Source organism: Spirosoma humi (assembly GCF_054776575.1).
In genome coordinates this window covers 171,643-229,313 of sequence record NZ_BAAHBR010000001.1, presented here as the reverse complement: position 1 = coordinate 229,313, position 57,671 = coordinate 171,643, and the positions used below count along the sequence as shown (strand labels likewise).

The window sequence follows — 57,671 nt, the reverse complement described above, 5'->3', positions numbered from 1 at the left end:
AGCTTCACCGGCATTACTTCATCCGTTATTGATGCCCGATGGTGCGTCGTATGTATTGCGTGAACTTCAGCCCAGCGAAGACAAGATCAGCCTGACCGAGTTAAGTGGTAAGGTAAAGAAACTGGAAAATCTGCTTGGCAGTATGGGGCACTTATGCGCCTGGGGGCAGTTGCGCAGTAGTGGTCGGCAGGGATCAGCCATTGCCGACGAACTAATCGCTTTTGGGCTGGATTATGCCAGCTGGCGTGACCAGCTTATTGACTATGCCCGACAATATGCCCATCAGGTTAAAGCCGATTATGCCGTTTATTGCATCGCCTACGACGATGGCTACTTCAACGTATAGTTCATAAACCAACCGATGTTCCTTTACGCCCTAACATCTTTTAACATCAACTGTAGGGTGGTATTCCCGTTGTAATGGTTTTGCTCAACCTGATAACAGATAGAGAACGGATGACCGGGCCGGAGTTGATCCGCAACGTGAGCAAACCCAAAACCAATGGCCGTCAAGGTCTGCCCACCCCTGCCCTGACGAACGTTTATTTTGAGGTGTTTCTCTTTCATAATGATTGGCTCACTAACCAGATAAACGTCCTCCGTCATGAATGTGGGTTGCATATTATGTGGCCCAAAGGGACCCATTTGCCGCACGATCCGGTACAGCTTATCGTTGATTTCGCTGAAATCCAGTGGTAAATCAACGTCGATCAGTGGGGTCAGGTGTTCCTCCTTGATGGTGCGAGAAACAACTTCTTCAAATTTTTTACGGAATGCATCGATGTTACTGACCGACATGGTCATACCAGCCGCGAAGGTGTGCCCGCCAAATTGCTCCAGCAAATCGGAACATTCTTCAATGGCTTCGTACACATCGAAACCCGGCACCGATCGGGCCGACCCGGCCGCCTTGTCATTCGATTGGGTGAGAATAATGGTTGGCCGGTGAAAGTGTTCGATGCAGCGTGAGGCTACGATACCAATAACTCCTTTGTGCCAGGTAGCGTCGAAAAGGACCGTGCTTTTTGCCTGCGTTAATAGCTTATTGTCGCGAATCATGGCCAGTGCCTGTTCCGTAATACTGCTGTCAAATTCGCGTCGGCTGTTGTTGTGTTTGTTGATCGCCATCGCAAACTCGTCCGCTTCCTCTTCCGATTCAGCCAGTAAAAGCTGCACGGCTGCTTTAGCGTGCTGAATTCGACCAGCGGCATTGATCCGCGGCCCAAGCCCAAATACCAGGTTGGTAATGTCCAGCTCCCGTGAGAAACCGGCTATTTTAATCAACGCCTTCAGCCCCGTGCGCGGATCTGAATTCAGTTGCTTCAACCCGTAGTACGCTAGAACCCGGTTTTCACCGGTAACCGGTACAATATCCGAGGCAATGCTGACCGCTACCAGATCAAGGCATGGATATAGCTGACGTAGATCAATTTCTTTATGCAGGCAAAATGCATGGAGCAGCTTAAAACCCACGCCACAACCGCTCAATTCTTTATATGGATACGCACAATCGTCCCGTTTGGGGTCCAGCACAGCGGCTGCATCGGGCAGTTCATCGCCCGGACGGTGGTGATCACAAATGATGAAGTCAACGCCAAGGGCCTTTGCTTCGGCTACCCGCTCGACCGACTTGATACCACAGTCTAAGGCAATAATTAACGTAAACCCATTATCGGCTGCCCATTGAATACCCTGCTGCGAAATACCATAACCTTCCTTATACCGGTCCGGAATATAATAATCGATGGCCGTGTGATAGTTTTTCAAAAAGCCGTACACGAGGGCTACGGATGTCGTCCCATCCACATCATAATCGCCATAGATGAGGATTTTCTCCTGCCGTTCGGGGAGCATGGCCATTTGCAGGCGCGTTATGGCCCGATCCATGTCCTTCATTTCGAACGGGTTATGCAAATGATCTATTTCAGGGCGAAAGAACATCCGCGCTTCTTCGTAGGTTTGCACACCTCGTTGTATCAACAGGGCCGCCAGGAATGGACTAACCCCGAGCGAATTGGTCAATGTTTCTATCGCGCCCTGCTGCTCCACCGAATCCGGGAAGGGTTTGGTGATCCAGCGTTTTACAGGAGGTGACGATTGGGCTATCATAATTGCAAGATAAATCCGTTTTTAGAAAAACTCTCTATTTATGTTCTATTTGCTTTCTCTTTTTGCCCTGCTATCATCCAGACCAGCGCCAACGGCTCCTGCCGCAAAAACCAGCTTAACCATTGAGGTACACAACATTCGTACGCTCAACGGTGCTGTATACGTTGCTCTCTTCCGGCCTGGAAAAGATTTCCCCGAAGGGAAACCCGTCGAAGGCAAAAAGGTGGATGCTACCAGCGAACGGGTACGCACGAGCTTCTCCGTTGAACCGGGCGCGTATGCCATAGCCGTTTACCATGACGAAAATGGAAACGGAAAAATGGATAAAAAGATGTTCGGCATTCCCAAAGAACCGTACGGGTTCAGTAACGATTTCCGGCCTAAACTATCAGCGCCAAAATTCAGTGACTGCGAATTCAGTGTGGGCAATGACGGCAAAACGGTTCGAATCCAGCTTAACTAGGAATTATTAAAAAAAGCAGTCATAGTCAGACAACTGGTTCGATTTACACCTGAGATTATCGCTGGAGTTGTGGACTTTAAGGCGAATCTTAGGTGTAAATTTTAGAATTGCCGGGAATCCTATGAGAAAGCCTGGTCCATTCAGATTTTTTTTGTAATTTTATCCGGCAAATAACATCACTTGTCTATTTGCCATGAGCTTAGATACCAGTAAATTTCTCTACGAGGCTCTCACCTACGACGACGTATTGCTTTTACCTGCCTATTCGGAGGTACTCCCGCGCGATACGCAAACCGTTACCCAACTCACCCGTACCATCCAGCTAAATGTCCCCCTGATCTCGGCGGCTATGGACACCGTTACCGAATCGGCGCTGGCGATTGCGATGGCGCAGGAGGGCGGTATCGGTATTATCCACAAAAACATGAGCATCGAGGCTCAGGCCGACCAGGTTCGGAAAGTAAAGCGCTCCGAGAGCGGGATGATCATTGACCCCATCACCCTACTCGAAACCGCTTCGCTTGCCGACGCGCTGAAGATCATGCGTGAGTTCAAAATTGGTGGTATTCCGGTTGTGGATGAGAACAATAAGTTGGTTGGTATCCTCACCAACCGCGATCTACGATTCCAGAGTGATCTGTCGCAACCCGTTACCGGTATCATGACGCGTGAAAATCTCATTACGGCACGCGAAGGGCTGACGCTCGAAGAAGCCGAGAGTATTTTGCAGCAGTACCGGATTGAAAAACTCCCGATCGTCAACAACGATTATCATTTGGTTGGGCTGATCACGTACAAAGACATTCTCAAGAAAAAGAGTCACCCCAATGCCTGTAAGGATGAATTGGGGCGGTTACGTGTCGGAGCGGCCGTTGGCGTTACGCCCGATTTAACCCGGCGCATCGAGGCCCTTGTCAAAGCGGGCGTTGACGTAATCAGTGTCGATACGGCACATGGTCACTCCAAGGGTGTTCTGGATGCGGTTCGGAGTATCAAACAGCAGTTTCCCAAATTACAGGTCATGGCGGGTAACGTGGCAACGGGTGAAGGCGCGAAGGCTTTGGCCGATGCCGGTGCCGACGCAGTGAAAGTTGGCGTAGGACCGGGCAGTATCTGCACTACCCGGATCATTGCCGGCATTGGCATGCCCCAGTTGACGGCTGTGTATGAAGCCGCCAAAGCACTACAGGGTACGGGCGTTCCTGTTATTGCCGACGGTGGCATTCGTTTCTCGGGTGATATCACAAAAGCGCTGGCCGGTGGTGCCAGCACGGTTATGATTGGCTCGGTTCTGGCCGGTACCGAAGAGGCTCCCGGCGAGATCGTTCTGTACGAAGGTCGTCGGTTCAAGACCTATCGCGGCATGGGCTCGGTGGAAGCGATGGAAGATGGCTCTAAAGACCGGTATTTCCAGGACGCCGAGGATGACATCAAGAAACTGGTTCCGGAGGGTATCGTTGGCCGGGTTCCGTTCAAAGGGAAAGTATCGGAAATCGTGTATCAGATGGTAGGCGGCCTGAAAGCCGGTATGGGCTACTGCGGTGCTATCGACATTCCAACGCTTCAACAAGCCAAATTCGTGAAGATTACAACGGCAGGTGCCCGCGAAAGCCACCCGCACGATATCTCGATTCAGAAAGAAGCTCCGAATTATTCAGTAGGATAGAAGACGAGGTATGACGTATGGTCCATGGTGTAGGTGATATGCATACATCATAGACCATACGCTACCCACCTTTCTCTATATACGCCAGCCGTTCTTCATCACTTTTCGATGAGTCGGTAATAATAAATGGACAGACACTACAGGCCGTGGGGCCTGTCTGTTTATACCAGCGGCACTGCGCCCGAATGGCACAATGCGGTAACGCAATGGGCGCTGCCAAGTGCTGATTAACCGACATGACCAGATCGATCACCCCACACCGCCCGGATTGCCATTGACTACAGCCCGATTTAACACACCGATTAGCAAAACGAAAATGCTGTTCGGGATGATCGATGGCGGTGACAGCCTCTGTTAGGTCGGCAGTCATTGGTGCCGGTTCGGGCAGGAACCGCACTGACTGATCGGGGCCGACCACGCCCAGCAGCAACGCCCCTTCCTGAGCCGTTGCACTGGGACATAAGGTGGTTTGAGGCTGTAACATCAGCCTATTTGTTGAATTCCTTTCTGAAGATTTCGCTCGATTTGATTGATTTGCTCGGGGTTAACCTTGAAATCTTTGCCAACAAGCTGAAGCCAGCGCCCTAACCATTCTTTAGACGGGATGACTACGTACGGACCAAACCGTCCGGTACCATGAGGCCGTCGCCCACCGGCGGGACCATCATTGCCATCCGGGTCGTCGGGGTTGGGATAATCAGTTAAAGCGGCTGCAACCACGCGTTGAATTTCCGAAGCGATGTGATTTTCGAGCTTAGGCGAAAGTTTCAGACCACCCAGCAGGACATGAAACTCACTGCCTTTGACCGGTTTTGATGTTTCCATTTTGAGAAGTTCGTTAAAGGTGAAAACTTCATCAAAGGTCGGCTGACAGAGCAGCTTTTTACAGAGAAGAAATACGGAATTTACGTTCGTATAATTGCTGATTTTCAGCCAGGTAGCTCTACGGATATACAAAAAGTAGAAACCCTTACCGTGGCGTAGGGTTTACCTGGTCCCGCCAGCATTGGTAGCTCAGACTTCCGTTTGAGGCTCGACATAAAATACAGCACTGTTTGTTCCATGCGTGGTTAGGTTCACCTCACGGATGCCGATGCGGTAGCTATCGATAGCAAATTCGAGCGCATCCTGTTTCATCTGATAGAACGTAGACGGCGTCAGTAATACGAGCAGATTTCCCCGTTGAACAACCTTTTCTACATGGTAATGTCCGCAAATTACCGTTACATGGCACGGTAGTTCGCGTACCAGTTCCAGAAACTCTTCGCTTTGCCGAAACGCGTATTTGCGATCCATAAAGGCGACATCGGCGGGCAAAGGCGGATGGTGCATAAAAATCACTACGTTCGTATCGCGCAAGGCCAGCATATACTCCCGAAGCCAGTCCCACTGATTATCGGAAAAGAAGCCTTTCGACGAATCTAAAAACAGAGCCGGACGCCCTTCAAGCGGCAACGCATAATATAATTCGCCCGTGTGTACATCGTGCCGCTTGTTGAATACGCTAGCCAGCAGTACGGGGTCATCGTGATTACCCGAAATAATGTAGTTCGGAAAGGGGAGTTTGTCGATTTGCATCCTCACCCACTCATACGTTTCCTGATTACCAGTTGTATCGCAGATATCTCCGCCCAGCACCAGGCAATTCGGCTTCAACTCAGCCAGATAGTCCAGCGCCATCAAAAAGTTTTGCCGGACATCCACGTTCTGGACAAGATCACCGTCAGCACCCAGGTGCAAATCAGTCAGGAAAGCAATTCGCATAATGGAAGCGGAATGATGTAAGGTGTATCAGGTAAGGGCGTGTATGATGCGACGAATATAAACTATATACTATTTCATACATCTTTCTTGGCTTCATTCCAGTACACGTCCATTTCGGCCAGCGTCATATCGCTTAGCGATTTACCCTGGGCACGGGCCTGCTGTTCAATGTATTGAAAACGTTTAATAAATTTTTTATTGGTTCGTTCAAGGGCCGTTTCCGGATTGATATCGATGAACCGGGCATAGTTGACAAGTGAGAAAAGCAGATCGCCAAACTCTCCTTCGGCCCGTCGCTGGTCAATAACGGCATCCGTATCGGCATTGAATTCGGCTTTGAACTCCTGCATCTCCTCCTCTACTTTCTGCCAGACCTGCTCTTTTTCGTCCCAGTCGAAACCGGCGCCCCGCGCCTTCTCCTGAATCCGCATTGCCTTCACCAGAGCAGGTAACGAGCCCGGCACTCCGCCCAGAACCGACTTGTTTCCTTCCTTGAGCTTAAGCTGCTCCCAGTTCGCTTTCACCTGCTCTTCCGTTTCGGCAACAACCTTACCCCCGTTGGAATCGCCATAAATGTGCGGGTGACGGTGAATGAGCTTGTCGCAGATACCGTTCAGGACATCAGCCATGTCGAACTGGCCCGTTTCGGATGCGATTTTGGCATAAAAGACGAGGTGTAGTTGAATATCACCCAATTCCTTCCGAATCTCGGGCAAATCGTTTTCCAGAATAGCGTCGGAGAGTTCGTACGTTTCCTCGATGGTAAGGTGGCGCAGGCTATCCAGCGTCTGTTTGCGATCCCAGGGACACTGTTCGCGCAACTCATCCATGATAGTTAGAAGCCGGTCAAACGCCATCAGTTGTTCCCGACGGCGGGGAGTCATTTCAGTAAACGTCATACGGTAAAGATAAGGGAAAAACGAGGAACGGACTATGAAAGCCGGGATTACAGCTGCAGAAGGGGCGATTCGATCAGTGCAGCTGTCGATGGTTAGTGCAGTTGACGGATTTACCAGAACACCTAAAGTCAATATATCACACGCAAATAACGTTGGAAAAGGACGGGAAGAACTCATTTTATACACTTTACCTGACCCAATTAAATTTGGACAAGAAAACCTCGTAAGGACAGTCTGGTTCCGGCAGCAGATCGAATCAATTCTAAATCGCTAAAAATATTTATGCCTGTCTGCTTGACAGCAATTTGATTAATGTGTTTACTTTGCAAAACAAAGTACTTTATACTATGCATCTCTCCACAACCTCTCCTTACCCTTCCGGTATGATCTCTCCTCGCGACGCCCGTCCTGGCAAAGGGACCCGGGCACTGGCGCTCCTGACACTTACTGGACTTTGTCTGGTAACGACACGGGGTTTGTTGACGGGCAACTGGTGGTTTTTCATCATGCTGACCTGGAACCTGTTCCTGGCCTGGTTTCCGTTGGGTGTCGTGCTGGTCTTACGCGACTTACGGCAGTCGGGCTTTCGAAATAAATGGTTGCTGGCAGGTGGTCTGGCGAGTTGGCTGGCCTTTTTGCCCAATGCTCCTTACATCATTACCGATCTGTTCCATATCAAGGATATCGACCAGCCCTTACTCTGGTTCGACACCATGGCGCTGTTCGTTTTTGCCTTAACGGGCTTGCTGGTCGGTTTGTATTCCATTCTCATCGTTCATCGGATGCTTCGGCCCTTGGCGGGTACCTTACTAACATGGGCGCTGATCCTAAGCAGCCAGATTCTGTCAGGCTTTGGTATTTATCTGGGCCGCGTTGGCCGGTGGAATAGTTGGGATGTACTTACCAGTCCGACGGCACTAACGATGGCGATTGCCCGCGCCTATCATGACCACCTGAGCATAAAACTGACCATCGCTTACGGCTTTGTTCTGTTCCTGATGTACGTAGCTTTTTATTGGTACATCGAACACGAAAACGAGTTCGAGCGCAGTGCTCAATAAGCGTAAAACACTGATGCTGGTAGCTACATATCAGACGTCTGGCAACTAGAAAGCCTGTTCTTTTCGCATTAGATTTGCCAAATGATTGATTTTCCTAAAGTGCTGCGTAGTTTTCGGTTTGCGGGGCAGGGCATTCTGGATTTGTTTCGGTTTGAGAACAACGCCAAAGTGCATTTACTGGTGGCTATTCTGGTTATTGGTGCTGGGTTTGTCCTGGGCCTTAGCCCCTTAGAATGGACCATCATCTTAACCCAGATTGGGCTTGTTTGGGCGGCCGAAGCGTTTAACACCGCCATCGAGAAACTATGTGATTTTGTATCGCCGGGTTTACACCCACAAATCAAAGCCATTAAAGATCTCTCGTCCGGCGCGGTCCTGATTCTAACCATCGTGGCTGTGTTGGTGGGCCTTATTATTTTCGGCGGCCATGTACTACCCTTTATTTACCCATAAAACACATTCTCTTTTCTGTCATTTACCCTTTCCAACGCTTACCCTTTGCTCATGCACGAATCGCGCGAACATCTACAAACCCTGACGGAAATTCGTAGCCTGATGGAGCGTTCTTCTAAGTTTCTGTCACTAAGCGGCTTGTCGGGCGTTTCGGCAGGCGTAATCGCGCTGATAGGGGCCATTATCGTCTCGGCACGCTTACAGACGGGTTTATTTACGGCACTTCGCCACGATTATTCCGATGCCTATTATACCCACATGAATCGTCAGGAAGTCAGGGAGTTTCTGGTCACGGTGGCTCTGGTCGTCCTGGTACTGGCGTTGTTATCAGGAAGCTACTTCACGGTTCGAAAGGCCAGACGCCAGGGTCAGACCGTTTGGAATACATCATCGCAGCGATTAGTGTGGGGCATGCTTGTCCCGTTGGCTACCGGTGGCGTATTTTGCCTGGCGCTGTTGCAGTATAACCTAATCTGGCTGGCCTTTCCGGTAACGCTCATCTTTTACGGGCTGGCACTGCTGAATGGCAGTAAATATACCCTTCGCGATGTGGAGTCGCTGGCCTACTGCGAAATCGGCCTGGGCCTACTATCGTTGTTTTGGCCCGGCTACAACCTGCTAACCTGGGCTCTTGGGTTTGGCGTTTTGCACATCGTGTATGGCCTAGCCATGTATTTCAAATACGAACGAACTACTGAATGAAGAACGACCTGCTGGCTCAATTCAATAAAGCCTTTGAAAGCAAAGCACGGCTAGGCATCATGTCGGTACTGGTAGTCAATGAGTTCATGAGTTTCAACGCGCTTAAAGAGCTACTTGGCCTGACCGACGGGAATCTGGCCACCCACCTGCGTGCTCTGGAAGAAGCCGGTTATGTGGCTGTGCAAAAGCAATTTATTGGGCGTAAGCCCAACACAACCTACTCCGCCACCGATGCGGGTCAGCAAGCTTTTTCGGACCACCTGACCGCGCTGGAAGAATTTATTAAAAATCTGTAGAGCCCGACTCAGCGCTCGCTGTAAGGTAGCCCTTTGGTTTATCCTACAGCGAGTTATTACAATTACAGGGTTATGAAGTCAGCGTGGCCGCCAATGGAAAACAGGCACTTGTAGTCTTTCAGCGCTGCAACGGAACCTGAAGAAATATTTCCCAAACACTTTAGTGAGCTTCTACAGGAACACCGGCTGCAAAAAAACAGATTGTAGTCTGCAGAAAATTGCCAGTCAATGCGGGTTCAACAGTCTGTCTTACTTCTCCATTGGTTTTAAAGAAGCTCACCAAGTCTCGCCCCTACGCTTTCGACAGTCTCATCGGGCGCAGGCGCACCCTGAGTGGAATCGGCAGAAACATAGTCATTGCTTCGATTGACTGACTAGATTACGGCGCTGAATCCGGCGGGTTAAGGAACGTATAAATACGCCCGTTTAACTCACTCATTTTATGGATATGGCGCAGAAGCAGGGCCTGATTCGCTTCGTCAGACGCGTCCGTATTTTCCTCCAGCCATCTACCTCATGCACAAGTTGCGTTAACGTATGGGTCAATTGATTCTGCAAATCCCGGCATCGATCGGCCATCTCGGGAGAAAGGGCCCGCTCTTTTTTCAGCAAACTGGTAAGAAAAATATAGTTTGAAAGCAGGTTTTGAACCTCCACTTGCCATTGGCCTGCATGTGCAATTCTGCTGTTGGAAAGTGCGTCAATAAATTCCTTTCTAAATTTCATGCTTACGATGGTTGAAACGTGCTCCGAAAGCCTCTGAAAGTAGCTTAAGCCGGGGTGCCTGCTTCAGCAAAACTAGTAAGCCTTTTTGATAAGGTCATGTCACTTTTCTTTAACTTGTGCCGATCATTCATCCAGATTTGTTTTCATTATGAACATTTTATAAATCTATAATATATATTTTCAGTGATACTTTTCACCATAATCGGTTTATGTTTGTGTAGCCTTTTTTTAATCTTTATTAAAACGGTTGCCTTGGTTTCTGCCGGACAGCGACATGACGACATCAACACTTGACAAAGAAGCAGCACGGCTAGACGCCCTGGCCAGCTACCATATTCTGGATACATTGCCCGAACAGGAATACGATGCAATAACGCAAATTGCTTCTCATATCTGCCAGACGCCTATTTCGTTGATTGGTTTACTGGACGATCATCGGCAGTGGTATAAGTCAGTACATGGATTAGCTTTGTCGCAAACTATACGCCAGGATACGTTCTGCAATTATGCCATCGACCAACCAGATCACCTGATGATTGTTACAGATGCCCGTCTCGACGAGCGGTTCAGTACCAATCCATTCGTCACAAACGAAAATGGTATTCTTTTTTACGCGGGTATGCCCCTGGTCGATGGAGAAGGGCAGGCACTGGGAACCTTGTGCGTACTTGACTATAAACCCCGACAACTGTCAGCCCAGCAAGAAGAAACCTTGAAAGCGCTGGCTCGTCAGGTAGTCTCGCTACTACAACTGCGCCGAAGTCAGTTGCAGCTCGCCCAAGCCAGTCAGACGCTAAAAAACCTCAACCAGGAACTAAATCGGACGAATCAGACGCTTCAAACCGTTGTTGATACCTGCCCTGTCGGGTTGGTACTCTGGAAATCCGTCTGGAAACAGGATCAGATTGTCGACTTTCAGTACGTTTTTACCAACTCGGAGAATGCTGCCTTTACAGGTTTGCCGATTGAGCAGATGACCGGCCACCTGTTGACATCAGTGTTCCCGGAAGTGGTAAAAAATGGTTTTTTCGAGCGGTTATTAACTGTCATCCAAACGCAGCAACCGCAGCAATACCAACAAGTATATACATCCGGGCAACGAACAATCTGGGGTGAGTTTACTCTGACACCCTGTGGCGATGGCGTTTTATTCTCTTCTCAGGATATAACGCAGCTAAAAAACACAGAACAGGAGTTGAAGATTCATACGGATAACCTGACGCAGTTGGTTTCCGAACGAACAACCGAAATTTACCAGCTGTCGGCCTTACAAAAAGCAATATTCGAACATGCGGGTGTCGCCATCATGTCAACCGACACAGAGGGAATCATTCAGACGGTCAATCCAGCAGCTGCAAAACTGGTGGGCTATCGTGCCGATGAACTCATCGGGAAACACAATCCGGTTATGTTTTATGACCCTGACGACCTGGAAAATAAGGCTAAAAAACTAACCGAACAACTAGGCAGACCCATTTCACCAACCTTCGACTTATTTAAATTACTTGTTGATAACCAACCCGATAATTTTACGGTAATTAGTCGAGATGGGCGTCGTACGCCAGTGGTGCTCACCCGAACGGCACTTCGGGATGAATCGGGCATGATAACGGGTTACGTAGGTATGGCCACCGATATTACTACTCAGAAACAAATTGAAATGTTACTGCAGCAGTCGCTGGCAAGAGAGCAGGAATTGAACAAGTTGAAATCAAAATTTGTGACTACGGCATCTCATGAGTTTCGCACGCCACTTGCCACTATCCAATCCAGTGTCGAATTGGTGAAGCTTTACATGGAGCAGCCCAGGGAAGCCGCCCAGCCGGTTATTCAACGCCATTTGGCAAATATTGAAAATCAGATTCTCAATGTTAGTGGTATGTTGTCCGATCTGTTGAATGTGGCCAAAATCGAAGCCGGTAAAATTGATTATACCCCTCAACTAACCGACGTTAGTCAACTCGTTGATGATGTGATCCAGACTCACTTTGACGAACGGCAGGATAAACGAATGGTCGTCGTTGCGGTTACCGGCCAACCGCAGTTGGTATATCTGGACAAAAAGTTAATGACTCATGTGCTGGCCAACTTACTTTCCAACGCGTTTAAGTTCTCAGGTGAGAACCCGGCCCTGCACGTTCAGTTCGAACCGAAGCAGCTTGTCTTAACCGTTGTCGATACAGGTATTGGCATTCCGGCCGGCGAACTGTCGCAACTGTTCAATACCTTTTTTCGAGCCAGCAACGCCGGTACTATCCAGGGCTCAGGACTGGGGTTGGTGATTGCACGCCAGTTTGTCGAACTTCATGGGGGAAGCCTTACGGTTAAAAGCGAAGAGCACCGGGGCACGCATTGTACGATCAAAATTCCCTATCAATCTTACGGCTGTTGATTTCTGAACTATTTATCCGAAGCGCTACCCACCGTCATGCAGAAATTGTTATTAATTGAAGATGAGACACTTATTCGGGAGAACCTAGCTGAGCTGTTAGCTCTGAATGGGTTTGCTGTGTTTGTAGCCGCCAACGGAAAAGAAGGTATTGTACAGGCTACGCAGCAGCAGCCAGACCTGATCCTGTGCGATGTGATGATGCCCGAAATGGATGGCTTTCAAACCCTCGAAGTCATTCGCGCCAACCCGTTGTTGAGCCACACGCCCTTTTTGTTCCTCACGGCTAAAGCAGATATGACGGATACCCGCAAAGGAATGGCGTTGGGCGCCGACGACTACCTGACAAAGCCTTTTACGATGGATATCCTGCTGACAGCCATTCGGGCCAGGCTCCAGCGGGAAGCGCAACGAAAGGCGAATACCCAGAAACTTCTGCAGGAGCAGCTCAGGGCCATGACAAACCTCTCTACCCACGAATACAATACGCCCCTCACGGGAATACTGGGCTTTACTACCTTATTAATCGATTATTACGGAGAGTTTAGCCGCACCGAGAACTTGTCGATGCTGGACATGATCAAAGTGAATTGCCTGCGCCTGAAACGATCGCTGGACAATAACCGATTGATTACCCGATTGCAGACCGTTGACCCCTCGGACATCACCTACAGCTTTTTCAGTAATGGCCACTCCGATATTACGGTTGACGCGCTCAACAAGCATCTACTTTCGGCAAGCTATCGTCAAAATCGGCATATTCCGTGTCAGATAGAACTAGAGCAGGCCCACCTGCGTATCTCGCATGAAAACCTGGCGATCATTCTTGAGGAACTGACAGACAATGCCGTTAAGTTTTCGGATGAGGATCAATCGATTCATATAACTGGTCAGTTAAAACCAGATTATTATGAATTGACGCTGCTGAATCACGGACAGCCTTTTCATCAGGATGATATCAAACAAACAGCTGCTTACCGGCAATTCGAGCGCCCCAAGTACGAACAGCAAGGCTTCGGATTGGGTCTAGCCATTACACACAAGCTGTTAGAGTTCAATAAGGGGTCTCTACATATTGAGAGCATCGCTTTAGGCACAACGCAGGTGGTTGTTCAATTGCCTATATAGTCGTTTGTTTCCGTTGGTTTAACCGGGCACCCTTTATACGATTCAGCCTATACAAAAGCTGGTGGAATGCACCCGGAGGCTTTCATATAAGTTTCGATTACTTCACCGTAAAATCCGAATCTTTCAAGCCTTTATTGATCTTCACATTATCGATGGTCATGGTCATGGGCCCACGGGGCGATTGCTGTTGGATCGTCATCGGAAATTTGATGCCGTTAACATCTTTATAATCGGAATACACCATTGTTGACGTCATCTCCTCTCCTCTTTGTGATTTATTCGTCACCACAGACTGCACTTTGAGGCCCGTCGTCGCATCGAAGTTATCCGTCCAGGTAGCCGATCCATCGGCGGTTGTATGGCTTAGTTTGTAGGTGTCTTTGCCGTCTACTTTTTCCGGGCCGACCAGGGTCGTTTTCACCCCGTTTTCGGTGTAGTGCAACTCAGGAAAGAGGGTATTGGTCGCGGTCATCTGCAGGGCAGCTGGCCCCTCAATGGTACGGCTGCCCTGCATGCCTCCCATAGCCACCTTCGAGCCATCGCCCGTCTGCCTCATCACTTCCATACCGTTGGCATTGATAACCATAGAAAACTTGTTCGGCAGCTTCTGCTTCCGCGTGATCATGATAGCGCCCATCTGCCCTTCGCTGGACATGCTGGTGGTCACATCGGTCACTTTCATCAGAGCGTCTTTGCCTCCAATGGCAGCAATGTATTTGTCGATTACCTGATCGGCCGTTGGCGTTGTTTGCGCCAGAGCCGATTGCCAGCACGCGGTTAGCACGCCAACAAAAAATACTAGCTTTTTCATATTTTTTCAGCGAATGTATCTAGTCAAAGATATAGGGTAAACCTTAAAACAGCAATAGGCCGGATGCTTGTCGTCATTGATCAGGCCAACAGCGCGAACTGGGCTAAAAAGGTCAGAGCCCCTGTTACATAGCCAATTAGGGCAAGCCAGCTTATCCTGCGCAGATACCAGCCAAACGCCAGCTTTTCCATGCCCATAACCGCTACACCGGCCGCCGAGCCAATCAGCAGCAGACTGCCGCCCGTACCGGCGCAATAAGCCAGAAATGTCCACAATTTATCATCGACAGCGTAGGTCTGCATATCATACATTCCCATAGCCGCAGCCACGATGGGTACGTTATCGACCACCGCCGATGCAACGCCAATGAGCAGGACAATACTGTCCAGATGACCGACGGTTTGGCTCAATGAACTGGCCAGCGACCGTAGTACACCCGTCGATTCCAATGCCCCAACGGCCAGCAAAATACCGAGAAAGAATAGAATACTGGGCGTGTCGATCCGGCTTAAGGCGTAGGATGCCGTAAATTTTTTTCGCTCGGCTTCGTCTTTGTCGCTGTGCAAAATCTCTGAGGCTACCCAGATGAAACCAAGCACCAGCATCATGCCCATGTAGGGAGGCAAATGAGTGACTGATTTAAAAATAGGTACGAACAGCATACCGCCCAGCCCGATGGCCAGCATAATCCGCCGGTCACGGCGAGACATGGGCGTTACGTAAGGTCGGCTAATTCCCGACCTGGCAGTTGCTGGTTTTTCGTCTGTGCTGGATTTGTAAACGCGGGTTAGGATGAATAATGGCACCAGTAAAGAAACCAGACTGGGTAATAAGGCCGTGCGGATAATATGGCCCGTGGTAATCTGGCCACCAATCCAGAGCATGGTGGTCGTAACGTCGCCAATAGGCGACCAGGCCCCCCCGGCATTAGCTGCCAGAATAATCATACCCGCCACGACACGCCGATCTTCGGCATTTCGGATTAATTTACGGGCTACCGACACCATGACAATAGCGGTCGTAAGGTTATCCAGCAAAGCCGACAGGAAGAAGGCGAGCAGGCTTACAATCCAGAGGAGGGTGCGAATATTGCGGCTGGCGATACGGTCAGTAATGAGCGTAAACCCATCGTGCACATCAATCAATTCGACAACCGTCATGGCTCCCATCAGGAAAAACAAAATTTCAGCGGTATCCGTCAGGTGATGCTCCAGTTGATGCCCGACGGCTTCGGCATCGGTTGCCATAAGGGCGTAGGTTGCCCAGCAAATGATACCGGTAATGAGGGCAGTAGCCGTCTTGTTGATCTTAATGGAATGTTCCAGGGTAATTAGCAGGTAACCGATTACAAAGAGAACCGTCAGTATACTTGTCATAATGAGCTATTTTTTGCTAATTCTTGTTAGCCGCTTATGAACCTACCCGCGTCTATGTTCGTCATTCACCTTGCTTCACTTGGTCCGGATGGGATGGCTCTGTTTCCGTTTATTTTGGTCAAGCAACCAAATCCAGGGCCTACCCTCCTCAACCACGAACGAATTCATCTGCGCCAGCAAGCCGAACTGGGTATCGTTTTGTTCTATTTCTGGTATGTTCTGGAATACCTCATTCGCCGGGTGCAATATGGTCAGCATTATCAGGCGTACCGGAACATCAGCTTTGAGCGGGAAGCGTTCGCCAACGAACAGAACTTGGCGTACTTACAATCGCGACGATGGTGGGCCTTCTGGAAATACGTGCGGGAATGATTCATCAAGCTTTCGCCTTTCGCTTTCCCACGATGCCCGTCATAAGGACCAGATAGAGGAAAACGACGACCAGAAGCGGTATGCCTTGCCGGAAGCCCTGTAATCGTAAGTCCTCGGGAATGTTTAGATAAAGTAAAATTGTGATCAGGCCCCGTGGAGCTATCCACAGCAAGGCTCCTGATGTTCCCCAGTAGGTCAGCCGAAGCGTTACCCAGCGCCAGCCAATAATGATGAGCACGAATAAGGCACTCACAATCAGCGCGTCGACATCAATCAACTCCTGAGGAATGGTTACATAGCCCAAGATCAGGTAAAAGAACGTGCGCACGACAAAAGAACCTTCAGCCGTCAGGTTTTTGAGTTGATCCAGTTCTTTCTCAAACAGATCATTCTTGAGAATCAGGCTGAGTCGGCCGCGAATGAATAATTCCGTGTTGTTGAGAAACAAACCGAAAATAAGAATAAGCAGGAGCGACGACAGGTGGTTGATCTCGGCCAGTGCGTAGACCAGGAAAAGAACCGATATGATGGGCAGGAATTTGATGCGATGGTTGATTCGGCCAATCAGATAAAGCAGCAAAAAGCAGCAGATCAGGGAAATAATGGCCATAAAAAACGTATCCCGCGCAAAGAGCCATACCGCGCTCAAGACCGAATCCCGGCTCAGCAACAGAAAATTATAGGCCATGATCCCCAGAATACTGGCAAAGGCCGATTCGTAAACAGCGTATTCGCGCTGCCCCCCCGACAGTTGATCTACCCGCTGAACCGTTGCGGTACTGCTGATGATCGAAAACGGCAGCGCGGCAATCAGGCAATGGTAGAACGAGTCGTTCAGAAGCAGGTAGAGCATACCCGCCATGAGCAGGGTGCCGCCAACAATAGCCAGCAACGAAGCGAGCAGCGTTCGCCGTAGTACGCTCAACCGATCGGTGTGAAGCTCCAGGTCGAGCCCCCCTTCCAGCACAATCAGAATCAGGCCCAGCGTACCCAGCGTTGGTAAAATGGCATTGACGTAAAGAACCTGAACATCGAAATACTGCGTCGCCTGCCGGGTCAGCATGCCCAACAAGAGCAGTAACAAAACAGAGGGTGTTTTGAACCGGCTACTGAACAGGTCGAAGCCATAGGAAATCAATACCGATAAACTCAGGACTATAATCAGAATTGATGAATCCATTCGGCGGAAGAATGACTGAGCGATTGAGTAAATGAATGAATACCAGCCTTATTTTTATTCAGCCACGCAGTCAATCACTCATTACTTTTTGGCGTAGTAATATAAATTTACGGATGAAGCACTTGCCCGTTCACTAATGGTAAAAAAGCCCTTTGCCTCTTTATCGAAACAGACCGCTTCTCCCTGAGGCTCCAGCCGGGTAACCAATGAGCGCCGGGTGCCATATTGCAGCGCATCCGGAATACTCTGACCGCCATCGCGCTTCCAGTAATACACCGTGGTGTATGTTCTGACCAGAATTTCTTTCCCATCGGGCGAGATAGCCGCCCCCGTTACGTAATTGGCCAGGCCGCCCCCGAACGAAGGTAACTCGCCATAATCGGTAGCGGTAATCAGGTCGCTGGTGCTTTGTGGATAAGCTAATCCGTAGAGGTGTACTTTTTCTTCCCGCTTGGAAATCACATAAATATCTTTCGTTTGGGGATCGACGAACATGGCTTCGGCATCGCGGGGTCCTTGCGGATACCGAAAATTGATTCGGTCAATCGACGTGATTGGCGATTGTAAAGAAGCAGGCTCGGGTAGCCGATAAATCTGGACAGCTTGATATTGAGCGTTGTTGTCTCCGATATCACCGATGTACAGATAGTTGACCCCATCCTGCGGACCTGGCCCGGAAGATAACTCCTCCCAATCGCGATTGACGAGGGTTGGTATTGTAATTTTACCCTTTATGGTTCCATTGTAATCCAGCAATGCCAGTTCGGCCGGGCTGCCACTATCCTGCTCGATCCAGAGCGAACCGGGCTGGCTGCGGCTATCGACCATACCCGATGCTTCGTCAATTTGACCGGGCGTTACGGGATTAACCGTCGGATCGGATGCAAAATTGGCATCGTAAACACTGGGTACGCTGAGTTTGCACGCAGCCGCGGCCATCCCTAAAAACACCAAAATGATAGTACGCATGAAGACTTCCGGTTGATTCAAGTGCCAAAGTAACGAATTGAAAGACGAAAATGATGAACGCGACGACCAGTTTCGCGTAACTGGCATTCCGGATGCGCCCTCACACGGGCAGCAGAATTCGAAATGTAGCGCCCAGACCCGGCCTTCCTTCAGCCAGAATATGTCCCTGGTGGTTGTCGACAACTTTCTGAACAATAGCCAGGCCAATGCCCGTCCCCTGGTACTCGCTCCGGCCATGAAGCCGCTGAAACACCTGGAAAATACGCTCGGCCTGGTTGGGATCAAACCCGATACCGTTGTCGTTAATTTCGATCAGGTGAAACCGCCGGTCAGCATCCGTAGCGATCAACGAGCCGCCCGCCAGATCACGTCCGTGCACCTGGCGGCTTACGATCGTGATCGTAGGCGGCTCGGCGTTTTTATCCGTTTTGGTAAACTTGAGTGCATTACTAATGAGGTTTTGGAAAAGCTGCCGTAGCTGGGCCGCATCGCCCCGAACGGTCGGCAACGGCTCAACGGTTATGATTGCCTTCTTCTCACTGATGGCCGTTTCTATGTCGACCAGTACGTCGGCAACGACCTGATTGAGGTTTACCGGACCAACCGTTTCCCGCTTGGTTGCAATGCGCGAATAGGCTAGTACATCTTTGATCAATATCTGCATGCGGGCCGCAGCCGACTGCATCCGACTAATCATATCAGCACCCGAATCGCCAATCACCGGGGCAAACTGCGACTGAATAATATCACCGAATGCCTGAATCTTACGCAGAGGTTCCTGCAAATCGTGGGAGGCTATGTAAGCAAATTGCTCCAGATTTTTATTTGACCGCTGCAGATCAGTAACCGAGTTTTCCAGTTGTTGCTGCAGTTGCTTCAGGGGCGTATAATCACCAAACGTAACCAGTACATCATCGCCCGATTTGGTGGTCATAATATCCAGCCAGGCATCAATTCCGCCACCATCGTAATGAAAATCAAATCGTTGTGGCTCGCCCGTCACGTATGTTTTATGATACCGCTCGAACAGTCCGTTGGTTTTATAATCCGGAAACCAGGTACTGCCCAAGGCACCAACAACCACCTCCGGCTCCTGTCCTACGTACGATGCCAGTTGCCGGTTGGCCAGTCGGAACCGGAAATCAATGACCTCACCCGCCTGGTTTCGGACAGGAGTGAACAAAAATATACCGGTCTGACACGTATCAATGACGGTTTGCAACTCGGTGGCCGATGCTTCCAGTCGTTGCTGGAGTTTCTTGAGTTCGGTGAAATCCGAGAAGGTCACCAATATATCAGCCCCAACCTTGACAACCGTATAACTTTCCCAGGAATCAAGGTTGTTCGTTTCAAAATGAAAGTTGAAGTGTTGCGTCCGGCCGGTTTCAAAGATGGCAACGTACCGCTGAAACAACCCATTGGTCAGATACTCGGGAAACCATCGACTGACTAACTCGCCCATCAGGGCATCCGGCTCCTGATCAACATAACTGGCAACCATCTGGTTAGCCGTTCGAAAGCGAAAGTCGGCAATTTTACCCGATGCGTTATAGACGGGATTGATCAGGAAAATAGCCACCTGAGCCGAATCAATGACGGTGCGTAGTTCGTCGGCTGATTGCTCGATGGTCAGGGCCGACCGTTTAGTAGCCGATACATCGGTAAAGGTAATGACTAAGCCATCGCCAAGCTTTTGACTAAATACGTCGAGCCAGACATCGAACCCATTCTGATTGTAATAGACTTCGGTGCGGCCGGGTTCACCCGTTTCGGTTGTTCGAACATATAAGTCGAACAAACCGGTTTGCACATTGCCCGGGAAAATCGTCAGCAGCGTACTACCGATCATTTCATCGGGTTTCCAGTTCGCAATCAGCGTGGAACTGCGATTGGCCGCCAGAAAGCTGAAATCGACAATGCGGTTCGTTTCATCCCGGATGGCCTCAAGCGCAATAACACCACTACTTGAGCCATCCAGTACACTATTCAGCAGCTCAGCCTGTCGTTCTGCCTGACTGGCGGTTTGTTCGAGTACGTGCTGAACTCTCTTCAGCTCGGTATAATTGGTAAACGTAATGAGTACATCGCCGTTGAATCGTACGGCCTTTACGTCGAACCACTCATCGAAGCCGTCGACAGCGTAGTTTATCTCAAAATGCCTGTCTTCGCCCGTGTGGAGAACATACGTGCAATGGTCAAAAATCGGTGTATCACGGTAGCTGACAAACCAGTTGGAGAGTAGAGTGCCCTGCAAACGGGCGGGTATCTGACCAACCAGAGCGGCCAGCGTACGGTTTACAATCTCGAACCGAAAATCAACAAGCCGCTTTTCGTCATCGTAAACGGGGCTGATTACAAAGATTCCTGTTTGGGCAATATCGATAACGGCCTGTAAATCGGTCGCCGATTTGAGTATAGCATTTTCGGCAGTACGGGTCTTCGTTATATTGGCAATGGACAAGGTAACCCCATCGCCAAGTTTAACGGCCGCCACGCGAAACCAATCGGACTGTCCATTTCGCCTGTAAGCCAACTCCTCCTGGTAGGGCTGCCCCGTTTCCGTTACCGATCGGTAGTGATCGAACAAGGCCATTTCCTGCGAACCGGGATACAGCGTACGAAACGTATGGCTAAGAAATGTATCGATGGGGTAACTAAGTAAATGCGTTACCATCGAATTGGCATGCGTAAAGCGGAAATCCGTCACAGTGCCCTGTTCATCCCGGATGGCTTCCAGTACCAGAATAGCCTCCTGCGATGCATTTAAAACGCCATCCAGCAGCGTACGCTGGCGCTCGGTTTCGAGGGCCGACTGCTTTTGTTCTGTAATGTCGTTTCCTATTACGACAACGCCATCGTTCAACTTCGTGATCGACGTGTTGTACCAGGCCTGAGGGCCCGGATAGAATTGTTCGACCTGGATGGGTTCGCCAGACTCGATGACCTGGCAAAACAAATTAAACTGACCCGCCTGCCGTGAGTCGGGATTTATCTCAAGCAGCGTTTTACCCGCCACATCAACTCCCAAACGAGCCAGCACACCCGACCGGCCCTGTTCGTTGACGAGCCGAACACTAAAATCCTGAATCTGCCCCTGTTCGTTGCGGATGGCTTCGTAAACAAATACCGTAATCAGCGATGTATTGAGCACGTTATCCAGCAGTGTGCGCTGGCGTTCGGCTTCCAGCGTAAGCTGTTTTTGTTTGGTGATCAGGCGGGTCAGGCTCAGTACACCATCGCCCGCTTTAGAACGGGTCACCGAAAGCCATTGCCCAAGAGCCGTATCGAAATAATCGAACTCCATGGCTCCCCCCCTGTCAACTACGTCACACAACTGATGAAACGTCTGCTCACTAAAGACTTGATAGGCAGGATTGCCGTGGCGAACCGACGTGCCTGCTTCGATCGTGTAGGTGCCTGCTATCGTATGCTGAGCCTTTGGGTTGGCATAGTCAATAACGAAATCAACGATCGGATTTTCACTGAATTCTTTGTCGTCACCGGCAGACTCATCCGATTGATCAGCGGGTTCGCGCACAGCCCGCATCCAAACGACAAGATCGGGCAGTTGATCGAAAAGTTGGGATAAAGAAAGTTGACTGGATAAAGCAGAAAGCATCAGATTGGCAACATAGGCGGCTACAGAGCCGGGTCAAATAGCGAAGCAAGTTACTTAAATTTATGGTATGGCATTTGTAAAGCGGTTTACTTTCAACCCTAATCTATTACACAATGAGATCATTTAATTAGGTTTTATCCTGTTTGGTTTCAAGCAAGACGCAATTCCCGGCAGTCAGATGATAGATGAACATTAGTTAAAGACTCGTTTGTGCTTTACTAGTAAAAGATCATCTTATGCATACGAACTCAATCCGTTTTTTAGCCGCCCTGGTGGCACTTGGCCTGTGTATCAGTTTTATTAGTCGGCCGACGGCCGGCGGCTGGGTCAGCATTTTCGACGGTAAGACACTCAATGGCTGGAAAGTTACTGAAGAGAGCCCGGAAACCTTTAGTGTTCAGGACGGCGCCATTGTGGTAGCCGGACCACGTGCTCACTTGTTTTACGAAGGAACGGTCAACAACCACAATTTCAAAAATTTCGAATGGAAAGCCCAGGTGAAAACCATGCCGGGATCAAACTCCGGCATGTTTATTCACACGGCTTATCAACCATCGGGCTGGCCATCCAAGGGGTATGAAATTCAGGTCAACCAAAGCCACACCGACTGGCGCAAAACGGGGAGTGTTTATGGCCTTCAGGACGTAAAAGAAGTATTTGTGAAAGATGGGGAGTGGTATACCGAACACATTATCGTGCAGGGTAAAAAGGTCATTATCAAAGTGAATGACAAGGTCATCAATGATTACACCGAAGCAGATAGTGTCAGCAACGCCAATTCGGGGAAGAAGCTTAGCAGCGGCACCATTGCCTTACAGGGCCATGACCCCAAAAGCAAGGTATTCTACAAAGACATTCAGATAAAAGTATTGCCGGATTAAGGACGAAAGAAGTACGACAAAGAGAATGTTTCTTACAGGTCTTTTGGCGCATCAGATTGCAACCCGATGCGCCAAAAGACCTGTCTTATTTGAACTGCTGGATGCTATACGCGCTTGCCTGCAGCAGAGCCGGATTTTTGGCAGCTACAGCGGCACTCACCTCTTCGATGCGGGCGTTGATCGTGTAGATCTTGTCGTTTACCAGTACATTGGTTGTGGCCTGATTATAGCCAACCGAATCTGTTTTGACGAGTGAAGCCGTTTGCCAGCCATCGGTACTGCGTATCTGCGACACTTTGTTACGGCCGTTCACAACGTATAAGTCATTGTTGTACAGTACCATTCCGTCGCCGTTGACCAACGTCACGCCTGTTATTTCCGACACGTTGTCCGCATTGGTGAGGTCGACTTTGAAGAGCTTTCCCTCATTTGACTTCACCACAATCAGGAATTTATTAGGGTGGTAAACGATACCGTTCAGGTTGATGCCCTGTGCTCCGCTGAAGAGGGGCGAATTTACAAATATGCTTGCCCTGGATGTGTCGGCGGGCACTTTGTAGATGACCGGAGCGAATGAATCCGTTACGTATGCATTTCCCTGATCGTCGAAGGCGATGTCATTGGCGTAGTGATTGACTCCTGGCAGGAGGGCCGCCAGATCGACCCGCCGTATGGCCTGCCTGGATGTTAGATCATAAATAAATAACCCGGCCGTTTTAAGTGCCGTTTGGGCCGTGCTCTTATCCGAAACACCCTGATCACCATTACATACGTAAAGCTGGTTGTTCCGCACTTTCATACCAACGCTGCTGATCAACTGTCTATCGTCGGCAATAAAATCGGTATACTGGCCCGTTGCATCTACCGTTCCCACTTTTCCCTGCGTAATTGAACCGATCAGAAATTGACTGAATGACGGCGCATAGGTTATCCCTTCGGGGTATTGCCGGGTGGCTGAAACCGGGATCCGTTCGGGAATAACGGGGGCGTCGAATACGGGATCACTTGTGTTACAGGCCGTAACACAGGCTGTTAGGGCGAGGAGTCTGTACGCTGAACGAACCATACGAAGCAAGTTAATTTGTAGCTGTTTAGTTGGATTGTTAAATATAAATCACCCATGTTGATAAATGTTTAACTCCTGATTGATCTTTACGGTATGGTTGAACAAATCACGGCAAAACCATCTGGCCCCCTTTTTCGTTCTACCCACATACAAAATCACTCAACCCCTATGAACCACTTCACCACCCTGACCGAAGCCATGGAAGACCTTCGGAGCCGCGGATACACGCACGAGTTTGGTCCTAAAAAAGATTTTCTGGAAGAAATAAGCACCGAAACGAAGCTAAGGGGCGAAGAATTTAACGTCGATGAATTTCACCGCTTCGAAGGAACCTCTGACCCTGGCGACGAAATGACCCTGTATGCCATCACAGCTTCGAATGGTATGAAAGGCGTTTTTGTATCGGCACAAGGTACGTATGCAAATGAAGTATCGCCTGAGCTGATGGCCAAGTTCAATGTTTCCGATCGCGCCAATGTCAATACGGACGGGGCCGTGAAGCCCATTGACCCTATTTCAGCGGCCTAATAAGTCATTTCCGCGATATTTGCAAGAAAAAAGCCTGGAACATGTAAAAATTTCCAGGCTTTTTCACTATATTTGCGGCCTTTACAAAAAACACGCCGTCCTATTTGGTGCTAACACATTATGAAGTTATCCGAATTCAAATTTGATTTACCCGAAAGTCTTATAGCCAAATACCCGGTTGAGCGGGGTGAATCGCGGCTAATGGTCGTGGACCGAAAAGCCAAAACTATTGAACACAAGCAGTTTTCGGATATGCTGAGTTACTTCAGCGATGGCGACGTGATGGTGATCAATAACACCAAAGTGTTTCCGGCACGGTTATACGGCAATAAAGAAAAAACAGGGGCTAAAATAGAAGTATTCCTTTTGCGGGAACTGAACCGCGAAATGAAACTTTGGGATGTCCTGGTCGATCCCGCTCGTAAGATTCGGGTGGGTAATAAACTATATTTTGGCGACAGTGATCTGGTTGCCGAAGTTATTGACAACACAACGTCGCGTGGCCGTACCATTCGCTTTCTATTCGACGGAAATCACGAAGAGTTTATGAAGGCGGTGGATGAATTGGGCGAAACGCCTATTCCGCGCGAAATGAACCGGGAAGCCGAAGAAGCCGACCGCGATGCTTACCAGACGGTTTTCGCCCAGCACGTAGGTGCCGTAGCGGCTCCGACTGCCGGATTGCACTTTACCCGCGCCATGATGAAGCGCATGGAAATTAAAGGCGTTCATTTTGCTCCCGTTACCTTACATGTTGGCCTGGGTACGTTTCGTCAGGTCGATGTAGAAGATTTGACCAAGCATAAAACAGATTCGGAAAACTACCGGATCGAAGAAGAATCCGCCAAGATTGTCAACACGGCTCTCGACGCCGGTAAACGGGTATGTGCTGTAGGGACTACATCACTCAAAGCCATTGAATCGTCGGTGTCGGCCAACAGTCGGCTGAAACCCGTTGAAGGCTGGACCGATAAATTTATTTTCCCCCCGTACGATTTCAAAATTGCCAACTCGTTGCTGACGAGCCTGCACCTGCCGGAGTCTATCCTGATCATGATGACAAGCGCCTTCGGTGGTCACGAACTCATCAAAGAAGCGTATCAGGTAGCTATCAAGGAGAAATACCGTTTCTTCAGCTATGGCGATGCGATGTTGATTATTTAACCAGTCAGCCTGAATAGTCAATAGTCATTTTAGTAATTTTGGGGCCTTGTGCCCCTTTTTTTATGACTGATTTTGATCGCCCTTTGGACACTCCCCTAACGACCAACTTTGCTATCATCGTGGCGGGGGGAAATGGCAGCCGGATGAAGTCCGACATACCCAAGCAATTTCTGCTTTTGAAGGGCAAACCCATTCTTCAGCACACAATCGAGCAGTTTCTGTCCGTTGATCTTCCAGTGAATTCGGATCCGACAGGAGGCTCAGCCTCTGAAAAAATCAATATCATCCTCGTCCTGCCCGAACGCGAACGCGCTATCTGGGATCGGCTCTGCAACGAAAACAACTTCCATCCTGCCATTAAAACGGTGGCGGGGGGGAATACCCGTTTTCAATCGGTGCGTAACGGCCTGGATGCCATTGAGGCTCCTGATGGCTTAGTCGCTGTTCACGACGGTGTCCGGCCGTTTGTCTCCCCCGAAATTATCCAGACCAGTTTCGAAACGGCATTCCGAACAGGCTCGGCTGTCACCTGTGTACCGGTCAAGGATTCGGTTCGGGTCGTTGGCGACGATGGGGTTAGCCGGGCCGTCGACCGAAGTCAGTATCGGTTAATGCAAACACCCCAGACCTTTCGGCTGGATTTGTTCCGGCGGGCTTTTCAAACCCCGGAGCAGGCTTTCTTTACCGATTGTGCCAGCGTGATGGACTATGCCGGTTTCCCGATTACCCTGATCGACGGCGCGTACGAGAACATAAAAATCACCACGCCGGAAGACTTACGCTAATGCGCCACCGCTTCGCTCCTGACTACTATGCTACGGGCATACTCGCTGGCGACCGACTGGTTCTGAGTCAGGCGATTACCCTTATTGAGAGCCGAAGATCCGATGACCAGGTGTTGGCTCAACAGGTTCTGGAGCGTATTTTACCGAACACGGGTAAGTCCGTTCGGATCGGCATAACGGGCGTTCCCGGCGTTGGCAAAAGTACCTTTATCGAGTCGTTTGGTACGTACCTAACGGGACTGGGCCATCGGCTGGCTGTTCTGACTGTCGATCCAACCAGCCAGCGTTCGGGGGGGAGTTTGCTGGGCGACAAAACACGCATGGAAACCCTCTCGCTGAACCCAGATGCCTACATACGCCCTTCTCCGGCCGGCGACTCACTGGGCGGTGTGGGCCATCGCACCCGCGAAACAATGCTACTGTGCGAAGCGGCTGGTTTCGATCTTATTCTGGTGGAAACCGTCGGAGTCGGGCAGTCAGAAACGGTTGTTCATGGCATGGTCGATTTCTTTCTCCTGCTCATGCTGGCCGGGGCCGGTGATGAACTGCAGGGAATGAAACGCGGGATTATGGAACTGGCCGACGCACTGGCCATTACTAAAGCCGACGGCGATAACCAGCAACAGGCCAACCGCGCTCGCGTGGAGTATCAGAATGCGCTTCATCTGTTTCCACCCACGGGCAATGGCTGGTTCCCGCCGATACTCACCTGCTCGGCCGTTACGGGTGCGGGTATCGATACGCTTTGGGCAACCATTCAGCAGCAGCAGCAACTAACCACCGCCAACGGCTACCGCGACCGTCGACGGCAGGAACAACAACTGACCTGGTTTCGGTCGTTGTTACGCCAACGACTAGAAAGCCGCTTTTACGACCAGCCTGGCATGCGAAACAGACTGGCGGAGGTCGAAAAGCAGGTTCGGGCAGCAGCGTTGCTCCCAGCTCCGGCAGTAGACAAGTTATTGAGTCAAAATTTGGTTGACTGACGCTCCCCGGAATAGCTGATGAGCAACTAGCTGATTTATTCCAGTAACAGGTTGATATTGACTAAAAACGTGAAGCCGTTCTGCTATCGCCTTTTCAGACGTTAACAAAACGGCTTCACGTTTATCATCCAGTTATACCTGGTTAATAAAATTGGATAAACAATTAGGAATTTCCCAATGTCCGATCTGGCTCGTTCGCACGAGTTGCCGGAATAGTTGCATCCGTTGTACTGGTGTTCCAGTCGGCATTGGCCGTATCGGTGTCATCTTCAGACAAAGGAGGCTGCCCCCAGGAAGCCCGTTTCGATTCTTCTATTTCTTCGCCTGAGATTCCCGTTGCCTGATCGGGCTCCGCTGCCGTGGCTTGTGTATCTACGTAGTCTTCCGGTACATCGACATCACTGCTACCGGCTACACGGGATGGCAGGTCGTTATCAAGATTCTTATCGTTCAACTGAGCTAATTCTGGGGGAATACCCATTGTATTGTGCATACGCTGAGCCGCATACGACTCTGTGCTCTCTTTGCGGGAATTGCTACTTACGCTCATAACGTTGATTAGTTAAGTGTTGAGAATTTAAGAAAAGCCATGACCCAGGCGTTCGCTAATAGGTCGGTTTATTGTTGAGATCGGTACCAGTTTCAGCTACTTCCTCTTCACGTTCCTGCTGATCCTTGTCGTCCTTCTGCTGGTCGTTCTGTTTTTTTGCCTCTTCCTGTGCATTGGGTACCGAAATCTGATCAGCAGACGCATAATCATCAGGCCCCTCCGTAGTCACATCGACCATAGCCGTGTTCGTTTTTACCTCATCAGCTACAGCAGCGTTGGCTCCCTCTTCGGTTACTTCCATCGTGCTATTGGTGGTGTCACCCATTCGGATTACACCATTCTTGCTATCCATATCGATGCTACCCATACCCCGAATATTGCGTCCATCCTGGCCGCCACGAACCTGCTCACTATCGAGTCCATTCGCAGAATTTTCCTGCTCGAAGGTATTTACATTATCACCAGTCTGCCGGTCTACATCGGTATCGTCGGAACCAAACGGACCTTCGGTACGACCCGTAATTTGGGCATCTTCACGTTCTACATCCTTTTCCTCTTTCATGGCGTTGAGTCAGCTTATTTCATAGATTAACTTCTATTTGGGGAAAAGGTTTATTATCCGTTTGAACAAGATTATGTTTAGAAAAAGCCTAGAATGGGAACAGTAAATCAAGAAATAATCACCTACCGCTTAATCAATATACATGCCGTATAATATACATAAAAGCCCATAGGATCAGGTAACGGTGGTTTAACTAGTATATTTCCTCCTTAAATACAGGGGCTTATCAAAATCTTTGATGTTTCCGACAAGCGGAACAGGTAGAGAATTTACCGACCTATTTTCTGTAGGAGTAAACCGGATGAGCTTCTTTGAAAACTCGAATTTTAATAGTTGGATAAAGCGTAATGCAGAAAGCGGGATGACACTGTCGACCCGCTTTTTTTATGCCATTATACTTCTCAAAAGCCTTTTCCTGCCAAGCCCGATATACTGACGCTGCATTACCTCAGCGCAGCCTTCACGATGGGGCCCGTACCGAACACAAAAAAGGGAGGCCATCGAATTGATGACCTCCCTTCTAACAAACCACTACTCAAAACTAGTCTACATCCCAGAATATCTTGGTCGCAAATACATCAATGTTACCCTGAGCCGTCACATTAGCTGAGTTTGAGCCCCCTTCAGTGTTTGGATAGAAAAGACGAACAGGCCGTTTGTTATCCGGTACCTGAATACTTTGTGGCGTAACCGGCAGGTTCGTCCGACGGTATTCGGCCCAAGCCTCCAGACCGTTGAAGTTGGTCAGCGCAATCCATTTCTGGATCGCAATGGCGGCCAGTTTATCAGTCGACGCATCCCAATCGTAGTTCTGAATCTTACTACCCTTGAACGCGGCTGCACCGGCAGTGTTGGCACCCAGAACACGGAACGACTGGACGATACCTTCTTCAAAATAGGCTTTAGCTGCACTTGGCAGAGTTACATCAGCATACCGTTGCTTGGCTTCGGCCAGCAGGAATTGGATTTCCGACGCAGTCATGATAATGTATGCCCGGTTGTACTCACCCTTTACGATTAAACTTGGTCCTAAAGAAACGGTATTGGCGGGCAAATAGCCTGAACTGGCGCCAAATGGTGTTCCCGAATAATTGTCCATAATTTCAGCTTTCGTACTCACACCGGGTGTGTTGCTGTTTTCTCCCCCATTGGCGTACGCAATCCGCTTCAGCCGCAGGGTATCACCAGCTGCTTTGAGGCTATTCACCAGAAATTGCGTTGGCCGAGGGTAGTTGTTCAAGGCCCGTTTGGCACCCGTAGCATCGTACCCCCAGCGATCGTAGACAGGATTTAACTGACCAGCGGCTGGTTGAAAGAACGATGGACCACCAATACCAACATCGGTTCCCGTAATAAAGCCCGAGCCCTCGGTCACAATTTTGTTGACCTCCGTCTTGATGTACGCATCCCGGCCGGAAACTTTGGACTGGCGAATCAGAATGCGCATTTTCAGTGAATTGGCAAATTGAATCCATCTCGTGGTATTGCCACTAAAAACAAGATCCGACGTACCGAAGCCACCGGTAAATGGATTCGCTTTCAGATCGGCGATGGCCTCATCCAAGGAGGTGATCAACGACTCATAAACCGCCTTCTGATCATCGAATTTTGGGGCCAGCACAGCAGCCGCTTTCAACGCATCCGTATACGGTATATTCCCGTACAAATCGACCAGTTGCTGATAAAGCATTGCTTTCATCACTTTGGACGGGCCTTTCAGAAACTTCTGATTGTTCGCATCGGCGTTGTTGATCACGAACTGATAGTCTTCCAGATTGTCGTAATAGGTGTCCCAATAGTTGAAATCGCCATTGGTAAATTGATACGCAAACTGGGTGGTCGTGATGATATACCCGTTCCCCTGCGACCATTGACCAGCCCAGTAAAAACCGAGTTCGTTTGATCCCTGCACATTCGTATTTCCGGCAATGTTCGTCGCCGTCGTATTCAGTGCATTCGTAAATACATAGTTGGGCGAAGAGGTTGGCAACTGGTTTGGATTCGTGTTAATATCCAGAAATGATTTGGTATTACAACTACTACCCACTGCCACTAAGGCAGCTATAATTAGTGTTTTGAATTTCATATCAAGTCAATGTTGATGTTACTAGAAAGTAAGATTGATGTTGACACCATACTGGCGAACAGGCGGGGTCTGGCCGGTCGTATTGATACCAATCCCGAGAGCTGACGTCGTTGTAGGCGATGTGGTTGCCTGACTTCCTGGCGATGGATTGCCAACACTACTAAACTCAGGGTCTGTGTAGTAATTCAGCTTATCGACAATCGTGAGCAGATTACGGCCATACAAAGCGATACTGGCTCCGCTGAAGATCTTCGTCTTATTCATCAGGCCTTGTGGCAGACGATACGACAGGTTAATGTCTCTAAGTTTGATGAACCAGGCGGGCGTAACGAAGTTCTCCGAAATCAACCGGTAGTTATCAACCCAAAGGGAATACTCGGCTTCGCGTACGTTCACACTCGTGTTGGGCACTACTGTCGTTCCATCTGGTCCCAGGTAGGCCGAGTTCGGGAAGATGTGTGGCGCGCGATCTTCGGTCCACTTACCCGTTCCGGTAAAGGTCATCTGACGACCCAGGTCACTGAACATGACGTTGCCACCACGATACTCGAAGTTGAATGTGAATCCAAAGTTACCATACTCCATTTTGGAACCCAGACCAGCAATGTGACGGGGCAACACACCACCCCTTGGCAGTAGGGAGGTATTGCGTATTGGATACCCCGTTGTGGCGTTGACCAATACACGACCTGAGCCATCAGGTGCATACTGATACCCATCTGTTTTTAGGATCGGGAAACGAGAATCTTTGATTACGTTAAGATTGGCGTATGAAAGAGGAGTAACGCCGTTTCCACTACCATACTGAAACTCGTTGATACCTGGGTACAGGTCCACGACTCTGTTGTCGTTGTACGAATAACGAACGCTGGCATCCCAGGAGAACTTACCTCCTCGGGCAATCAGGTATTTCACTTCGGCTTCATAGCCCCAGTTTTTCGTTTCGCCCACGTTGATCAGCAAATTCTGAAAACCAGTCGAGTTTGGCACCCGAACCGTAATTACCTGCCCTTTAGAATTCTGCGTATAGGCCGATACGTCGACGTTGATGCGGTTGTTTAGCAATTGAAATTCAGCCCCGATTTCGGACGAATAAACCGTTTCAGGTTTTAAGTTTGGATCAGGCAGGGTATTGCCAACCGTCAGACCAACCGTGTTGCCATATGGAAAGCTTGTTCCGTTTGGATAGGTCAGGTCCAGCCCGTACAACGGAATATTGTCGTTGGCATTTTTGTTGTAGTTGGCGCGTAGCTTGAAGTAGTTCAGGAACTCGCTCTTGATGCTCGGGAAAGCGTCGCTGGCAATGAATGAAGCGGCCACTCCATAATAGGGGTATGACCAGAAACTAGCATCGCGGTTTGGTTTGTAGAACTTAGATGTCTGATCGAAGCGGAATGAACCGTTCAGAATCAGGTAGTTCTTGTAGTTCATTGTCAAATCGGCGTAATAGCCCAGCCGACGTTCCTGCGTAAGAATCTGTCCACCCGTCAGGATGCCCTGGCGGTTTGATACGTTATATACGTCAGGTACGACGATCGAGCTTGACCCGACAGCCATATTGTTCGTCGTGCGCTGGTATAGGCTGTTACCTAAAATTAACCGATTCGACAGCGGACCCAGATCTTTCGCTAATTGAATCTGGAATTCGTTATTAATGACGTTTTCTGTTCCCGAATAATCGTTTACAGAACCGGGAACGTCTGTAATAGCCCGGTAAATACCCGTGCCATCACCATCCCGGAAGAACGGAGCGGGGATAAATGACTTGGACTTAGCCCAGTCAGAGTACGTAAACTTACCCGTCGTGTTCTTACCCGTCCGGGAATTGTTCATAACGCCAAGCCGGTTGGTGACCGACAGCCAGTTGGTAGCCTTGAGTGTCAGACTCAGGTTACCGTTTATGTTTGCATCCTTGTAGTTCAACCGATTGTTGTCGGCATTGAAATACGGGTTGTTGTAATAATCATTGTAAAAACCGTTCGGGTTTGCCAACGGATTGTTCCGCCAGTCGCGCAGGTCATTTAGTGGCAGGTTGGCTGGCTGGTTGAGTACATCGTTGTAAAAATCAGATGACGTACGATTATAAACGCCCTGTACATACCCGGCATTGAAGCTGGCCGTCAGTTTGCCGTATTCCTTCGTAGCCGATAGACGCGTACCCGTCCGAACACTCTTGTCATTGGGAACAATGCCGTTTACGGATTGATTTTCAATCGACATGTAGAACGAACTCGTTTCGTCGCCCCCCTGAAAATTGATCTGGTTATTCACCGAAACACCCGTATTGAAGGCTTTCCGACGCGCATCTTTCACCGCCGAATACGGAATAATGAGCTGGCTACCGTCTTCGGCCGTCCGTCCCTGAATCCGCATCGAGCCGTCAAACATATCGCCATACTGCTGGTTTTCGTACGAACGCCAGTTATCAGCCATACGAGCCAGGTAATCCGTTTTATAGCCCGCCGTACCGAACGCCGTAGCATAGTGCGAACCCGAACCGTACTTATCCTGAATCTGAGGCAGGAAGCTGATCTGCTCGAAGTTCGTGCTGTTTGAATAGTTCACTTTCAGCTTGCCTTTTGCCCCCCGCTTGGTGGTGATAATGATGGCCCCGTTGATACCCGACGAACCATACAGCGTAGCTGCCTGACCACCTTTCAGAATGGACACACTCTCAATATCGTTGGGATTGATCGTCGACAAAATGGTTGAGGTTGTCTGCATACCATCGAGTACGACCAGGGCTTCGTTGTTACCCGTCAGCGAACGATACCCACGCAAAACGATTTTCACGGCTGGGTCGACGCTGTTGTTGACGTTATACACGGCCAGACCCGTTACTTTCCCGGAGAGCGCCTGCGCCAATTGGGGCGAACGACCAACGGTTACATCTTCCGTTGCTACTTTGGAAATAGCGTACCCAATTTCCCGCTGGCTCTTCCGAATACCCTGGGCCGTTACAACAATTTCCTGAAGTTGCGAAGCGTCGGGTTTTAAGGCCAGGTTAATAGACGTCTGATTGTCAAGCTTTACGCTTTCCGTGGCGAAACCGATAAAGCTAACCTGTAACGTTGCGCCCTTTTCGGCACTGATCTGGAACGTTCCGTCTGAGTTGGTAGTGGTTCCCTGGCTGGTTCCCTTGATAAGGATAGTCACACCGGGTAGTGGCGATCCGTCTTCTGATGAAGTGACCTTTCCAGTGATGGCCCTGTTTTGGGCAAACAAAGGAATAGCGAGTAGGCACAGTATGAACTGTGTCAGTAGAAATTTACGCATGCGACAATGTTTAAGTTAAGAAGTGGTACTTAAGTATAAAACTTTAAGCAAAATTATTAAAAAACTATTAAATACAATATTTTAATATCATCCTAAAAGAATTAGCGAATAGTTGAATAAAGCCTAAAATTTAAAATAATATTCTACTAAATCGCTATTAATCATAATAGCGTTATACAGCGAAATACAATATACCAACTTTATTTTTTTAATCTTATTTTAATACAGGGTCATTTTGGGTTACTTATCGCTTTAGCAAAATCGTTTGTATTATCAACTTCTGACCAAATCACTAAATTTAATAATTACGCACTTTTTTCAGGTATAAATAAGCGAACTACAGAGGGGTATATTCAAAGAAAAAAGATAGCTAATCATAAACATTCCATATAATATATCGGTTAAATAGAAAAAAGTAGAATTTATAGGTAATATAAGCGTATCAATTACTTAAATCAGCTAGCCCCATTACTTAAGTATATATACTAAAAATACAATTTTTCAGTTTAGCCCTTCCACTTACATCCCAATTAGTAATAGAAAAGTTTTTCTAAAAAAAGCGGCCATATTACCGGTATATTACCATTTCGTTCACTAAAAAAACATTAATTTTGTCTTTTCTTAACTCAGCAATCTAAACAAGACCCGTTACGTTTTATGAGAAAAATTATAATTGGGAGCTGGTTACTTTCGCTCCTTTTCTGCTTGCCATTATTGGCTCAGGATGCGGCAGTAACAGGTCGTGTGACTTCATCAGATGATGGTTCAGGTCTGCCCGGTGTAAGTGTCATTGTCAAAGGCACAACGCGGGGAACAACAACCGATGCAAACGGTAACTACCGGATCGTCGCCGAACCATCCGTTACATTAACATTTTCGTTTGTTGGCTTTAAATCCCAGGATGTAGCTGTTGGAAACCGTAGTGCTGTCAATGTTGTCTTAACGCCCGATGCGTCGACGTTAAATGAGGTTGTCGTAACTGCTCTGGGTATTCAGCGGACCGAACGGGAAATAGGGACTTCAGTTGCCCGTATCAGCAACTCCCAGATCACGCAGGCGGCTCCGATCAACGTAGCCAACGGATTAACAGGGAAAGTGTCCGGCTTGCAGATCAACACAACCAACAATGGTGTGGGAGCAGGTGTCCGGCTTACGCTACGCGGCAACCGCTCTTTTCTGGGCAACAACCAGGCATTACTGGTTGTCGATGGCGTCATTTCAGACATTAGTTTTCTGTCATCGATCAACCCGAATGACATTGAAAACACGACCGTTCTGAAAGGCCCCAGTGCCGCAGCGCTTTATGGCTCCGATGCCTCGAACGGAGCGCTTATCGTTAATACCGTACGCGGTACCAAAAACAACAAACCGCAGATCACCTACACCAACAATACGCAGTTCGAGAGCATATCGTACATGCCGGGCCTGCAAACCCAGTTTGGTGCCAACGGTGGCGAAGCACAACCCTTTTATGATCGTAACTATGCCCGGCAGTATGTACCTTATGAAAACCAGCAATTCGGTACGCCGTTTGACGGTTCCATCCAACCACTTGGCTACGGTGTTCAAATTCGGGATGCCAACGGAAACGTTCGAATCGATACGCTGAAAATTCCTTACTCATCGCCCAGTAAAGATCCTCGCAAGGCCTTTTTCAACACAGGCGTTACGCAGCAGCATGATGTTTCGTACCGCATTGGCGATAACCAGAATTACTTTGGCTTAAGCTTACAGCGTGTTGATCAGAAGGGAGTTGTTCCCAACGACAAATACCAACGCACGAACATTGGCATCCGGGGCGGCCGGTCGGTCGACAAGTTTACGACGAATGCGAGTGTGCAGTTCACGTATCAGAATACGAACACGGAGAATGGTGACTTCAACCAGAACCGACCTGTATACTGGAACGTGCTGAACCAACAGCCACAGGCACCCCTGAACAGTTATCCACTCAACGACATCACCTCTCCTTACGGCGATGTAAACGGATTTTATAACGCGTATTACCCAAACCCTTACTGGCAGATAACCGGCGATAACTCCCGGAAAGTCACCAGCTTATACACGTTGCAGGGCTCAGTTGATGCGTCGTACAAGTTTACAAACTGGTTAAGCGTGTTATACCGGGTAGGCGGACAGATGTACAACTCACAACTGAAAGCTCATATTGCCGATGTGACGTTCTCCGACTACGCCACCGGCGATCCCTGGGAAGCGGGTAACATAGCTTCGTCAGCGGGTGGTCATACGAATGCCACCGTACAGGATGCTACGCAGTTGAGAACCCGTTTCACGGGTGACCTGCTCGTTACGGTGAACCCTAAGTTCGGTGATTTCACGACCCGACTGATTCTTGGTCAGCAAACTCGTCAGGAGTATTCGCGCAGTACTTACGACTATGCGGGCGCACTGGTCGTACCTGGCACATACAACGTCGCTAACCGGTTAGGAAATGCGACTCTGGCAGAATACAGCAGCCAAAACCGTCTGCTAGGTGCCTTCGGTGACCTGACATTGGGATACAAAGACGCGTTGTATATCCACGCAACAGGCCGCAATGACTGGACCTCCCTTTTATCGCCCAGCAACCGGTCCTTCTTCTACCCAAGTGTCGATGCATCGATCGTCCTGAGTGAGTTGATTCCTTCGCTGAAAAACAACCGTGTGCTTAGCTATGCTAAACTCCGGGGCGGCTTGTCGAAAGTAGGTCAGGTAAACGTAGCGCCTTATCAGTTGCAGAACGTGTTCAACCCAGGTACGGGCTTCCCATTTGGTAGCCAGGCGGGTTTTGAGCAAAGCAACCAGCAGAACGACCCTAACCTAAAGCCAGAATTTACGAATAGTAAGGAAGTAGGGATAGAAGTAGGCTTGTTTGATCGGTTCAACCTCGAAGCGGTTTACTACAATACCGTGACAACAAACCAGACGGTGCCCATCGGCATCTCGCAGGCAACAGGCTATTCGACAGCGCTGATCAACACGGGTAGCATGCAAAACCAGGGAATTGAACTGGACTTGCGGACAATAAGCCCACTGGTCAAGGCGGGTGGTTTCTCCTGGGATATCAACGCAAACTTCACCTACCTGACCAGCAAGGTAACGGATCTGTATCAGGATCTGCCCCGGATTAATATTCCCTACGGGTCTGATCCCTACCGGCCAACCCTAACGGGTGGTGCCTCGAACGTATACGCAGCCAAAGGGTATGCATACCCAGCCCTATTTGTCAGCGACATTCAGCGTATTCAAACGACGGACCCCAAGGCGCCTAATTACGACGCGAGCGGGCAGTATGCCGGCCGCCCCGTGGTAGACGCCACAGGCTATCCTATCCTGGACCCTACGCTGAGATATGCCGGTACAACACAGCCTAAATATCGCTTCGGCTTCACGAACACGTTTAAATTCAAAGGCCTGACGCTGGCAGCCGTAGTCGAATACCGTGGTGGTGCCGTTATTTACAATGCCCTGGGTAATGCCCTTGAGTTTACGGGAGCGGGTATCCGGTCGGTTTACGCTGGTCGGCAGAATTTTGTGTTCCCGAACTCTGTGCTGGTTTCCAGTAATCCAGATGGTACAACGACCAGTATTACCCCAAATACGAACGTAACGACCAAAGATGGCAACCTGGTTTTCTGGACCAACTCGGGTTATCATAACGCAGCATCGAGCTACGTAACGAGCGCCGATTTCTGGAAACTGCGCGAAGTGGTACTGAGCTACAACATTCCAGCTTCGATTTTGGGTTACACCAAATTCATCAAAACGCTGAATGTGGCTCTGACGGGTCGTAACCTGATTATGCTTCGTCCAAAAACGAACGTATTCACCGATCCTGAGTTCTCGGGCGGTACAAACGCCAACGATACCAGTAACGCGGTCGGTACGACAACCGAATACCAGACGCCCCCAACGCGGCTTTACGGATTCCGGCTCAGCTTTGGATTTTAATTTCTAATTCAGCAAACAACGATGATTCATATAAAACGACTGACAGCGGGCTTACTGGCCGGGCTGTTGATGGTAATGACAGGTTGCAAAGACTACCTGGAAGTGAATAATAACCCAAACCAGGTGACGGCAGCCACTCCGCAGTTAGTACTGCCGGATGCGCTGGCTACAACAGGCTGGTATCTTACGGGTAATACACCGAGTGGTGCTGCGGGTAACTTTTATTTCCTGAACCTGTGGATGGGCTACTGGAACTGGAGCGGTAACTATTCGATTGCGACATCGGACAAGAACTACCAGTTTACCCAGGGATTCAACAACAGTATCTGGACGAGTGCTTACCTCAACCTGAAGAACTATAACTACGTCGATACGCAGGGAGCTACCCTCGGCCAGCCACTGCTGCAGGGTATGGCCAAGATCATGAAAGCCCTGCATTTCCAGATTCTGGTCGATACGTATGGTGATGTTCCGTACACGTCAGCTTTGCAGGGAACGTCTAATATTCTGCCGACGTACGATAAGGGGCAGGATATTTATGAAGACCTCTTCAAGCAGATCGATGCGGGTATGGCGCTGCTCGCCAAAGGCGATGGTACCCTGAATCCGGGTCCAAATGACATCATGTTCCAGGGCGACATTAAGAAATGGCTCAAGTTCGGTAACACGTTGAAGCTGCGCATGTTGCTTCGTCAGTCGGAAAAGTCGGACCGGGCGTCGTTTGTTCAGGCGCAATTAGCGACTATAAAAGCCTCGGGCTATGGCTTCCTGGGCGCGGGCGAAAATGCGGCTGTTAATCCGGGTTACTCAAACTCGCAAAACATGCAAAGTCCGCTTTATGGGGCGTTTTATGCCATCAATGGCAATCCAACAACGCTTAACAACCAGTACAAAGGGAATCTTTATGGGATCACATTTTATAAAAACACGAATGATCCTCGTTTAGGAGCTTACTACCGTCCCGTGGCAGGCACGACCAGTAACTTCAATGGTACCCTTTTTGGCACCACCGACGTATTGGTAAATAGTCAGGTATCCGACATTGGACCAGGCGTATTGAAGAAAGTTGATCAGAGTTCTCCTATTCTGCAATCGCACGAAAGTCTGTTCATGCAGGCCGAAGCAGCACAACGGGGCTGGATTACGGGTGATCCAAAAACTTTGTATCAGTCGGCTATATCGGAGTCGTTCGTTAATGTTGGGCGTACGGCCGCTGAAGCAACGGCCTATTATTCGCAGACTGGCGTAGCAAACGTAAACTGGGAAGCCTCGACCAACAAAATCGAAGCCATTATTACGCAGAAATGGGCATCGGAAAACGGAACGGCTCCGTTCGAAGCTTGGTCAGATTACCGGCGTTTAGGGTTACCATCCACTATTCCGATTTCGCAGGACCCCAGCACGACGGTGCGGCAAATTCCGCTTCGTCTGTTGTATCCAACAGGGGAATACAGCACGAACGCAGCCAATGTTGGCGCTCAGGGTACGATCAATCAGTTTACGAGCAAAATCTTCTGGGAGAAGTAATGCCTAACCAAAACAAGCACACAACCATGAACAAATTCTTTAGTATTATCGTGGCCGCGAGTTTGGCAGTTGGTCTGACTTCGTGCCTTAAGGACGATGAACACTTCGTCGATTTTGCCGGTGCTGGCTATGTCGCCGAGATTCCTTATGTAGCAAACCGGAGTATTCTCAATACAACCGATTCCTTGAGAAGAACGAGCACAACCGCTTACGTTTTTCCGATGGATATAAACATCGCTTCGCCGAATCCACCAACGCAGGACATGCAGGTGGGCGTGGCGATCGATCAGGCGGCACTAACGGCGTATAACACCGCCAACAAGAAGGCTTATCAGTTACTGCCGTCAACGGCGTTTCAGTTGACGAACCCAACGGTAACCGTGAAAGCAGGCACTCGAATCGGGACGGTGAATATTAGCATTCAGCCGAATCAGATTCCTGCCACAGGTGGCCCTTTCGCGATACCGCTTAGCATTACAACGGTACCCAGCAATGTGGTCATCAGCGCCAACTACCATACCGAAATCATTGCCGTTCCGTATAAGTAGTGGGTACCATTACGCCCTAGACAATAAAAATGCCTGCCAATAATGGCAGGCATTTTTATTGTTCTTAAGCAACTCTATGCAGAGGAGAAGTTAAACAGACTGGGCTTCGATTGCTTCTTTCTTCTCCTGATTCTGTCCCGTGAGTTCGGCCAGCAATTCAGCCACATTCACCGTAGCAAAGCTACTGGCATAGTCAGCCATGGCATACGGGATGATCAGTTCACCATTGTTGATGAGGCCTCCGCAGCTATAAACAACGTTGGGCACATACCCTTCCCGTTCGTTTTCGTCGGGGCTCAGAATGGGTTCGCTGGTGCGACCGATAACCTTGCAGGGGTCGTTGAGATCAAGCAGGAAAGCCCCGATAGCGTATTTACGCATGGGCCCAACACCATGACTCAGAACCAGCCAGCCAGCTTCCGTCTCGATGGGGGAACCGCAGTTACCCAGTTGCACATACTCCCAGTTGTAAGTCGGCTTCAGGATAAGTTCTTTCGTCTGCCAGAAGTACAGATCGTCGGAATACATCAGGTAAATATTCTCTCCGTCCTGCCGCGAAATCATGGCATATTTGCCGCCAATTTTACGGGGGAACAAGGCCATTCCTTTGTTAGACACTTCAGCTCCGTTTAACGTACTAACGCTGAAATGAGTAAAGTCTTTGGTCTCCAGAAGTTGCGGAAACGTGACGCGGCCATTGTAAGCGGTATAGGTAGCATAGAACGTTACTTGCCCGTCGTCGTCGGTAAACTGGACAAACCGTGCATCTTCAATGCCGTTCGTTTCGTTTGGCGATGTCGGAAAAATACACCGCTCGTCCAGGCTTTGATCATCGTCGAAGTGGATTTCGTAATTCGATTTGCCCAGGGCCAGCAGACCGCTCGCGATGGTATCATACTCAGCGTTGTAGCGATATTGAGCCAGTACACGTTTGATCTGTGCTTCCAGTTCCGGCAGGCTAAACTCATCCCCCAGCCCTGCCATCATTTTCTCCTGGATGCTGTTTTCCAGCCGCAATTCGTAAAGTTTACGTTCAAACATCGTCCGGTTGAACCGGTGATTGGGCACAATTTCCGGCGATGTTACATAGCGCGACGGTTGCCGTAAAACAATCTTACCGGCCTCGTCAATGTACCCCATCCGAAACGAGATCGATGAAACGTGACCTTCACCCGTTGCCCGCAGACTCAGAATAAAGCGTTTGTAGCCGGGAGGAACATTCGTCTGGTCGGGGTGCCAGATCATGGATGGGTTAAACAAAGCAGCCGACTCAAGCGAATATTCCATCGTGAAATACGCGCCCAGCAGGAGCTTCCGATCGTCGGTGAGCGGCTCGTCGGTCAGCAAGTGGGGTTTTATCTGCTCGAACCGATTCAACAGAAAACGTTCGAGCTTGTAATGACGACCACCAAATTCCCGAATTACTTCATCCAGTTTTTGTTCGGCCTCTTCATCAGTCATACTTCCCACACGGGCCACGATCTTTAAAGTTCTGGTCGTACTTCCCAAGTCAAAAGGACGAAACAAAACACGGGTTGGGTCCGGCCGCAGCACAATGCCAGTCCGAATGGCTTTTATACTCATTAGTATCAATACGTTAGTGAATGACCAATTAATAATTAGTAAGCGCTCAATGTGCAAAAGGTAAACACTGCTTCACACATTACTTACTCTTTACAACTTGATCACTCACTAACTTATTATCTTGTTTTTTACTTACCCATTCATCATAGCTGGCATAGCTACGTTAACGGACTTTACGTCAGGCCGTTGCTTCTGGCTTTTATACAACTCAGCCAGGGCTAACAAATAAGAGAGGGTAGATTCCGCACCCTGGTTCTGATTGACACGGTCGATGTGCAAGCCATCGCGGCAGCCGCCCGTTTGCTGATCATAAAGCGGCAGGCCCAGGTCATTATAGCCCGAGAACCATTTAAAGATACGGATAGCCGTTCGATGCCACTCATCTTCACCGGTAGCCGCATAAGCAGCCAGGCAAGCGGAAATTGTACTCTGCGCTTCCAGCGGCTGCTGGTCGAAATAAGCGCGGGTTTGCCCTTTGGTATAAAAACCGTTTGAGCCAATGGGCTGGAATTGACCATGTGGCGATGTCTGTAAACCAATGATCCAGCGTAAGGAATTCAGACCGATATCGACCAGGTGTTTATCGTTCGACCGAATCAGGACATGCGCCAGAACGGCATTGTCGTACGACAGGGTATTCTCGAACCAGGGCCAGTCTTCCGTTGCCGTTTCGGTGTAACGGAAAGTAAGTTTGTCGAGTAGCTGACGCTCGAGCGTTTTAGCCAGACGATCGTCGTTGAATTTTTTCTGGTACTCATAGATGCCCAGCAGCGCAAACGCCCACGAACGAGGAGACGACATAGACGCCACCGTTGGCAATACCTTCTCGAACAGGCTCATGGCCCACGTAACCGTGTTTCTGTCTGCCGACCGGCCAATGCAGGTGCCAAGCGCCCAAATGGTACGACCGGTACTGTCATCGGAACCAAACTCTTCGAGCCAGCGACGGTCGTAACTCATAAAGTTTCGAAAACGCCGGTGATCTTCCGTATAGGCGTGGTTGATGAATGCACAGTAATTATCGGCTGCCTTGGCTAGCTTCTGATCACCCAGGCCCGCACTTTGAAGCGTCAGGGCCAGAATCAGCGCCCGGGCATTGTCATCGGTGCAATAGCCCTCATCGTAAAAGGGCAAATGGTGACGGGCATGCTGGATAATACCGGTTGAATCCGTCAAACGGAACAGGTGATCGAGCCGGAGAGCCGGCAGTTTAAAGACCAGACTACTGTGCGCCCCAACCGCGTAAACGGCCTGGTTGTTGACCGTACTCATACGCTCCTGCCGGGCATGAGCAAACGAATCGGCATAGGCCTGGATAGCGCGTTCCCAAATCATCTCGCGCCCCATCATATACGCTTTCTTGCGGATCTGATGCCGTCTCGGCTCGTCGCTCAGCAAGTCGATGATCTCCGTAGCAATCGCATCCGAATCGCCAAAAGGCACCAGAACGCCCCGACCATCGGCCAGCAGTTCTTCTGCATGCCAATAGGGCGTCGATACGACAGCCTTCCCGCAGCCAAACGCGTACGACAACGTTCCGGATGTGATCTGTGCCGGATTCAGGTACGGCGTGATGTAGATATCAGCCGCCCCCAGGTATTCGAGCAGACCATCCAATTCGACAAACTGATTGTAGAACCGGACATTATCCCGAACGCCACAATCCTTGGCTAATTTTTTCAGGCTATCCCGATAAGCCTCCCCTTCATGTTTGATCAAATGGGGATGGGTAGCGCCCAACACCATGTAAACCACATTTGGGTACTGTTCAACGATCCGTGGCAGCGCCCGAATCACATTTTCAATCCCCTTGTTGGGCGACAGCAGGCCAAACGTCAATAGCGTTTGTTTTCCCTCCATGCCAAACTTGTCTTTGAAGAAATGCGGATCGACGAACGGCATATCAGGAATACCATGCGGAATAAGATCTATTTTTTCTTCCGGTATTTCGTAAATGTTTATCAAAAAGTCGCGGCCTTTCTCCGACATACAGACCACACGGGACGACAAGTCGGCAATGCTTTTCAGCACCAGCAACTGGTCTTCGTTCGGGTCTTTCAGAATCGTGTGGAAAGTGGTCACGATGGGCATCGTCAGGTTACGAAGCAGGGTCAGAATGTAGTTACCAGCAGGACCACCATAAATGCCATATTCATGCTGGAGGCAGACAACATCGACATCTTTCGAATTCAGAAACTCAGCCGCTTTCTGGTAAGCGTTCTGATCGTGCTGGTAGAAATCATACCGCACTTCAGACGGATAGTCGTAGCCGTCGGGCGTATCGTTAACCGATACAACCAATGCCCTGGAATCAGGTATAAATGAGTCGTAAGAAAGGTAAAGGTCTGATGTGAAGGTAGCGATACCACACTGACGGGGGAGATAATCGCCGATGAACGCTACGTTCTTAGGGTTGTGTCCCCACACGGATGCGTCCGTTTCTGTTTGATCAGAATGCTTATGATTGATCATGCCGGGTCGGTTCGTATGAGTTGCCATACTGTTGATAGTGGAATAATTAGTTACTACGGAATCTAGTACTATAAGCATCAGATAGGGCCTATTGTTTGGCTTAACCACTGATTTTAATCGTATTAGCCAAGCAACACGCTTACCAGGAAAATATTATTTCCGCCAATCTATTTTTTAGCCTATTTTCTATTGAAAATGCACCATAAGTTGTATACGTTGAGTAGGCAAGCAAAGGCACTTACGGTCGACATTCGTCTACTTGTAGGCCCTGTTGCCAACGGATGCGGCCTCTAACTTAGCGAGTCTGTTACCTCTCAATTGGGTTAGTCCGATTCCTGCCGGGCCACCGTTTTTACGTACCTTGCGGACTTATTTCGCATTAATCGGGTATGATTTGGCACAGTATCTCTTCGTTTATTCTAAAAAATAGGGTTCTGCTTATCCTGGCAGTCTTGCTCAGCACCGGATTTATGGGCTACCAGGCCAGCAAGGTCAAGCTCTCATACGAACTGGCTAAAATATTACCGGCCACTGACCCTGATTATCGATATTACGAGGCTTTCAAATCGCGGTTTGGACAGGATGGTAACGTGATGGTGCTGGCGATTGAAACCGATAGTATGTACCAGCTTGGGTTCTTTAAGGACTGGTATGCCCTGAGCCAGAAAATCAAGCGCATCGAGGGCATCAAAGACGTAGTATCGAATGCAAATCTGTACAACATCATCCGCGACGATTCGGCCCATACCTTTCGTATCCGGCCGCTGGCGCCAACGCTTCTCACGACCCAAACTGACCTAGACAGTCTGAAAGCCCGTATTGCTACGTTGCCATTTTACCGGAACCTGGTCACGGACAGCAGCGGCAAGGCACACCTGATGGCCATTAGTTTTGATCAGAAGGTTGTTAATACCAAGAACCGGATTGCGCTGGTGCGGCAGGTCGAAGCCGTAGCCGATTCCTTCGGCAGAAACCACGCCCTTGACACCCGTTCTGCGGCCTCTCCTTCTGACGGCACGGTTCACATGTCGGGGATGCCGTACATCCGCACCGAATTTTCGGCCAAAGTCAGTAAAGAAATGTTTCTGTTTCTGGGACTGGCTTTCCTGGTTACGGCCCTGATCTTGTTTTACTTTTTCCGCTCCTTAACGGTCGTTTTATCGGCACTCGTCGTAGTCGGCATTGGGGTTATCTGGGCGACGGGCTACATCGTTCTGCTTGGCTACGACATTACCCTGCTGACAGGGCTTATTCCACCCCTGATTATTGTCATCGGGGTGCCAAACGTTATTTTCCTCCTCAATCGGTACCATGAAGAGCTAAACCGAAACCGCAGCAGAGAGGAAGCGCTCCTGATTGCTAGCGAGAAAGTTGGCGAAACGACCTTTTTCGCCAACATCACGACCAGTATCGGCTTCTTCGTCTTCTATTTTACAGGCAGTCCCCTGCTGGTACAATTTGGTCTGGTAGCTTCGCTGGGTATCATGACAACCTATGTCGTATCGCTTATTCTTGTACCCGTCATTTTCAGCTACCTGACAACGCCAACGCCTAAGCAACGCGGGCATTTAGAACGTCGGCAGGTCAGTGGTTTTCTAAGCTGGGTCGACACGCTGGTACGGACCCGCCGGACGGCCATTTATACCTTCATTGCCATCATAACGGCGATTTCCATCGTGGGAGCGCTACAGATCAATCCGATTGGATTCGTCGTAGACGACCTGCCCAAAAACGACCCAATTTATACGGACTTAAAATTTATCGAGAGCCGATTCAAGGGCGTTATGCCTTTTGAAGTCAGCATTGATACGAAGCGGGCCGGTCGGGTGTTAACGCCCCAGACACTTACCAAAATCAAACTACTCGAACGGGAATTTGGCAAGTACCCTGAGTTTACCCGGCCCCTTTCGCTGGTCGAAGCCGTCAAATTCTTTTATCAGGCCTACCGGGGTGGCGATCCAAAATATTACGCCTTGCCCGGCGCGCTCGAATTAAGCCAGCTGGCCACGTATGCCCCTCAGTTGAAAGGAGCTAAAAATGCGGCTGGCGGGCTGGCTTTCAAAGCCTACCTAGACAGCACGTTCCGGTATACCCGGATTAGCTTTCAAATGCCCGATGTAGGTACGGTTCGTACCACGCAGCTCCTGAACGAACTGCAACCCAAAGCGGACTCTATTTTCAATATAGACCGGGCAACGGGCAAACCTGTGGCGGCTGCCGACCAGTACGATGTCCACATCACCGGCAATAGCGTTGTGTTTACGCGGGGCAATGCCTACCTGCTTACCAACCTGGCCGAAAGTACCGTTATGGCTATTTTGCTGGTTTCCGTTATCCTGATCATTCTCCTGCGCGATGTTCGGTTAAGTCTGATCGCGATTCTGCCCAGTGTGGTGCCCTTGCTTGTTACGGCGGGCATCATGGGTTTCTGCGGTATCCACCTGAAGCCATCGACAATCCTGATTTTTAGTATCGCCTTCGGCATATCGTCGGATGGGACCATTTACTTTATCACCAAGTACCGGGACGAGTTGCGAAACCAGAAGATGAACCTGGACCAGGCCGTTTCCGAAACGATTCGGTATACGGGTATCAGCATGTTCTACACGGCCATGATTCTATTTGCGGGTTTCGCCATTTTTGCGGCCTCAACCTTCCAGGGAACCGTGGCGCTGGGTATTCTGGTCTCCATTACCCTACTCATGGGCATGGCCTCCAACCTCATTTTGCTCCCGGCCTTTCTGCTAACGGTCGATAAAAAGCGTAATCAGCAAACGCATAAGATAGTAAAGAGTTAAGCGTCTTCGAGCAACGTATCGAATGAAATAAACTTATTGCCAAAGCGATGCTGAATCCGTTCACGCAGGGCGTCGGCATGGTACTGCTGGTAAGCAGCATAGTCGGCCATGCTGCTAAAATCGAGTTGTACGGAATATGTTGTGCCGCCATTGTCCAGTTCAGTCAGCAACCGTAGAATTTTGTGACTTACAGGTAATTCGGTCGCCATCACCGCTGGCAGAAAGAAGCGTTTCATCCAGCGAAGCCAGTCAGACGCTACCTCATCGGCAACGCTGTATGTCGTATTGTAAAGAATCATAGGTAGTAAACACCCGATTTGCGGTGTAAGTTGACCATTTGGTTGTTTCTTTGCCAAAGAACTAAATTTGCTCGATAAATCACGCTACTCATGTATTCTGGATTACTACACGCCCACTCGGGGCTTCGCTGGATAGCCCTTGTTCTGTTGCTGGCAGCCGTCGTTGTCGCTATTGGCAAATGGCAGGGACGCAGCGGTTACACCGATGGTAACCGTAAATTATATTTATTCACCCTGATTGCGGTCCATACACAACTTCTACTGGGCCTGGCCTTATTTTTTATCAGCCCCAAAGTTGATTTTTCACTGATCAGTGAAAAGCTATACCGGTTCTATACGGTAGAACATACGACGGGTATGCTGATCGCCATTATCCTGGTCACCATTGGCTATTCTCGTTCCAAACGGGCTGCCGATGCGGTCACGAAACAACGCTTGATCGGTATTTTTTATGGATTGGGACTGCTACTCATTCTGGCATCTATCCCCTGGCCGTTCCGCATCATCGGGGCACATTGGTTTTAAGTAGCACTTTCTGTAGTGACAGATTCTGGTAAAGTCCGTAATGGTGCTGGTCATCGTTACGGACTTCACTTTTTTTACTGGTTCGATGAGTGAAAACGGCCAGTATGAAGCCGTTAACAGAAAAATAATCTGAAAATCTTGGCTCTTCAAATAGTTTACGGTCAGCTAATTAGAAAAATTGGCACGACAAAATTCGGCAAGCTGTGTGGAAAATAATCCTCAAACGATAGGTAGATAGCGGGCAATTCAGTACTTTTATAGTACGTAACGTGGATTTGACCTCAATTCTATGATGAGAAAAATGCTCCTGGCAGTATTTTGTACTGTCTCGTTTGGCATCGTTCAAGCACAAACCGTACCTACCGTAACTGACAACCTGACTGACGTATCGACCACAACGTCAAACGAGGCAAGTTTTTACGATCAGATTCCCCTCGTAAAAAACGTCATCAACTACGCCAAAGAGCATCTCTCCATTCGTTACCGCTCCGGGGGTACTACAACCCGGGGGTTCGACTGCTCTGGTTTTACCCGCTTCTGCTTCAATAAATTTGGCATTTCGCTTCCCCATTCCAGTGCTGCTCAGGGAAATGTAGGGGCAGCTATCGATAAAGAATCGGCCCAACCCGGCGACCTCATTCTGTTCAAGGGCCATAGTTCAGGCGGCAATCGGATTGGCCATGTCGGCCTGATTACCGAAGTAATCGGCGATCGAATTAAATTCATTCACTCGGCCTGGAACGGGGGCGTTCGGTATGATTACCTCAATGCAAGCTACTACCAGCATCGTTTTATGGGTATTCGACGCGTTGTTCACTTATTAGCTGAAAAATAAACCGACCTTAACCCTCACTTTTATCTACGCATTGTAAAGCGGCTTTCCAGCCGCTTTACTTTTTTAAGGTCGTTCCGGCACCCTGCTGTACCGCCGTTGCCAGTTCATCAGCATGGCAGATAATTACTTTTGATACACCCTTGTCCAGTGCGTTGAAGGCATTGTCTAGCTTTGGAATCATTCCCTTATTGATCGTACCAGCGGCCTTGTTTTCAGCGTACAGTTCTGGAGTCAGCACGTTAATAACGCTGTTATCATCCGACGGGTCGCTCAGGACGCCTTTTTTCTCAAAACAATAAATCAGGGTTACGGTATTGTGGCAACACATGTCCACAGCAATGGCCGACGCCATCGTGTCCGCATTTGTATTAAGCAGATCACCCGAACGAGAATATGTTATTGGCGCAAAAACCGGCGTTAAACTCTGCCGGAGAAAAAATTGAATTTGCCCGGAGTTCACTTCCTCTATATCACCAACCATACCATAGTCGATGTCTTTGACCGGCCGCTTTTTGGCGAGTACCGTTCCGGCATCGGCGCCTGTCATACCAATCGCATTCACGTCGAGTGCCTGAAGCTTCGCCACAATTTGCTTGTTGACCAGCCCCCCATAAACCATGGTCACTACATCGAGCATGGGTTGATCGGTAATGCGACGGCCGTCGACCATAGTAGTTTGAATCCCCAGCTTTTCGGCCATCTGGGTGGCCACTTTGCCGCCCCCATGAATCAGCAGTTTGGCGCCTGGCAAACCCGAGAAAGCGGTTAAAAATCGTTTCAGAGCCGCCGGATCATCGATGATATTTCCGCCAATTTTTATGACCGTAAGGTTATCCATTTTTTAGAATTTCTTTTAATACTGCCTGAGCCGACCATTCGCGGTTGGCCGCCTGCTCAATAACCAGCGACTGAGGACTGTCGAGCACGGCATCGGATACTTTTAAATTACGGCGAACGGGGAGGCAATGCATGAATCTGCCGTTGTCCGTCAGGTTCATGTCATCCATCGTGACGGCCCAGGAGGGGTCCTGCGTCAGTACCTGCCCGTAGTGCGTATAAGACGACCAGTTTTTCCCATAAATAAAATCAGCCCCGGCAAAGGCCTCACGCTGATTATAGATGACGGGGGCATTCCCAACGAATTCCGGAGCGAGTTCATAGCCAGCCGGATGTGTCACAACAAACTCGATCTTTCCTGCCTGAGCGCGGGCATTCATCCACTCGCAAAAGGAATTGGCAACAGCCTGCGGCAACGGTTTGAAATGCGGTAGCCAGGTCAGCACAACTTTAGGTCGGTCCGTACGTCTTGCTTCCTCAATCGTAATGCAGTCGGCCAGCGATTGCAGCGGATGACGGGTTGCCGATTCGAGATTAACGATGGGAACGCCAGCGTAGGCCGCGAACTGATGCATGACCTGCTCCCGGTAATCCTTGTCCCGATCTTTGAGTTCAGCAAAAGCGCGAATACCAATAATGTCGCAATACCGGCCCATAACCGCAGCCGCTTCCCGAACATGTTCAGCTTTGTCGCCATTCATGAATACGCCCTCTTCCATTTCCAGCCCCCAGCTATCCTGCCCGACATTCATGGTCATGACGTTCATGCCAAGATTCTGGGCCGCTTTCTGCGTGCTTAGCCGGGTGCGAAGGCTGGAGTTAAAGAAAATAAGGCCAATGGTTTTATTTTTGCCCAGCAGTTGGTCGGCAAAGGGATTGGCTTTGGCAGCAAGACCGGATTGAATCAGGGCATCGATGCTGGTGACGTCGGCAAGGGAGAGAAAATTGGTCATTTATACTCGTTAGGTAACTCACTTACCCAGTATGGAAAAAATAGCAACTAAACTACTGGATACGGCGCTGGCGTATCTTATCATTTTCAACCACAGTATGCATATGGGCAAGCTGGTATCCCTCTTTTACTAAGTTTATTATTAAATAAGCGGGTTCATCGGCTTTTATGTTTTGCAAACGGAAATAAACTACACCCGGCGGACGATAACCAAACTTAAAAATCAACGTTCCGTAGTCTCCATCGAACGTAAGAATAATGCGATTTTCTTTAGTAGCGAAATCTGTTACGTCACTATCTGCTATACTAGGCATGTCAAACGCTACATGCTTTATGTCATAACCTAATTCAAGTAAAATGCGGAAAGAGGTAACTGGAAAGTTTTCGTCAGCTAAAAATATCATGATGCCTGACGCAAATTTCCGGCTGGAAAAAAGATCAAATTATCTTTCATCGTCGCATGAACGTAAGCGAAAACCGCTTGCATAGCTTCTTTTGTGAGACGTGGATAGTTATCTAGTAAATCCTGCTCTGACCATCCGTCGGCAAGACGTTCCAATAAAAATTCCACAGAAAGTCGAGTACCTTTGATAACAGGCTTTCCTGAAAGGATACTTTCGTTTGACTGAATATAATCTTGCCAGTTCATAGCCAACAGTGTTTTAACAAAGATAATCGAACAGTAACTTCATACGTTCATTGGTTAAACAGCCTTCGCCTTTTTCGTTTTTACCTTTCCAAAGTTGGTGAAAATTCAATTGCCGTTTAAACAACCTCCGTCTTTAAGCACAGCCGTAATGCTTCCAGAAACTGATCGGCCTCATCGACGCCAATGGCCAGCGACGGCAGCAGCCGAATGATCGTTTTACCCGCTACACCCGTAAATTGCTTATGCTCGAACAACAGCGTTTTACGGAGTGCATCGACCGGAAAATCATACTCGATACCAATCATCAGCCCCCGGCCGCGCAGCTCTTTATAGCCGCCAATCTGACGAATGCCATCCATGAAGTAGTTGCCCATACGCGTCGCGTTTTCCATCAGCCCCTCGTCTTTCATAATGTCCAGTACGGCAACAGCCGCGGTACACGCCAGGTGATTCCCGCCGAAGGTTGTTCCCAACAGGCCATAGCTGGCTTTGAATTTAGGCGAAATAAGTATGCCACCAATGGGAAAGCCATTGCCCATGCCTTTGGCCATCGAAATAATATCGGCTTCGATACCGCTGAACTGGTGCGAAAAAAACTTGCCTGATCGGCCATACCCGCATTGCACACCGTCCAGAATAAGGATGGCCCCCGTTTCATCACACCGCTTGCGGAGCGTCTGCAGAAAATCGTCGGTTGCAACCTGTATCCCTCCTACTCCCTGAATGCCTTCGACAATGACGGCGCAGGTATCGGTCGTGATGCCGGCCAGGGCCGCCTGCGAATCGTTATAGGGCAGAAACGTAACGTGCTGGTTGTAGTTTATGGGGGCCACAATGGCCGGATTGTCGGTAGCAGCAACGGCGCCGGCCGTACGGCCATGAAACGATTTTTTGAAGGCCACAACGTTGGTCCGCCCGTTATGAAACGACGCCAGTTTCAGCGCGTTTTCGTTGGCTTCGGCCCCGGAGTTACATAAAAACAACGCATAATCAGGGTGGTCCGACAGAGCGCCCAGTTTATCAGCCAACTCCTGCTGCTGCGGTATCCGGACAGAATTCGAATAGAACGAAATTTTAGTCAACTGATCCGTCAGGGCCTTCACATAGCGCGGATGCGTATGTCCAACCGAGATGACCGCGTGACCACCGTACAGATCGAGGTAACGTGTACCATCGGCATCCCAGAGGTAGCTCCCCTTGGCGGTAGTGGGTTCAATATCGTATAGCGGATAAACGTTAAAAAGCTCTGCCATTTTCTTGTTAATCTAAGCGTGTCGGACAGGTGGCCCTATCGGGTACTTTCCTATAAATGAGGTGCAAGTTTACGGATAATCAGGCTAAAAAAGGGGGCACAATGCAAAAAGGAAGCTGGAACAGCCTCCCTTTCATTCAGTTTATCGGCCAATCGTTACAGCTCATCAACAAACGAACGAATGACCCCAATGGCGGCTTCGGGTTGTTCGATCATGCTTAGGTGTCCGGCCTGCTCAATGGCAACGACACGAATCTGCCTGGACAGTTCAGCCAGCTGCGCCGTTTTGTCGTATGGAATTAACTGGTCTTCGCGCCCTAACACCAGCAAAACAGGAAATTCTGCATCTCGTAGGACAGCCGTTCGGTCAGGACGGCCGGCAATAGCGTTCATGCCAGCGATAAGCGCTTCGGCTGGTAAGGCCCGGTAGCGATTCACCAACTCCTCGATTTTCTCGGGCGGATACGCAGGAGCTACCATTTTTGGCATCTGTTTCTGTATAAATGGAGCCGTTCCTTCGGCACGTAATGCGTTCATTACCTGCTGCCGGGCCTGCCGTTTTGTGTCATCATCGGCCGTGGCCGTAGAATGATAGAGCACCAATCCCTGCACTAGTTCCGGGTGTTGCGCTGCCAGGGCCAGCGCCATATAACCACCCATCGAATGCCCAACCAGGACAGCTTTTTCGACATTTTCAGCCTGCAGTACGTTGTGTAGTTCTTCTGCGTAGCTCTCGATGGTCGTCAAGGTCGACAAGCGGGCAAAATCAGGTGTCAATACGGCATGATCCAAAACCAAATCGGCGTAGATACTGTCCCAGATGGAAGCATCTACGCCGTGGCCATGGATGAGACAAATAGTGGGTAGTTGGCTCATCAGGAAATGTATGTCTCTATGAATTATTGATAACGCCCAACAGGATGAGTACCAAACCAACGATCAAACCAATGGCTCCGATAACACCCAGTACACTGCCACCGCCCAAAAGGAGTAACAGCAGACCGATGATACCGATAATTACGCCCAGACGAACATTCGAGCTCATGGCCTTTGTTTGATCTGGTGCTACGTGGTTTTTAATTTTTTTGTCGATTTTTTTGAGCATCGCCCGTTCCATCAACGACATTTTTTTCGTCGAAGCAGCGTTTGTAGCAATCTCAGCTTTAGCGCTTGTTGTGGCTAGCATTTCGTTCAACCGTACCATGCGTTTGGCCAGTTTCTTGTTCGAAGCCAGTTTGTTATCATTACGTACGTAAGCTTCTACCTGACTTACCGCCTGTTTGGTCTGGGCAAGCTGTTGTTCAGCAGGGGCTGCCGTCGCAGGAGTTACTGAAACAACTTCAGCAGGTTGGGCAGCAACTGATTCTTCAGCAACCGGTGTAACGGCAGCTACTGCCTGGGGTTGAGCTGATTTAAAATTTTCGCGAGCCGTTGGTTGGAAATAAGCGACCGGACGGCTGCAAGATGAAAGAATGGCGGCACCAATCAGTGCGGTAAAAAGGTTTTTGGAGAACGTACTCATAGTGTATTGGTTTAAAAATTAACGGTTGACATATAATCCTCAACAACTATAACTTCTATAATTTGTTGGAGAGTCCGGAAAAATGTAAAAACTAATTAGCGTATTCAGTGCGAAAGCTTGGTAAAATCCCCGTCAGCCCAGATATTCCGTTGGCTGGCGGGGATTTTAGCCATCACTAAATTGACGATTATAACAAACCGACAAGCAGAATAACAGCCCCTACCAGTACAGCTACCAGACCTACTGTAGCCGCCGTGCCCGATGTTAAAATCAATAGAAGTAAACCGATGATAACCAACACGGCACCAGCGGCCAGTGTACCCGAATTAACCATCGTTTTTTCTGGATTGGCAGGTGCCAGTTGCTTGCTGATTTTTTTGTTCATTTTTTTCAGCATCATCCGCTCCACCAGATTCATTTTTTTAGGCGCGTTCGCTTCGGTCGGTGCCAGAGCGGCTTTGGCCGAATTAGCAGCCAGCAGTGTACGAACTTTATTCAGACGTTTCTGAACCGTCTTGTCGGCACTTAATTTGCTGTCGTTGCGCACCATAGCGTCTACTTGTGCCAGGGCTGTTGTCGTCTGTGCAACCTGTTCTGAAGGTGTCGCTACAGAAGCGGGAGCTGGTGTCTGCGCAACGGCTGGAGCAGCGATTTCTGTTTGCGCTACAGGTTCAGCTTTTGCTGGCGCTGTTGCATAGTGCTCCCGGGCGCTGGGTTGAAAGTAAGCGACTGGACGGCTACACGACGAAAGGACAGCAACACCTAAAAGTGCAGCAGCAATGTGTTTGGAGAACATAGTCATAGTATATGGTTTAATTAGTGAACGTTTGACTTACCATCCTGATGAACTATAACTTTATTCATTTGTTGGCGCGTTGTTCAAAAAAAATAGTCTACTCGGCTTAAATTGGAATGTTTATAAAAATGCCCGGTGGCCCATCGAATCAATTTTGTTCGGCAAAATCCCCTGTGGCATTCGGTATTATTAGCAGCCTTGCCCCTAAATTTCGATTACGGTTATTGGAAAAATTTAAAATTAATACATTGGTTAATAAGCTACTAGCGAATCCCAACAACGGCTTAATACCAGGAAGGCAGTGATCGAAACAACATTCTATCAATAAAATAGACTAGTCTGTAGCTTACTTTTTAAGGCAAAAAAAAATAATTAAAACTTTTAAGCAGAACCGTTTCCTTTCAACGGCGACTCAACCCGAACGGTATATTTGGCATAGTCCGACATAAAAAACAGGCCCGGCTTCTTGATAGAAACCGGGCCTGTTTTCTTAAAAAATCTGTCAATAATCAGGCGACTGAACGGAATTGATGGGTGCCGGATTTGCCGAATTTTTCACGGGCATATTCCAGACTAACGGTTAGTTCAGTAACACCCGTTTGGGAAGGCATCTCGAACATAGCGTCGCTGATAATGGACTCGCAAATTGAGCGTAACCCACGGGCACCCAGCCCATACTGTAAGGCCTGATCGACGATGTAATTCAGAGCGCTGGGATCCCAGTGGAGGGTAATACCCTCCATCTTGAAAAGTTTGTCGTACTGTTTTGTGATGGCGTTTTTGGGCTCTGTCAGGATCTGCATGAGCGCGTGTCGATCGAGTGGTTCGAGGTGCGTCAAGACGGGCAAACGGCCAATGAGTTCGGGAATCAAGCCAAACGATTTCAGGTCGAGCGCCGAAATATAACGCATCAAATGTCCCCGCTCGAAGGTGTCGTTCAGGCGTCGGTCGCCAGAGAAACCAATGGGTCGAGTGTTGATCCGCTTTGTAATATGCCGCTCAATACCGTCAAAAGCGCCACCGCAGATGAAAAGGATATTTTCGGTGTTAAGCGCAATCAGGCGTTGGTCGGGATGTTTACGTCCACCCTGGGGCGGCACGTTCACGACCGACCCTTCCAGCAATTTTAATAAAGCCTGCTGAACGCCTTCACCACTGACATCCCGCGTAATGCTCGGGTTGTCGGATTTGCGGGCAATTTTGTCGATCTCGTCGATGTACACGATACCGCGTTCGGCCGCTTCCACATTATAATCGGCCGCCTGCAACAGGCGGGTTAGAATCGTTTCAACATCCTCGCCAACATAACCAGCTTCCGTAATAACGGTGGCATCGGCGATGCAGAAAGGCACTTCAAGGATTTTTGCGATCGAGCGGGCCAGGTACGTTTTGCCCGTACCGGTTTCGCCAACCATGATGATATTCGATTTTTCGATCGTTACATCATCGTTGGTTTTCGGCTGCATCAACCGCTTGTAGTGATTGTAAACCGCAACGGTAATTGATTTTTTGGCTTCATCCTGACCAATGACGTATTGGTCAAGATGACGTTTCATATCAACGGGTTTGATCAGCTTGATATTGATTTCGGCTGGTTCGCTTTTTTTCGGGCGCATTTCTTCCAGCACCACCTGATGGCCCTGCTCAATGCAATAATTGCAGATATGGGCGTCGATGCCCGACAGGAGCATCATTACTTCGTTTTTGCGTCGTCCACAGAACGAGCAACTGATTTGTGGCATGAACGGTTGCAGAGTAAATAGGCTGGGGGTTATCAGGCTCGGAAAGCGTATTACGCCGACGGCCTGAGTCTGGTTAACGGTTCGTATAAATACTTTGTTAGTCGGAAAGCTAAATTCGACAAAAAAAACGACTCAGGCGAACCTGAGTCGTTGGGTCTTAGCAAAGTTATTAATTGGTTGCCAGAAAAAGTAGTCAGCAGCCCGTTAATACACGGTTAGTGACCAACACGAAAGCAACTTATTCGTTTGTCAGTTACCCGGCATTTGGTCGCTAGGCCGCTCTCTCCCGGCGTAGTACTTCGTCGATCAAACCGTATTCTTTGGCTTCTTCGGCTCTGAACCATTTATCGCGATCAGACGCTTGTTCGATTTCTTCGTACGTACGACCTGAGTGACTAGCTAAAATGCGATACAGATCTTTTTCCAGTTCGAGCATTTCTTTCATCGTCACCTGCATGTCTTTCGAGGTTCCCTGCGCACCACCCGATGGCTGGTGAATCATAACACGGGCGTGAGGAAGCGCCGAGCGTTTGCCGGCAGCACCACCGGCCAGCAGCACAGCGCCCATAGACGCAGCTAAACTTGTACAAACGGTGGCCACATCCGGACGAACATACTGCATGGTGTCGTAGATACCCAGACCAGCGTATACCGAACCACCTGGGCTATTGAGGTACATCAGAATATCCTTTTTAGGATCGGCCGACTCCAGGAAAAGCAACTGCGCTACAATGATATTAGCGATATTGTCATCTACGGGCAGGCCCATAAAGATGATACGGTCAGCCATAAGCCGTGAGAACACGTCTACTTCACGGAAATTCATGGGCCGCTCTTCAATAACCGAGCGGGTCATGTTTTCAACCGAATTATTTTCAATGGCGTGTTTCACATAACCGTCTACAGACAGGCCATTGAGTCCCATGTGATGTACGGCGAAATTGCGGAATTCTTTTTCGTAATTCATAATTGGGTTTACTTCTTGATTTGAAAACCAAGAACGGTTGGTGTAAGTTCGAGAATTGTTTCGTTACAAAATTGCGTTATCATCACGAAAAACCCTGTCAGTTTAGGTTTAGATTTTATCGTTGTTACTTGATATGAGCACTATCACCAATCGTGGTCCGGCAGAAAAAATACGTTTACAACGGCTACAACGCGGTTTATCCCAGGAAAACATGGCCGATCTACTCGGCCTGTCGACAACGGCGTATGGCGATATTGAACGTGGCAAAACGGATCTGACCCTTTCCCGGCTAACTCAAATTGCGACCGTTTTGGCCATATCGCCCCTGACGCTGCTCACCGACGATGCCCTCACGGCACAGGTTGTTGAAGTAAAATCCGACGAACTGGCCAGCCACGAGCTCGAAACACTGCGTCTGGTCGTAGAAAAACAGCAACTCGAACTGGACAAACTTCGCCTGGAAGCCGACTACTGGAAGCGCAAATACGACGACCGGATTGCTATGGAAGTTCTGCGCTCGATGGGCGTCGAGCAGAAACGGGAGCGGA

52 protein-coding genes (2 of these 52 only partly in view) are annotated in these 57,671 nt (G+C 49.2%); 23 read left to right on the top strand and 29 right to left on the bottom strand.

Translation table 11 applies throughout. The features are described from left to right. Positions 1-346: the 3' portion of a DUF2252 domain-containing protein gene (locus ACYU8Y_RS00980; protein WP_460933270.1), read on the top strand. 869 nt of this gene lie to the left of the window's left edge; 346 of the gene's 1,215 nt are visible here — the last part of the coding sequence; its start codon lies beyond the left edge, outside the window; the stop codon is at positions 344-346. A gap of 23 nt (positions 347-369) precedes the next feature. Here ACYU8Y_RS00980 and recJ read toward each other — a convergent pair whose 3' ends face one another. Continuing rightward, positions 370-2,109, bottom strand: a complete 1,740-nt coding sequence (gene recJ, locus ACYU8Y_RS00975; protein ID WP_460933268.1) for a single-stranded-DNA-specific exonuclease RecJ — start codon at positions 2,107-2,109, stop codon at positions 370-372. 40 nt (positions 2,110-2,149) lie between these two features. On the opposite strand from recJ, the gene ACYU8Y_RS00970 reads away from it, so the two are divergent. Beyond that, positions 2,150-2,572, top strand: a complete 423-nt coding sequence (locus ACYU8Y_RS00970; RefSeq protein ID WP_460933266.1) for a DUF2141 domain-containing protein — start codon at positions 2,150-2,152, stop codon at positions 2,570-2,572. Positions 2,573-2,765: 193 nt separating this feature from the next. Then, positions 2,766-4,238, top strand: a complete 1,473-nt coding sequence (gene guaB / locus ACYU8Y_RS00965) for an IMP dehydrogenase (RefSeq protein ID WP_460933264.1) — start codon at positions 2,766-2,768, stop codon at positions 4,236-4,238. 61 nt (positions 4,239-4,299) lie between these two features. Here the strand turns inward: guaB and ACYU8Y_RS00960 are convergent, their stop codons facing one another. The 4 genes from ACYU8Y_RS00960 to mazG all read right to left on the bottom strand — a co-directional run bounded on the left by ACYU8Y_RS00960 (position 4,300) and on the right by mazG (position 6,901). Continuing rightward, positions 4,300-4,722 (bottom strand): hypothetical protein, encoded by a 423-nt coding sequence (locus tag ACYU8Y_RS00960; RefSeq protein WP_460933262.1) that lies wholly within the window; start codon positions 4,720-4,722, stop codon positions 4,300-4,302. Continuing rightward, the gene (locus ACYU8Y_RS00955) at positions 4,722-5,063 is read right to left on the bottom strand and encodes a hypothetical protein (protein WP_460933260.1); all 342 of its coding nucleotides are present in this window, start codon (positions 5,061-5,063) and stop codon (positions 4,722-4,724) included. Before ACYU8Y_RS00955 ends, ACYU8Y_RS00960 begins: the two co-directional genes overlap by 1 nt. A 189-nt stretch (positions 5,064-5,252) precedes the next feature. Further along, entirely contained in the window at positions 5,253-6,002 is a 750-nt protein-coding gene (locus ACYU8Y_RS00950; protein ID WP_460933258.1) for a metallophosphoesterase, read from the bottom strand. Between the two features lie 74 nt (positions 6,003-6,076). Continuing rightward, positions 6,077-6,901, bottom strand: coding sequence for a nucleoside triphosphate pyrophosphohydrolase (mazG, locus tag ACYU8Y_RS00945; RefSeq protein ID WP_460933256.1), 825 nt, complete (start codon positions 6,899-6,901; stop codon positions 6,077-6,079). Positions 6,902-7,248: 347 nt separating this feature from the next. On the opposite strand from mazG, the gene ACYU8Y_RS00940 reads away from it, so the two are divergent. The 5 genes from ACYU8Y_RS00940 to ACYU8Y_RS00920 all read left to right on the top strand — a co-directional run bounded on the left by ACYU8Y_RS00940 (position 7,249) and on the right by ACYU8Y_RS00920 (position 9,783). Beyond that, a complete protein-coding gene (locus ACYU8Y_RS00940; protein WP_460933254.1) occupies positions 7,249-7,962 on the top strand; it encodes a DUF1361 domain-containing protein in 714 nt (237 codons plus the stop codon). Positions 7,963-8,043: 81 nt separating this feature from the next. Continuing rightward, the gene (locus tag ACYU8Y_RS00935) at positions 8,044-8,415 is read left to right on the top strand and encodes a diacylglycerol kinase family protein (protein ID WP_460933252.1); all 372 of its coding nucleotides are present in this window, start codon (positions 8,044-8,046) and stop codon (positions 8,413-8,415) included. A gap of 51 nt (positions 8,416-8,466) precedes the next feature. After that, positions 8,467-9,117 carry a hypothetical protein gene (locus ACYU8Y_RS00930; protein ID WP_460933250.1) on the top strand — a complete coding sequence of 217 codons (651 nt, stop codon included), beginning with the start codon at positions 8,467-8,469 and terminating at the stop codon, positions 9,115-9,117. Beyond that, positions 9,114-9,413, top strand: coding sequence for a winged helix-turn-helix domain-containing protein (locus tag ACYU8Y_RS00925; protein ID WP_460933248.1), 300 nt, complete (start codon positions 9,114-9,116; stop codon positions 9,411-9,413). Before ACYU8Y_RS00930 ends, ACYU8Y_RS00925 begins: the two co-directional genes overlap by 4 nt. A gap of 163 nt (positions 9,414-9,576) precedes the next feature. Then, entirely contained in the window at positions 9,577-9,783 is a 207-nt protein-coding gene (locus ACYU8Y_RS00920; protein WP_460933246.1) for a helix-turn-helix domain-containing protein, read from the top strand. A 65-nt stretch (positions 9,784-9,848) separates the two neighbouring features. Here ACYU8Y_RS00920 and ACYU8Y_RS00915 read toward each other — a convergent pair whose 3' ends face one another. Further along, positions 9,849-10,139: a hypothetical protein gene (locus ACYU8Y_RS00915; RefSeq protein ID WP_460933244.1), complete on the bottom strand. Its 291-nt coding sequence runs from the start codon at positions 10,137-10,139 to the stop codon at positions 9,849-9,851. A gap of 274 nt (positions 10,140-10,413) precedes the next feature. Here ACYU8Y_RS00915 and ACYU8Y_RS00910 point away from each other — a divergent pair, with 274 nt between their 5' ends. Then, positions 10,414-12,531: a sensor histidine kinase gene (locus ACYU8Y_RS00910; RefSeq protein WP_460933242.1), complete on the top strand. Its 2,118-nt coding sequence runs from the start codon at positions 10,414-10,416 to the stop codon at positions 12,529-12,531. Positions 12,532-12,567: 36 nt separating this feature from the next. Beyond that, complete coding sequence (locus ACYU8Y_RS00905; RefSeq protein ID WP_460933240.1) at positions 12,568-13,656, top strand: hybrid sensor histidine kinase/response regulator; 1,089 nt, start codon at positions 12,568-12,570, stop codon at positions 13,654-13,656. Positions 13,657-13,753: 97 nt separating this feature from the next. On the opposite strand, the gene ACYU8Y_RS00900 is transcribed toward ACYU8Y_RS00905, so the two are convergent. Continuing rightward, the gene (locus tag ACYU8Y_RS00900; protein ID WP_460933238.1) at positions 13,754-14,467 is read right to left on the bottom strand and encodes a hypothetical protein; all 714 of its coding nucleotides are present in this window, start codon (positions 14,465-14,467) and stop codon (positions 13,754-13,756) included. An 80-nt stretch (positions 14,468-14,547) separates the two neighbouring features. Further along, entirely contained in the window at positions 14,548-15,843 is a 1,296-nt protein-coding gene (nhaD, locus tag ACYU8Y_RS00895; protein ID WP_460933236.1) for a sodium:proton antiporter NhaD, read from the bottom strand. Positions 15,844-15,879: 36 nt separating this feature from the next. Here nhaD and ACYU8Y_RS00890 point away from each other — a divergent pair, with 36 nt between their 5' ends. Next, positions 15,880-16,215 carry a hypothetical protein gene (locus ACYU8Y_RS00890; protein WP_460933235.1) on the top strand — a complete coding sequence of 112 codons (336 nt, stop codon included), beginning with the start codon at positions 15,880-15,882 and terminating at the stop codon, positions 16,213-16,215. A 4-nt stretch (positions 16,216-16,219) separates the two neighbouring features. On the opposite strand, the gene ACYU8Y_RS00885 is transcribed toward ACYU8Y_RS00890, so the two are convergent. From ACYU8Y_RS00885 to ACYU8Y_RS00875, 3 genes are all read right to left on the bottom strand, one after another. Next, a complete protein-coding gene (locus ACYU8Y_RS00885) occupies positions 16,220-17,395 on the bottom strand; it encodes a sodium:proton exchanger (protein WP_460933233.1) in 1,176 nt (391 codons plus the stop codon). A gap of 81 nt (positions 17,396-17,476) precedes the next feature. Continuing rightward, on the bottom strand, positions 17,477-18,364 hold the full coding sequence (locus ACYU8Y_RS00880; RefSeq protein WP_460933231.1) for a PE-PGRS family protein: 888 nt from the start codon (positions 18,362-18,364) through the stop codon (positions 17,477-17,479). Positions 18,365-18,464: 100 nt separating this feature from the next. Beyond that, a complete protein-coding gene (locus ACYU8Y_RS00875; protein WP_460933229.1) occupies positions 18,465-21,983 on the bottom strand; it encodes a PAS domain-containing sensor histidine kinase in 3,519 nt (1,172 codons plus the stop codon). A 236-nt stretch (positions 21,984-22,219) separates the two neighbouring features. On the opposite strand from ACYU8Y_RS00875, the gene ACYU8Y_RS00870 reads away from it, so the two are divergent. Next, a complete protein-coding gene (locus ACYU8Y_RS00870) occupies positions 22,220-22,864 on the top strand; it encodes a 3-keto-disaccharide hydrolase (RefSeq protein WP_460933227.1) in 645 nt (214 codons plus the stop codon). A gap of 85 nt (positions 22,865-22,949) precedes the next feature. Here the strand turns inward: ACYU8Y_RS00870 and ACYU8Y_RS00865 are convergent, their stop codons facing one another. Beyond that, positions 22,950-23,930: a gluconolaconase gene (locus ACYU8Y_RS00865; protein ID WP_460933225.1), complete on the bottom strand. Its 981-nt coding sequence runs from the start codon at positions 23,928-23,930 to the stop codon at positions 22,950-22,952. Between the two features lie 168 nt (positions 23,931-24,098). Here ACYU8Y_RS00865 and ACYU8Y_RS00860 point away from each other — a divergent pair, with 168 nt between their 5' ends. The 4 genes from ACYU8Y_RS00860 (at position 24,099) to meaB (ending at position 27,393) form a co-directional block, all read left to right on the top strand. Further along, entirely contained in the window at positions 24,099-24,458 is a 360-nt protein-coding gene (locus tag ACYU8Y_RS00860) for a hypothetical protein (RefSeq protein WP_460933223.1), read from the top strand. A gap of 120 nt (positions 24,459-24,578) precedes the next feature. Continuing rightward, complete coding sequence (gene queA, locus ACYU8Y_RS00855) at positions 24,579-25,622, top strand: tRNA preQ1(34) S-adenosylmethionine ribosyltransferase-isomerase QueA (RefSeq protein ID WP_460933221.1); 1,044 nt, start codon at positions 24,579-24,581, stop codon at positions 25,620-25,622. Positions 25,623-25,684: 62 nt separating this feature from the next. Next, positions 25,685-26,407, top strand: coding sequence for a 2-C-methyl-D-erythritol 4-phosphate cytidylyltransferase (locus ACYU8Y_RS00850; RefSeq protein ID WP_460933219.1), 723 nt, complete (start codon positions 25,685-25,687; stop codon positions 26,405-26,407). Further along, positions 26,407-27,393, top strand: coding sequence for a methylmalonyl Co-A mutase-associated GTPase MeaB (gene meaB / locus ACYU8Y_RS00845; RefSeq protein ID WP_460933218.1), 987 nt, complete (start codon positions 26,407-26,409; stop codon positions 27,391-27,393). Before ACYU8Y_RS00850 ends, meaB begins: the two co-directional genes overlap by 1 nt. A gap of 163 nt (positions 27,394-27,556) precedes the next feature. On the opposite strand, the gene ACYU8Y_RS00840 is transcribed toward meaB, so the two are convergent. From ACYU8Y_RS00840 to ACYU8Y_RS00825, 4 genes are all read right to left on the bottom strand, one after another. Beyond that, positions 27,557-27,943 carry a hypothetical protein gene (locus ACYU8Y_RS00840; RefSeq protein WP_460933216.1) on the bottom strand — a complete coding sequence of 129 codons (387 nt, stop codon included), beginning with the start codon at positions 27,941-27,943 and terminating at the stop codon, positions 27,557-27,559. Positions 27,944-27,998: 55 nt separating this feature from the next. After that, positions 27,999-28,505: a hypothetical protein gene (locus tag ACYU8Y_RS00835; protein ID WP_460933214.1), complete on the bottom strand. Its 507-nt coding sequence runs from the start codon at positions 28,503-28,505 to the stop codon at positions 27,999-28,001. 541 nt (positions 28,506-29,046) lie between these two features. Further along, positions 29,047-30,591, bottom strand: coding sequence for a SusD/RagB family nutrient-binding outer membrane lipoprotein (locus ACYU8Y_RS00830; protein ID WP_460933212.1), 1,545 nt, complete (start codon positions 30,589-30,591; stop codon positions 29,047-29,049). Between the two features lie 21 nt (positions 30,592-30,612). Further along, a complete protein-coding gene (locus ACYU8Y_RS00825) occupies positions 30,613-33,867 on the bottom strand; it encodes a SusC/RagA family TonB-linked outer membrane protein (protein ID WP_460933210.1) in 3,255 nt (1,084 codons plus the stop codon). Between the two features lie 657 nt (positions 33,868-34,524). On the opposite strand from ACYU8Y_RS00825, the gene ACYU8Y_RS00820 reads away from it, so the two are divergent. The 3 genes from ACYU8Y_RS00820 to ACYU8Y_RS00810 are packed head-to-tail and all read left to right on the top strand — an operon-like array spanning position 34,525 to position 39,893. Further along, on the top strand, positions 34,525-37,818 hold the full coding sequence (locus tag ACYU8Y_RS00820; RefSeq protein ID WP_460933208.1) for a SusC/RagA family TonB-linked outer membrane protein: 3,294 nt from the start codon (positions 34,525-34,527) through the stop codon (positions 37,816-37,818). A 21-nt stretch (positions 37,819-37,839) separates the two neighbouring features. Then, the gene (locus ACYU8Y_RS00815) at positions 37,840-39,345 is read left to right on the top strand and encodes a SusD/RagB family nutrient-binding outer membrane lipoprotein (protein WP_460933206.1); all 1,506 of its coding nucleotides are present in this window, start codon (positions 37,840-37,842) and stop codon (positions 39,343-39,345) included. Positions 39,346-39,371: 26 nt separating this feature from the next. Continuing rightward, a complete protein-coding gene (locus ACYU8Y_RS00810) occupies positions 39,372-39,893 on the top strand; it encodes a DUF1735 domain-containing protein (RefSeq protein WP_460933204.1) in 522 nt (173 codons plus the stop codon). A gap of 90 nt (positions 39,894-39,983) precedes the next feature. Here the strand turns inward: ACYU8Y_RS00810 and ACYU8Y_RS00805 are convergent, their stop codons facing one another. After that, positions 39,984-41,477, bottom strand: coding sequence for a glycoside hydrolase family 130 protein (locus ACYU8Y_RS00805; protein WP_460933202.1), 1,494 nt, complete (start codon positions 41,475-41,477; stop codon positions 39,984-39,986). A 132-nt stretch (positions 41,478-41,609) separates the two neighbouring features. Continuing rightward, on the bottom strand, positions 41,610-43,949 hold the full coding sequence (locus ACYU8Y_RS00800) for a glycosyltransferase family 4 protein (protein ID WP_460933608.1): 2,340 nt from the start codon (positions 43,947-43,949) through the stop codon (positions 41,610-41,612). 389 nt (positions 43,950-44,338) lie between these two features. Here ACYU8Y_RS00800 and ACYU8Y_RS00795 point away from each other — a divergent pair, with 389 nt between their 5' ends. Beyond that, positions 44,339-46,747, top strand: a complete 2,409-nt coding sequence (locus tag ACYU8Y_RS00795) for an efflux RND transporter permease subunit (protein ID WP_460933200.1) — start codon at positions 44,339-44,341, stop codon at positions 46,745-46,747. Here the strand turns inward: ACYU8Y_RS00795 and ACYU8Y_RS00790 are convergent. Next, positions 46,744-47,046 (bottom strand): DUF4286 family protein, encoded by a 303-nt coding sequence (locus ACYU8Y_RS00790; protein WP_460933198.1) that lies wholly within the window; start codon positions 47,044-47,046, stop codon positions 46,744-46,746. The genes ACYU8Y_RS00795 and ACYU8Y_RS00790 overlap by 4 nt on opposite strands. A 90-nt stretch (positions 47,047-47,136) precedes the next feature. Here ACYU8Y_RS00790 and ACYU8Y_RS00785 point away from each other — a divergent pair, with 90 nt between their 5' ends. Together ACYU8Y_RS00785 and ACYU8Y_RS00780 are read left to right on the top strand one after the other, a co-directional pair. After that, positions 47,137-47,571 (top strand): cytochrome B, encoded by a 435-nt coding sequence (locus ACYU8Y_RS00785; protein ID WP_460933196.1) that lies wholly within the window; start codon positions 47,137-47,139, stop codon positions 47,569-47,571. Between the two features lie 289 nt (positions 47,572-47,860). After that, a complete protein-coding gene (locus ACYU8Y_RS00780; protein ID WP_460933194.1) occupies positions 47,861-48,406 on the top strand; it encodes a C40 family peptidase in 546 nt (181 codons plus the stop codon). A 55-nt stretch (positions 48,407-48,461) separates the two neighbouring features. On the opposite strand, the gene argB is transcribed toward ACYU8Y_RS00780, so the two are convergent. The 10 genes from argB to ACYU8Y_RS00730 all read right to left on the bottom strand — a co-directional run bounded on the left by argB (position 48,462) and on the right by ACYU8Y_RS00730 (position 57,123). Beyond that, on the bottom strand, positions 48,462-49,244 hold the full coding sequence (gene argB / locus ACYU8Y_RS00775) for an acetylglutamate kinase (RefSeq protein WP_460933192.1): 783 nt from the start codon (positions 49,242-49,244) through the stop codon (positions 48,462-48,464). Next, complete coding sequence (locus ACYU8Y_RS00770; RefSeq protein WP_460933190.1) at positions 49,237-50,196, bottom strand: N-acetylornithine carbamoyltransferase; 960 nt, start codon at positions 50,194-50,196, stop codon at positions 49,237-49,239. The genes argB and ACYU8Y_RS00770 overlap by 8 nt, the downstream gene beginning before the upstream one ends. A gap of 52 nt (positions 50,197-50,248) precedes the next feature. After that, positions 50,249-50,599 (bottom strand): DUF5615 family PIN-like protein, encoded by a 351-nt coding sequence (locus ACYU8Y_RS00765; protein WP_460933188.1) that lies wholly within the window; start codon positions 50,597-50,599, stop codon positions 50,249-50,251. Then, positions 50,596-50,844 (bottom strand): DUF433 domain-containing protein, encoded by a 249-nt coding sequence (locus tag ACYU8Y_RS00760; protein WP_460933186.1) that lies wholly within the window; start codon positions 50,842-50,844, stop codon positions 50,596-50,598. Before ACYU8Y_RS00760 ends, ACYU8Y_RS00765 begins: the two co-directional genes overlap by 4 nt. 116 nt (positions 50,845-50,960) lie before the next feature. Then, a complete protein-coding gene (locus ACYU8Y_RS00755; protein WP_460933184.1) occupies positions 50,961-52,097 on the bottom strand; it encodes an aspartate aminotransferase family protein in 1,137 nt (378 codons plus the stop codon). A gap of 155 nt (positions 52,098-52,252) precedes the next feature. After that, positions 52,253-52,972 (bottom strand): alpha/beta fold hydrolase, encoded by a 720-nt coding sequence (locus ACYU8Y_RS00750; protein WP_460933182.1) that lies wholly within the window; start codon positions 52,970-52,972, stop codon positions 52,253-52,255. A gap of 16 nt (positions 52,973-52,988) precedes the next feature. Next, the gene (locus ACYU8Y_RS00745) at positions 52,989-53,618 is read right to left on the bottom strand and encodes a hypothetical protein (protein WP_460933180.1); all 630 of its coding nucleotides are present in this window, start codon (positions 53,616-53,618) and stop codon (positions 52,989-52,991) included. Positions 53,619-53,805: 187 nt separating this feature from the next. Next, entirely contained in the window at positions 53,806-54,420 is a 615-nt protein-coding gene (locus ACYU8Y_RS00740; protein ID WP_460933178.1) for a hypothetical protein, read from the bottom strand. Between the two features lie 503 nt (positions 54,421-54,923). Continuing rightward, positions 54,924-56,156: an ATP-dependent Clp protease ATP-binding subunit ClpX gene (gene clpX / locus ACYU8Y_RS00735; RefSeq protein WP_460933176.1), complete on the bottom strand. Its 1,233-nt coding sequence runs from the start codon at positions 56,154-56,156 to the stop codon at positions 54,924-54,926. Between the two features lie 271 nt (positions 56,157-56,427). After that, the gene (locus ACYU8Y_RS00730; RefSeq protein WP_460933174.1) at positions 56,428-57,123 is read right to left on the bottom strand and encodes a ClpP family protease; all 696 of its coding nucleotides are present in this window, start codon (positions 57,121-57,123) and stop codon (positions 56,428-56,430) included. Between the two features lie 133 nt (positions 57,124-57,256). Here ACYU8Y_RS00730 and ACYU8Y_RS00725 point away from each other — a divergent pair, with 133 nt between their 5' ends. After that, a protein-coding gene (locus ACYU8Y_RS00725; protein WP_460933172.1) for a helix-turn-helix domain-containing protein crosses the window boundary here: on the top strand, positions 57,257-57,671 show its 5' portion. Its footprint extends 11 nt past the window's final position; 415 of the gene's 426 nt are visible here — the first part of the coding sequence; the start codon lies at positions 57,257-57,259; its stop codon lies off the right edge, out of view.

Coding starts and splice junctions, on each gene's coding strand:
- ACYU8Y_RS00910 (WP_460933242.1), top strand. CDS start 10,414: ATGACGACATCAACACTTGACAAAGAAGCAGCACGGCTAGACGCCCTG.
- ACYU8Y_RS00755 (WP_460933184.1), bottom strand. CDS start 52,097: ATGGCAGAGCTTTTTAACGTTTATCCGCTATACGATATTGAACCCACT.
- queA (WP_460933221.1), top strand. CDS start 24,579: ATGAAGTTATCCGAATTCAAATTTGATTTACCCGAAAGTCTTATAGCC.
- ACYU8Y_RS00825 (WP_460933210.1), bottom strand. CDS start 33,867: ATGCGTAAATTTCTACTGACACAGTTCATACTGTGCCTACTCGCTATT.
- recJ (WP_460933268.1), bottom strand. CDS start 2,109: ATGATAGCCCAATCGTCACCTCCTGTAAAACGCTGGATCACCAAACCC.
- ACYU8Y_RS00860 (WP_460933223.1), top strand. CDS start 24,099: ATGAACCACTTCACCACCCTGACCGAAGCCATGGAAGACCTTCGGAGC.
- ACYU8Y_RS00885 (WP_460933233.1), bottom strand. CDS start 17,395: ATGGATTCATCAATTCTGATTATAGTCCTGAGTTTATCGGTATTGATT.
- meaB (WP_460933218.1), top strand. CDS start 26,407: ATGCGCCACCGCTTCGCTCCTGACTACTATGCTACGGGCATACTCGCT.
- ACYU8Y_RS00740 (WP_460933178.1), bottom strand. CDS start 54,420: ATGACTATGTTCTCCAAACACATTGCTGCTGCACTTTTAGGTGTTGCT.
- nhaD (WP_460933236.1), bottom strand. CDS start 15,843: ATGACAAGTATACTGACGGTTCTCTTTGTAATCGGTTACCTGCTAATT.
- ACYU8Y_RS00765 (WP_460933188.1), bottom strand. CDS start 50,599: ATGATATTTTTAGCTGACGAAAACTTTCCAGTTACCTCTTTCCGCATT.
- ACYU8Y_RS00900 (WP_460933238.1), bottom strand. CDS start 14,467: ATGAAAAAGCTAGTATTTTTTGTTGGCGTGCTAACCGCGTGCTGGCAA.
- clpX (WP_460933176.1), bottom strand. CDS start 56,156: ATGCCACAAATCAGTTGCTCGTTCTGTGGACGACGCAAAAACGAAGTA.
- ACYU8Y_RS00830 (WP_460933212.1), bottom strand. CDS start 30,591: ATGAAATTCAAAACACTAATTATAGCTGCCTTAGTGGCAGTGGGTAGT.
- guaB (WP_460933264.1), top strand. CDS start 2,766: ATGAGCTTAGATACCAGTAAATTTCTCTACGAGGCTCTCACCTACGAC.
- ACYU8Y_RS00865 (WP_460933225.1), bottom strand. CDS start 23,930: ATGGTTCGTTCAGCGTACAGACTCCTCGCCCTAACAGCCTGTGTTACG.
- ACYU8Y_RS00800 (WP_460933608.1), bottom strand. CDS start 43,949: ATGATCAATCATAAGCATTCTGATCAAACAGAAACGGACGCATCCGTG.
- ACYU8Y_RS00950 (WP_460933258.1), bottom strand. CDS start 6,002: ATGCGAATTGCTTTCCTGACTGATTTGCACCTGGGTGCTGACGGTGAT.
- ACYU8Y_RS00750 (WP_460933182.1), bottom strand. CDS start 52,972: ATGAGCCAACTACCCACTATTTGTCTCATCCATGGCCACGGCGTAGAT.
- ACYU8Y_RS00935 (WP_460933252.1), top strand. CDS start 8,044: ATGATTGATTTTCCTAAAGTGCTGCGTAGTTTTCGGTTTGCGGGGCAG.
- ACYU8Y_RS00795 (WP_460933200.1), top strand. CDS start 44,339: ATGATTTGGCACAGTATCTCTTCGTTTATTCTAAAAAATAGGGTTCTG.
- ACYU8Y_RS00940 (WP_460933254.1), top strand. CDS start 7,249: ATGCATCTCTCCACAACCTCTCCTTACCCTTCCGGTATGATCTCTCCT.
- ACYU8Y_RS00925 (WP_460933248.1), top strand. CDS start 9,114: ATGAAGAACGACCTGCTGGCTCAATTCAATAAAGCCTTTGAAAGCAAA.
- mazG (WP_460933256.1), bottom strand. CDS start 6,901: ATGACGTTTACTGAAATGACTCCCCGCCGTCGGGAACAACTGATGGCG.
- ACYU8Y_RS00820 (WP_460933208.1), top strand. CDS start 34,525: ATGAGAAAAATTATAATTGGGAGCTGGTTACTTTCGCTCCTTTTCTGC.
- ACYU8Y_RS00840 (WP_460933216.1), bottom strand. CDS start 27,943: ATGAGCGTAAGTAGCAATTCCCGCAAAGAGAGCACAGAGTCGTATGCG.
- argB (WP_460933192.1), bottom strand. CDS start 49,244: ATGGATAACCTTACGGTCATAAAAATTGGCGGAAATATCATCGATGAT.
- ACYU8Y_RS00915 (WP_460933244.1), bottom strand. CDS start 10,139: ATGAAATTTAGAAAGGAATTTATTGACGCACTTTCCAACAGCAGAATT.
- ACYU8Y_RS00730 (WP_460933174.1), bottom strand. CDS start 57,123: ATGAATTACGAAAAAGAATTCCGCAATTTCGCCGTACATCACATGGGA.
- ACYU8Y_RS00760 (WP_460933186.1), bottom strand. CDS start 50,844: ATGAACTGGCAAGATTATATTCAGTCAAACGAAAGTATCCTTTCAGGA.
- ACYU8Y_RS00870 (WP_460933227.1), top strand. CDS start 22,220: ATGCATACGAACTCAATCCGTTTTTTAGCCGCCCTGGTGGCACTTGGC.
- ACYU8Y_RS00955 (WP_460933260.1), bottom strand. CDS start 5,063: ATGGAAACATCAAAACCGGTCAAAGGCAGTGAGTTTCATGTCCTGCTG.
- ACYU8Y_RS00850 (WP_460933219.1), top strand. CDS start 25,685: ATGACTGATTTTGATCGCCCTTTGGACACTCCCCTAACGACCAACTTT.
- ACYU8Y_RS00780 (WP_460933194.1), top strand. CDS start 47,861: ATGATGAGAAAAATGCTCCTGGCAGTATTTTGTACTGTCTCGTTTGGC.
- ACYU8Y_RS00905 (WP_460933240.1), top strand. CDS start 12,568: ATGCAGAAATTGTTATTAATTGAAGATGAGACACTTATTCGGGAGAAC.
- ACYU8Y_RS00930 (WP_460933250.1), top strand. CDS start 8,467: ATGCACGAATCGCGCGAACATCTACAAACCCTGACGGAAATTCGTAGC.
- ACYU8Y_RS00970 (WP_460933266.1), top strand. CDS start 2,150: ATGTTCTATTTGCTTTCTCTTTTTGCCCTGCTATCATCCAGACCAGCG.
- ACYU8Y_RS00960 (WP_460933262.1), bottom strand. CDS start 4,722: ATGTTACAGCCTCAAACCACCTTATGTCCCAGTGCAACGGCTCAGGAA.
- ACYU8Y_RS00805 (WP_460933202.1), bottom strand. CDS start 41,477: ATGAGTATAAAAGCCATTCGGACTGGCATTGTGCTGCGGCCGGACCCA.
- ACYU8Y_RS00745 (WP_460933180.1), bottom strand. CDS start 53,618: ATGAGTACGTTCTCCAAAAACCTTTTTACCGCACTGATTGGTGCCGCC.
- ACYU8Y_RS00875 (WP_460933229.1), bottom strand. CDS start 21,983: ATGCTTTCTGCTTTATCCAGTCAACTTTCTTTATCCCAACTTTTCGAT.
- ACYU8Y_RS00785 (WP_460933196.1), top strand. CDS start 47,137: ATGTATTCTGGATTACTACACGCCCACTCGGGGCTTCGCTGGATAGCC.
- ACYU8Y_RS00890 (WP_460933235.1), top strand. CDS start 15,880: ATGAACCTACCCGCGTCTATGTTCGTCATTCACCTTGCTTCACTTGGT.
- ACYU8Y_RS00770 (WP_460933190.1), bottom strand. CDS start 50,196: ATGACCAATTTTCTCTCCCTTGCCGACGTCACCAGCATCGATGCCCTG.
- ACYU8Y_RS00790 (WP_460933198.1), bottom strand. CDS start 47,046: ATGATTCTTTACAATACGACATACAGCGTTGCCGATGAGGTAGCGTCT.
- ACYU8Y_RS00815 (WP_460933206.1), top strand. CDS start 37,840: ATGATTCATATAAAACGACTGACAGCGGGCTTACTGGCCGGGCTGTTG.
- ACYU8Y_RS00835 (WP_460933214.1), bottom strand. CDS start 28,505: ATGAAAGAGGAAAAGGATGTAGAACGTGAAGATGCCCAAATTACGGGT.
- ACYU8Y_RS00810 (WP_460933204.1), top strand. CDS start 39,372: ATGAACAAATTCTTTAGTATTATCGTGGCCGCGAGTTTGGCAGTTGGT.
- ACYU8Y_RS00880 (WP_460933231.1), bottom strand. CDS start 18,364: ATGCGTACTATCATTTTGGTGTTTTTAGGGATGGCCGCGGCTGCGTGC.